51 protein-coding genes (1 of these 51 cut by a window edge) are annotated in these 57671 nt (G+C 55.1%); 21 read left to right on the top strand and 30 right to left on the bottom strand.

Features of this window, described 5'->3' with window-relative positions:
• From deoD to CTZ24_RS11805, 12 genes are all read right to left on the bottom strand, one after another.
• Nucleotides 1-683, bottom strand: partial view of a purine-nucleoside phosphorylase gene (gene deoD / locus CTZ24_RS11860; RefSeq protein ID WP_013510469.1) — the 5' portion only. The gene continues 31 nt to the left of window position 1, outside the view; only the first 683 of its 714 coding nucleotides appear in the window; the start codon lies at nucleotides 681-683; its stop codon lies off the left edge, out of view.
• Nucleotides 684-716: 33 nt separating this feature from the next.
• Entirely contained in the window at nucleotides 717-1940 is a 1224-nt protein-coding gene (deoB, locus tag CTZ24_RS11855) for a phosphopentomutase (RefSeq protein WP_021183402.1), read from the bottom strand.
• 95 nt (nucleotides 1941-2035) lie between these two features.
• Nucleotides 2036-3358, bottom strand: coding sequence for a thymidine phosphorylase (gene deoA, locus CTZ24_RS11850; protein ID WP_208723615.1), 1323 nt, complete (start codon nucleotides 3356-3358; stop codon nucleotides 2036-2038).
• A 53-nt stretch (nucleotides 3359-3411) separates the two neighbouring features.
• On the bottom strand, nucleotides 3412-4191 hold the full coding sequence (gene deoC / locus CTZ24_RS11845; RefSeq protein WP_208723614.1) for a deoxyribose-phosphate aldolase: 780 nt from the start codon (nucleotides 4189-4191) through the stop codon (nucleotides 3412-3414).
• Nucleotides 4192-4474: 283 nt separating this feature from the next.
• On the bottom strand, nucleotides 4475-5251 hold the full coding sequence (locus tag CTZ24_RS11840) for a TatD family hydrolase (RefSeq protein WP_208723613.1): 777 nt from the start codon (nucleotides 5249-5251) through the stop codon (nucleotides 4475-4477).
• The gene (locus tag CTZ24_RS11835) at nucleotides 5248-6300 is read right to left on the bottom strand and encodes a patatin-like phospholipase family protein (RefSeq protein ID WP_036625486.1); all 1053 of its coding nucleotides are present in this window, start codon (nucleotides 6298-6300) and stop codon (nucleotides 5248-5250) included. The genes CTZ24_RS11840 and CTZ24_RS11835 overlap by 4 nt, the downstream gene beginning before the upstream one ends.
• A gap of 143 nt (nucleotides 6301-6443) precedes the next feature.
• Nucleotides 6444-6605 carry a DUF1328 domain-containing protein gene (locus tag CTZ24_RS11830; RefSeq protein WP_013510475.1) on the bottom strand — a complete coding sequence of 54 codons (162 nt, stop codon included), beginning with the start codon at nucleotides 6603-6605 and terminating at the stop codon, nucleotides 6444-6446.
• A gap of 113 nt (nucleotides 6606-6718) precedes the next feature.
• Nucleotides 6719-7333, bottom strand: coding sequence for a molecular chaperone OsmY (gene osmY, locus CTZ24_RS11825; protein ID WP_021183407.1), 615 nt, complete (start codon nucleotides 7331-7333; stop codon nucleotides 6719-6721).
• Nucleotides 7334-7591: 258 nt separating this feature from the next.
• The gene (gene prfC / locus CTZ24_RS11820; RefSeq protein ID WP_013510477.1) at nucleotides 7592-9181 is read right to left on the bottom strand and encodes a peptide chain release factor 3; all 1590 of its coding nucleotides are present in this window, start codon (nucleotides 9179-9181) and stop codon (nucleotides 7592-7594) included.
• 246 nt (nucleotides 9182-9427) lie between these two features.
• Nucleotides 9428-10531, bottom strand: coding sequence for a M20 peptidase aminoacylase family protein (locus tag CTZ24_RS11815; RefSeq protein WP_208723612.1), 1104 nt, complete (start codon nucleotides 10529-10531; stop codon nucleotides 9428-9430).
• Nucleotides 10532-10541: 10 nt separating this feature from the next.
• Complete coding sequence (locus CTZ24_RS11810; RefSeq protein ID WP_021183410.1) at nucleotides 10542-11015, bottom strand: YjiG family protein; 474 nt, start codon at nucleotides 11013-11015, stop codon at nucleotides 10542-10544.
• A complete protein-coding gene (locus CTZ24_RS11805) occupies nucleotides 11005-11673 on the bottom strand; it encodes a nucleoside recognition domain-containing protein (protein ID WP_021183411.1) in 669 nt (222 codons plus the stop codon). The genes CTZ24_RS11810 and CTZ24_RS11805 overlap by 11 nt, the downstream gene beginning before the upstream one ends.
• Before the next feature lie 467 nt (nucleotides 11674-12140).
• Here CTZ24_RS11805 and ftnA point away from each other — a divergent pair, with 467 nt between their 5' ends.
• On the top strand, nucleotides 12141-12647 hold the full coding sequence (gene ftnA, locus CTZ24_RS11800) for a non-heme ferritin (protein WP_021183412.1): 507 nt from the start codon (nucleotides 12141-12143) through the stop codon (nucleotides 12645-12647).
• 33 nt (nucleotides 12648-12680) lie between these two features.
• On the opposite strand, the gene CTZ24_RS11795 is transcribed toward ftnA, so the two are convergent.
• The 7 genes from CTZ24_RS11795 to CTZ24_RS11765 form a co-directional block, all read right to left on the bottom strand.
• A complete protein-coding gene (locus tag CTZ24_RS11795) occupies nucleotides 12681-15530 on the bottom strand; it encodes a sensor domain-containing protein (RefSeq protein WP_208723611.1) in 2850 nt (949 codons plus the stop codon).
• A 306-nt stretch (nucleotides 15531-15836) separates the two neighbouring features.
• The gene (gene olsF, locus CTZ24_RS11790) at nucleotides 15837-17543 is read right to left on the bottom strand and encodes a bifunctional ornithine lipid synthase OlsF (protein WP_208723610.1); all 1707 of its coding nucleotides are present in this window, start codon (nucleotides 17541-17543) and stop codon (nucleotides 15837-15839) included.
• A 143-nt stretch (nucleotides 17544-17686) separates the two neighbouring features.
• Nucleotides 17687-18391 carry a proteasome-type protease gene (locus CTZ24_RS11785; protein WP_021183415.1) on the bottom strand — a complete coding sequence of 235 codons (705 nt, stop codon included), beginning with the start codon at nucleotides 18389-18391 and terminating at the stop codon, nucleotides 17687-17689.
• A gap of 20 nt (nucleotides 18392-18411) precedes the next feature.
• The gene (locus tag CTZ24_RS11780; RefSeq protein WP_208723609.1) at nucleotides 18412-19212 is read right to left on the bottom strand and encodes a transglutaminase family protein; all 801 of its coding nucleotides are present in this window, start codon (nucleotides 19210-19212) and stop codon (nucleotides 18412-18414) included.
• Nucleotides 19209-20138, bottom strand: a complete 930-nt coding sequence (locus tag CTZ24_RS11775; RefSeq protein ID WP_208723608.1) for an alpha-E domain-containing protein — start codon at nucleotides 20136-20138, stop codon at nucleotides 19209-19211. The genes CTZ24_RS11780 and CTZ24_RS11775 overlap by 4 nt, the downstream gene beginning before the upstream one ends.
• Nucleotides 20132-21571 carry a circularly permuted type 2 ATP-grasp protein gene (locus CTZ24_RS11770; RefSeq protein WP_013510490.1) on the bottom strand — a complete coding sequence of 480 codons (1440 nt, stop codon included), beginning with the start codon at nucleotides 21569-21571 and terminating at the stop codon, nucleotides 20132-20134. Before CTZ24_RS11770 ends, CTZ24_RS11775 begins: the two co-directional genes overlap by 7 nt.
• 124 nt (nucleotides 21572-21695) lie before the next feature.
• On the bottom strand, nucleotides 21696-22316 hold the full coding sequence (locus tag CTZ24_RS11765; protein WP_021183418.1) for a cupin domain-containing protein: 621 nt from the start codon (nucleotides 22314-22316) through the stop codon (nucleotides 21696-21698).
• Nucleotides 22317-22577: 261 nt separating this feature from the next.
• On the opposite strand from CTZ24_RS11765, the gene CTZ24_RS11760 reads away from it, so the two are divergent.
• Nucleotides 22578-23060, top strand: a complete 483-nt coding sequence (locus CTZ24_RS11760; protein WP_208723607.1) for a YlaC family protein — start codon at nucleotides 22578-22580, stop codon at nucleotides 23058-23060.
• 102 nt (nucleotides 23061-23162) lie between these two features.
• On the opposite strand, the gene CTZ24_RS11755 is transcribed toward CTZ24_RS11760, so the two are convergent.
• The 3 genes from CTZ24_RS11755 to CTZ24_RS11745 form a co-directional block, all read right to left on the bottom strand.
• Nucleotides 23163-24575, bottom strand: a complete 1413-nt coding sequence (locus CTZ24_RS11755; RefSeq protein WP_208723606.1) for an aminotransferase-like domain-containing protein — start codon at nucleotides 24573-24575, stop codon at nucleotides 23163-23165.
• Between the two features lie 107 nt (nucleotides 24576-24682).
• Complete coding sequence (locus CTZ24_RS11750) at nucleotides 24683-26764, bottom strand: putative bifunctional diguanylate cyclase/phosphodiesterase (RefSeq protein ID WP_208723605.1); 2082 nt, start codon at nucleotides 26762-26764, stop codon at nucleotides 24683-24685.
• Nucleotides 26765-26919: 155 nt separating this feature from the next.
• Complete coding sequence (locus CTZ24_RS11745) at nucleotides 26920-29019, bottom strand: putative bifunctional diguanylate cyclase/phosphodiesterase (protein ID WP_208723604.1); 2100 nt, start codon at nucleotides 29017-29019, stop codon at nucleotides 26920-26922.
• Between the two features lie 543 nt (nucleotides 29020-29562).
• On the opposite strand from CTZ24_RS11745, the gene CTZ24_RS11740 reads away from it, so the two are divergent.
• The 5 genes from CTZ24_RS11740 to CTZ24_RS11720 are packed head-to-tail and all read left to right on the top strand — an operon-like array spanning nucleotide 29563 to nucleotide 34798.
• The gene (locus tag CTZ24_RS11740; protein WP_013510497.1) at nucleotides 29563-30132 is read left to right on the top strand and encodes a spore coat protein U domain-containing protein; all 570 of its coding nucleotides are present in this window, start codon (nucleotides 29563-29565) and stop codon (nucleotides 30130-30132) included.
• Nucleotides 30133-30161: 29 nt separating this feature from the next.
• Nucleotides 30162-30671, top strand: coding sequence for a Csu type fimbrial protein (locus CTZ24_RS11735; RefSeq protein WP_036625498.1), 510 nt, complete (start codon nucleotides 30162-30164; stop codon nucleotides 30669-30671).
• Nucleotides 30672-30696: 25 nt separating this feature from the next.
• On the top strand, nucleotides 30697-31386 hold the full coding sequence (locus CTZ24_RS11730) for a fimbrial biogenesis chaperone (protein ID WP_208723603.1): 690 nt from the start codon (nucleotides 30697-30699) through the stop codon (nucleotides 31384-31386).
• Nucleotides 31386-33824: a fimbria/pilus outer membrane usher protein gene (locus tag CTZ24_RS11725; protein ID WP_208723602.1), complete on the top strand. Its 2439-nt coding sequence runs from the start codon at nucleotides 31386-31388 to the stop codon at nucleotides 33822-33824. The genes CTZ24_RS11730 and CTZ24_RS11725 overlap by 1 nt, the downstream gene beginning before the upstream one ends.
• Nucleotides 33821-34798 (top strand): Csu type fimbrial protein, encoded by a 978-nt coding sequence (locus CTZ24_RS11720; RefSeq protein ID WP_208723601.1) that lies wholly within the window; start codon nucleotides 33821-33823, stop codon nucleotides 34796-34798. The genes CTZ24_RS11725 and CTZ24_RS11720 overlap by 4 nt, the downstream gene beginning before the upstream one ends.
• Nucleotides 34799-34898: 100 nt before the next feature.
• Here the strand turns inward: CTZ24_RS11720 and CTZ24_RS11715 are convergent, their stop codons facing one another.
• From CTZ24_RS11715 to exbB, 3 genes are all read right to left on the bottom strand, one after another.
• Nucleotides 34899-36215 carry an MFS transporter gene (locus CTZ24_RS11715; protein ID WP_208723600.1) on the bottom strand — a complete coding sequence of 439 codons (1317 nt, stop codon included), beginning with the start codon at nucleotides 36213-36215 and terminating at the stop codon, nucleotides 34899-34901.
• Between the two features lie 244 nt (nucleotides 36216-36459).
• Complete coding sequence (gene exbD / locus CTZ24_RS11710; protein ID WP_021183429.1) at nucleotides 36460-36882, bottom strand: TonB system transport protein ExbD; 423 nt, start codon at nucleotides 36880-36882, stop codon at nucleotides 36460-36462.
• A gap of 5 nt (nucleotides 36883-36887) precedes the next feature.
• Nucleotides 36888-37610 (bottom strand): tol-pal system-associated acyl-CoA thioesterase, encoded by a 723-nt coding sequence (gene exbB, locus CTZ24_RS11705; protein WP_208725544.1) that lies wholly within the window; start codon nucleotides 37608-37610, stop codon nucleotides 36888-36890.
• A 343-nt stretch (nucleotides 37611-37953) separates the two neighbouring features.
• Between exbB and CTZ24_RS11700 the strand changes: the two genes are divergently transcribed.
• The 5 genes from CTZ24_RS11700 (at nucleotide 37954) to CTZ24_RS11680 (ending at nucleotide 42930) form a co-directional block, all read left to right on the top strand.
• Nucleotides 37954-38931, top strand: a complete 978-nt coding sequence (locus CTZ24_RS11700) for a TRAP transporter substrate-binding protein (protein WP_208723599.1) — start codon at nucleotides 37954-37956, stop codon at nucleotides 38929-38931.
• 46 nt (nucleotides 38932-38977) lie between these two features.
• On the top strand, nucleotides 38978-39484 hold the full coding sequence (locus CTZ24_RS11695) for a TRAP transporter small permease (RefSeq protein ID WP_021183432.1): 507 nt from the start codon (nucleotides 38978-38980) through the stop codon (nucleotides 39482-39484).
• A gap of 15 nt (nucleotides 39485-39499) precedes the next feature.
• Nucleotides 39500-40786, top strand: a complete 1287-nt coding sequence (locus CTZ24_RS11690) for a TRAP transporter large permease (RefSeq protein ID WP_208723598.1) — start codon at nucleotides 39500-39502, stop codon at nucleotides 40784-40786.
• Between the two features lie 184 nt (nucleotides 40787-40970).
• Nucleotides 40971-42161, top strand: coding sequence for a cystathionine beta-lyase (metC, locus tag CTZ24_RS11685; protein ID WP_208723597.1), 1191 nt, complete (start codon nucleotides 40971-40973; stop codon nucleotides 42159-42161).
• 106 nt (nucleotides 42162-42267) lie between these two features.
• Nucleotides 42268-42930, top strand: a complete 663-nt coding sequence (locus tag CTZ24_RS11680; protein WP_013510509.1) for a DedA family protein — start codon at nucleotides 42268-42270, stop codon at nucleotides 42928-42930.
• Here CTZ24_RS11680 and CTZ24_RS11675 read toward each other — a convergent pair.
• Complete coding sequence (locus tag CTZ24_RS11675; protein ID WP_021183436.1) at nucleotides 42925-43851, bottom strand: AraC family transcriptional regulator; 927 nt, start codon at nucleotides 43849-43851, stop codon at nucleotides 42925-42927. The two genes, CTZ24_RS11680 and CTZ24_RS11675, sit on opposite strands and share 6 nt — an antisense overlap.
• A gap of 204 nt (nucleotides 43852-44055) precedes the next feature.
• On the opposite strand from CTZ24_RS11675, the gene dkgA reads away from it, so the two are divergent.
• The gene (gene dkgA, locus CTZ24_RS11670) at nucleotides 44056-44883 is read left to right on the top strand and encodes a 2,5-didehydrogluconate reductase DkgA (RefSeq protein ID WP_021183437.1); all 828 of its coding nucleotides are present in this window, start codon (nucleotides 44056-44058) and stop codon (nucleotides 44881-44883) included.
• 118 nt (nucleotides 44884-45001) lie between these two features.
• Here the strand turns inward: dkgA and ftsP are convergent, their stop codons facing one another.
• From ftsP to parC, 3 genes are all read right to left on the bottom strand, one after another.
• A complete protein-coding gene (ftsP, locus tag CTZ24_RS11665; protein ID WP_021183438.1) occupies nucleotides 45002-46432 on the bottom strand; it encodes a cell division protein FtsP in 1431 nt (476 codons plus the stop codon).
• A gap of 121 nt (nucleotides 46433-46553) precedes the next feature.
• Entirely contained in the window at nucleotides 46554-47291 is a 738-nt protein-coding gene (locus CTZ24_RS11660; RefSeq protein ID WP_021183439.1) for a 1-acylglycerol-3-phosphate O-acyltransferase, read from the bottom strand.
• Nucleotides 47292-47340: 49 nt separating this feature from the next.
• Nucleotides 47341-49611: a DNA topoisomerase IV subunit A gene (gene parC, locus CTZ24_RS11655; protein ID WP_021183440.1), complete on the bottom strand. Its 2271-nt coding sequence runs from the start codon at nucleotides 49609-49611 to the stop codon at nucleotides 47341-47343.
• A 411-nt stretch (nucleotides 49612-50022) separates the two neighbouring features.
• Here parC and CTZ24_RS11650 point away from each other — a divergent pair, with 411 nt between their 5' ends.
• The 6 genes from CTZ24_RS11650 to CTZ24_RS11625 all read left to right on the top strand — a co-directional run bounded on the left by CTZ24_RS11650 (nucleotide 50023) and on the right by CTZ24_RS11625 (nucleotide 55371).
• Entirely contained in the window at nucleotides 50023-51582 is a 1560-nt protein-coding gene (locus CTZ24_RS11650) for a BglG family transcription antiterminator (RefSeq protein ID WP_208723596.1), read from the top strand.
• Nucleotides 51583-51600: 18 nt separating this feature from the next.
• Nucleotides 51601-52071, top strand: a complete 471-nt coding sequence (locus tag CTZ24_RS11645) for a PTS sugar transporter subunit IIA (protein ID WP_021183443.1) — start codon at nucleotides 51601-51603, stop codon at nucleotides 52069-52071.
• 22 nt (nucleotides 52072-52093) lie between these two features.
• A complete protein-coding gene (locus CTZ24_RS11640) occupies nucleotides 52094-52408 on the top strand; it encodes a PTS fructose transporter subunit IIB (RefSeq protein ID WP_013510517.1) in 315 nt (104 codons plus the stop codon).
• Between the two features lie 11 nt (nucleotides 52409-52419).
• Nucleotides 52420-53511, top strand: a complete 1092-nt coding sequence (locus tag CTZ24_RS11635) for a PTS fructose transporter subunit IIC (RefSeq protein WP_021183444.1) — start codon at nucleotides 52420-52422, stop codon at nucleotides 53509-53511.
• 9 nt (nucleotides 53512-53520) lie between these two features.
• Nucleotides 53521-54372, top strand: coding sequence for a class II fructose-bisphosphate aldolase (locus CTZ24_RS11630; protein ID WP_208723595.1), 852 nt, complete (start codon nucleotides 53521-53523; stop codon nucleotides 54370-54372).
• Between the two features lie 135 nt (nucleotides 54373-54507).
• The gene (locus tag CTZ24_RS11625; protein WP_021183446.1) at nucleotides 54508-55371 is read left to right on the top strand and encodes a ketose-bisphosphate aldolase; all 864 of its coding nucleotides are present in this window, start codon (nucleotides 54508-54510) and stop codon (nucleotides 55369-55371) included.
• 78 nt (nucleotides 55372-55449) lie between these two features.
• On the opposite strand, the gene CTZ24_RS11620 is transcribed toward CTZ24_RS11625, so the two are convergent.
• Nucleotides 55450-56217 carry a transporter substrate-binding domain-containing protein gene (locus CTZ24_RS11620; RefSeq protein WP_021183447.1) on the bottom strand — a complete coding sequence of 256 codons (768 nt, stop codon included), beginning with the start codon at nucleotides 56215-56217 and terminating at the stop codon, nucleotides 55450-55452.
• A gap of 153 nt (nucleotides 56218-56370) precedes the next feature.
• On the opposite strand from CTZ24_RS11620, the gene CTZ24_RS11615 reads away from it, so the two are divergent.
• Nucleotides 56371-56952, top strand: coding sequence for an NAD(P)H-dependent oxidoreductase (locus tag CTZ24_RS11615; protein ID WP_021183448.1), 582 nt, complete (start codon nucleotides 56371-56373; stop codon nucleotides 56950-56952).
• Nucleotides 56953-56983: 31 nt separating this feature from the next.
• Nucleotides 56984-57295: a putative quinol monooxygenase gene (locus CTZ24_RS11610; RefSeq protein ID WP_208723594.1), complete on the top strand. Its 312-nt coding sequence runs from the start codon at nucleotides 56984-56986 to the stop codon at nucleotides 57293-57295.
• Nucleotides 57296-57671: the final 376 nt, after the last annotated feature.

Raw genomic sequence — 57671 nt, 5'->3', positions numbered from 1 at the left:
ATCTTAATCATATCGTTGAAGGTAGTCTGACGCTCAGCCGCAGTGGTCTGCTCGTGGGTACGGATATGATCCGACACGGTACAGATCGCCAGCGCTTTGGCACCAAATTCTGCTGCCACGCCGTAGATACCCGCCGCTTCCATCTCCACACCGAGGATGCCGTACTTTTCCATGACGTCGAACATCTGCGGGTCCGGGGTGTAGAACAGGTCAGCGGAGAAGATGTTACCAACGCGCGCGTCAACACCCAGAGCTTTAGCCGCATCAACGGCGTTACGCACCATGTCGAAATCGGCAATCGCAGCGAAATCGTGGTCTTTGAAGCGCATACGGTTCACTTTGGAATCCGTGCTGGCACCCATACCAATGACGATATCGCGCAGTTTCACATCCGCACGCACCGCGCCGCAGGAACCTACACGGATAATCTTCTTCACACCAAACTCGGTGATCAGTTCTTTGGCGTAGATCGAGCAGGATGGGATACCCATACCGTGGCCCATCACCGAAATTTTGCGACCTTTGTACGTCCCGGTGTAACCCAGCATGCCGCGTACGTTGTTCACTTCAACCGCATTTTCGAGGAAGGTTTCTGCAATGTGCTTCGCACGCAGCGGATCGCCCGGCATCAGAACCACGTCCGCGAAATCACCCATTTCTGCATTAATATGAGGCGTTGCCATCGTTATTTTCCTTATTAAAAATTGGTCGCTGTTTTACAGCATGCTTTTGCCGTAGTCCATGCTGGACAGGCCAAAATAGTGTGCGATTGTCTGGCCGATATCGGCAAAGGTATCACGATAACCCAGAGAGCCGGGTTTAACTTTCGGGCCGTAGATCAACACCGGAATATGCTCACGGGTATGTTCGGTACCGTGCCAGCTGGGGTCACAACCGTGGTCGGCGGTCAGGATCAGAATGTCATCCTCCTTCACCAGTTCCATCAGCTCAGGCAGACGACGGTCAAACAGCTCCAGCCCGCCAGCATAACCGGCGATATCGCGACGATGGCCCCAGGTCGAGTCAAAATCGACGAAGTTGGTGAACACAATCGACTGATCCGGCGCTTTCTTCATTTGCGCGATCGTGGCGTCGAACAATTCATCCAGACCGGTGGCTTTCACTTTTTGCGTGATGCCCTGCTGCGCGTAGATATCCGCGATTTTGCCCACGGAAATCACTTCGCCGCCCTTCTCATCCACCAGCTTTTTCAGCATGGTCGGTGACGGTGGTTCAACCGCGAGATCGTGGCGGTTGCCGGTGCGCTGGAAGTGACCGGCCTTGTCGCCAACAAACGGGCGCGCAATCACACGACCAATGTTGTAGCCACCTTCGGTCAGCTCTTCACGGGCGATTTCGCACAGCTCGTACAGCCGCTCCAGTCCAAACGTCTCTTCATGGCAGGCAATCTGGAATACCGAATCCGCCGAGGTGTAGAAAATCGGCTTGCCGGTTTTCATGTGCTCCTCGCCGAGTTGGTCAAGGATCACCGTCCCGGATGAGTGACAGTTGCCGAGGTAGCCTGGCAGATCGGCGCGTTGTACCAGTTTATCCAGCAGTTCCTGCGGGAAGCTGTTCTCCTTGTCGCTGAAGTAGCCCCAGTCGAACAGTACCGGCACACCGGCAATTTCCCAATGGCCTGACGGCGTATCTTTACCGGAGGAGAGTTCACTGGCGTAGGCATAGGCGCCGATAATTTCCGCACGCGGATCCAACCCTGGCGGGAAACGCCCGGTGGAGAGTTCAGCGGCTTTACCCAACCCCAGCGCGGTGAGGTTTGGCAAGTGCAGCGGACCTTCGCGGCCTTCATTGGCCTGGCCTGCAAAGCACGCTTCGGCGATATGGCCGAGCGTATCCGATCCTTCATCGCCGAACTTAGCGGCGTCTTTGCTGGAGCCGATCCCAAAGGAATCGAGCACCATAATAAAAGCACGTTTCATGCAAGTCTCCTGCGCAACTGCGCGATGACAAGTCAAAAAAAAGCGATCAGATCAGTATACCCGAATGGCTTCGGCCTGGCACGCAGCGGCGGCAACTATTCGCTGATGCGGCGATAAACCACCGGCGTCTCAGGCGGCGCAGTGTCACTCAGGGTGATGGCTGCTTTGACCGCAGCGGCAGCCTGCTGCCATTGCGCTTCGGTTGCGGCGTGGATTACCGCCAGTGGGCGTTGTGCATCAGCCTGCGCCCCAAGGGTAATCATTTCGCTCAGACCAACGCTGTAATCAATGGTATCGCTGGCGCGTTGACGACCACCGCCCAGTGCCACCACCGCCATGCCGAGGGCGCGGGTATCCATCGCGCTGACAATGCCCGGCTGGTCGGCATACACCGCTTTACTGAGCATGGCGGCAGGCAGGTAATGGTCCATACGCTGGATAAAGTCCGTCGGGCCTTGCTGCGCGGCTACCATACGGCCAAACACCTCTGCCGCCTGGCCGTTATCCAGCACCCGTTGCAGTTGCTGCCGAGCCTCGGAGTCATTTGACGCCAGCTTGCCGGATATCAGCATTTCACTGCACAGCGCCAGCGTCACCTCCAGCAGGCGGGGATTACGCGCTTCGCCGGTAAGGAACTGCACCGCTTCACGCACTTCCAGGGCGTTACCGGCGCTGGAAGCCAGCACCTGATTCATGTCGGTCAGCAGCGCGGTGGTTTTGCACCCTGCGCCATTGGCAACGCCGACAATCGCCTGTGCCAGGTTTTCTGAGGCTTCAAAGGTTGGCATAAAGGCACCGCTGCCCACTTTGACATCCATCACCAACGCATCCAGCCCTTCCGCCAGCTTTTTCGCCAGGATCGAGGCGGTGATCAGCGGGATCGAATCAACGGTGGCGGTGATATCGCGTGTCGCGTAAAAACGTTTGTCAGCCGGTGCCAGCGAGTTGGTCTGACCGATGATCGCCACCCCATTTTCTTTGATGATCTCGCGGAAACGATCATCGCTCGGGAAGATGTCAAAACCGGGGATCGCTTCCAGCTTATCCAGCGTGCCGCCGGTATGGCCAAGACCACGACCCGAGATCATCGGCACATAACCACCACAGGCGGCGATCATCGGGCCAAGCATCAGCGAAGTCACATCACCCACGCCGCCGGTTGAATGTTTATCGACAATTGGCCCGTTGAGGTTCAGCGCCTGCCAGTTCAACACCGTGCCGGAATCACGCATCGCCATCGTCAGCGCCACGCGTTCGGCCAGCGACATATCGTGGAACCAGATGGTCATCGCCAGCGCGGCGATTTGTCCCTCTGATACGCTGTTATCACGCACACCGTTGATAAAGAAACGGATCTCCGCTTCGCTCAACTCACGACCATCGCGTTTTTTGCGAATAATTTCTTGTGGCAGGAACAAGGTTGCCTCCCCGGCTGAAAATCGCGCGATAAATCGCGCCGCTACGAAAACAATTAATACCCAGCTTTGCTGGCGGTGGTGACATGGCCCAGCGTATTAAGCAGGCTCGCCAACAGGCTGGAAGCGCCAAAACGGAAATGGCGAGCATCCGCCCAACCCGCACCAAGGATATCGTCGGCCAGTTGCAGATAATGGGCCGCATCCTCTGCGCTGCGCACGCCACCTGCCGGTTTAAAACCGACCTGCTGCTGCACGCCTTTATCGCGGATCACGCTCAGCATGATAGCGGCGGTTTCCGGCGTGGCGTTGACCGGCACCTTACCGGTGGAGGTTTTGATAAAGTCGGCACCGGCATCGATAGCGATTTCGGAAGCCTCACGGATTAACGCCGCATCTTTCAGTTCACCGCTTTCGATAATGACTTTCAGCAATACACCAGATGCCGCACAAGCTTCTTTGCAGGCTTTCACCAGATCAAAACCGATCTGACGATTGCCCGCCAGCAGCGCGCGATACGGGAACACCACATCCACCTCATCGGCACCGTAAGCGATCGCCGCGCGGGTTTCCGCCAGTGCGATATCCAGATCATCATTGCCATGCGGGAAGTTGGTCACCGTGGCGATACGGATTTCCGGTGTGCCCTGCTCGCGCAACGCTTTGCGCGCCACCGGGATAAAGCGCGGGTAGATACAGATAGCGGCGGTGTTACCAGCGGGTGATTTGGCCTGGCGGCACAGCGCGATCACTTTTTCGTCAGTATCGTCATCGTTCAGTGTGGTCAAATCCATCAGTTGCAGTGCGCGCTGCGCGGCTGCGGTGAAATCAGTCATGGTACTCTCCAAAAAAGTCAGCCTGGGCGGAAGTCGCCCGCCAGGGAATGTGATAATTCTAACAATTTGAGCGACGAAATATTCGATCATTCATCACATGAAAAAAGAAAACTGTGCAAATAATACATTTATTAGGTGATAAAAATCACAAAATATCACCATTACATGCCCGGTACGATCGGGAATGCAGATGTTATTATTATCACATTAATTGAGAAAGTTGTGTCGCCACCACCCTGTAAATGTAGCCAATTCAGAGCAGCACGCAGGGATCAGACCAGGTTCAGTCGGGGAGATTGAAGACGCGCAGGCTGTTTTGCCATAGCGCATCAGCGATGACATCCGGCGGCTCACGGCGTAGCTGGCACAAGACATCAAACACCAGCCGTGCTCGCTCCGGGCGATTGGGTTCGCCCTGATAACCGTTCAGCGGCATATCAGGCGCATCGGTTTCCAGTAACAGGGAATCCAGCGGCAATGCTGCGATGGTGTTACGCGTTTTACTGGCGCGTTCATAGGTAATGGTGCCACCGACGCCGATCGCATAGCCAAGTTGGATAAAACGCTGTGCCTGTTGCAGGCTACCGGCAAAACCGTGCACCACACCACGGCGCGGCAGATCGTGACGGCGCAAATGCAGCGCCAGCTGATCGTGGGTACGACGTGAATGGAGGATCACCGGCAGATCGAAACGTTTGGCTAGCTTCAACTGCCCATCCAGCAGCCGGGTTTGTTTGTCGAACTGGGGATCGTCCATATACAGATCGAGTCCGATCTCCCCCAATGCCACGCGTTTTACGTCCGGGGTGTGCAGACAATCCGTCAGTTGATCAAGGTGCGTATCCTGATGCACGGCGATCTGAATCGGATGCAGCCCCAGCGCGGCATATAACGCGGCATGTTGTTGTGCCAGCTGGCTGACCAGCGCAAAGCGGCTGGCATCGACGCTGGGTACAATAATACGTTCAACCCCTGCCTGCGCAGCACGCACAATGCTCGCTTCCGCCGCATCAACAAACGGCGGGAAGTCAAAATGGCAGTGGGTATCGATAAATCTCATGCCAGCGAACCTGCATCATAATCAGCATCGTTACCGGCCACGTCTGGCGTGTTGACCTCGCGGTTATCCGGCGCATTCGCCACCGCAGCAGGTGGCGTAACGACAGTATGCCGCACAAATGGTTCGGCATCACTCAGCCACTGCCCGAGCGTGGCCAGGAAATAGCGGCCGCAGCGCCGCCCCAGATGGTAATCCTGATTCAACGAGGCGATGCGACTGCCCAGCGCGTTACTGGCTAACGGTTTGGGTGGGAAGATCTCGATAATGCGCAAATCCCCCGGCGGCTGATCGATAAATTGTTGAATATCATGATAACTTTCTTCGTGCTGATGCAAGATGTTGATCATTGGCTGCAAAGCGCTGTCGCTCAGCCAGCGTTCCATGCGCTTGATCCATTTCGGTGTGTACGACATCTGCGACGGAACGGTGCGAATCACCACAACGGTATCGGCACCCCGCCGGGCCGCCTCACGCACCGGAATGGCATCGCTGATACCGCCATCCAGATAACTGATGCCATCCATCTCCACGCCGCTGCGATAGAACCCCGGAATGGCACTGGAGGCTCTGATGATATCGAGCCAGGTATTGCGGGTTGGGCTGAAGTAATGCGCGCTGTAATCATCGCTGCGGCAAGCGCACATATAAAACTCACTGCCTTTGGCAAACAGCCCCTCCGCCGTGCTCATCGCCAACGGCAGCTCCTGACTGGTGATATCTACCAGCCAGTCCAGATCGATCAGATTTCCGCCACGCACAAAACGCACCGGATCAAAGAAGAGTTTGCTGGTGGTGTAACGGGTGATCACGCGCCGCGCATAACCCGGTTGGGCGCAGACATACGCTGAGAGATTTTGTGCGCCTGCGGAGGTGCCAAGCATCAGATCAAAAGGATTGAAGCCTGCGCGCTGAAACTCATCCAGCACTCCGGCGGTAAAGATGCCACGTTGACCGCCACCTTCGCACACCAGCGCAATTTTGTTTGATTTGAAGGGCGTGAGCGCTAAGGGTTCGATGGTTCCCAGCGTCACAGGGATGCGTATACCCAAAATGTGTCCCTCAGCGGTTCTTTCTCTGAGGGGTGCTAAAGCGCAGAATCGCCACCGCCCGCAACCCGGAGAACCAGTCATTATTATGCCCTGACTGGTCTCCGCTTCAGGCTACTGCCGGGTGAGCGAACTATGACTCAGAGTCAGGGTCGTTTACGCCCGGTAAACAGGCTGATGAGGAACAGAATAATACCGACAATAAAGACAATTTTAGCCGCCCATGCTGCCGTACCCGCCAGACCGCCAAATCCTAATGCTGCAGCAATCAGTGCGATCACCAGAAAGATAATGCCCCAACGAAACATAAGCCTCTCCTTACCATCGTGAAAATCGAACTGCTTAGTTCATCCCAATGTGGGTGTGCAGAAAGATGTTGTTATTATGCTGCGGCGGATACGAAAAGCCGCAGCGCCCAGGGTTAAGATTTAATCGTCAGGTCATTCTTGACACTTTTCACGCCTTCAATGGCTTTGGCGATTTGTTCAGCGCGGTCCGACTGCGCCTTGTTGGCAACCGTACCGGACAACTGCACCACGCCATCCGTGGTTTCCACCTTCACGTTGCGTGATGGCACGATGTCATCCGCTAAAAGTTTAGCTTTGATTTCACTGGTGGTTGCCGCATCCCCGGCATAACCTTTCAGTGAGGTGGTTTTGCTGTCTTTAACGTGCAGTTTGTCACTGACGGATTTCACCCCTTCAACTTTCTGCACCACGGCTACGGCTTTTTCCGCCTGATCCTGAGAGGTGACAAAACCGCTCAAGGTCACTACGCCCTGATGCGTGTTTACTGAGATATCCGTGCTTTTTATCGCTTCATCATCCACCAGCGCCGCTTTCGCTTTGGCGGTGATGCCGCTGTCATCCATATACCCACCGACTTTTTTCATAGAGCTATCGATTTTTGCCCCGGCACTGTCGGCGGTCGCCTGCGCTTTTTGCGTCAGGGATTCATCGGCCAGTGCTGCGCCACTCATCAGGGCCGAACCCGCCAGAGCGGCAATCAGTGTTTTGGCAATCTTAGTCTTAATCATCGATATCATCCTTCTATCCGTTTACGCATCCGCAACCGCGAATGAGCCAGCAACAAACGGCGTTGCTGCGATAATGGACGCAATGAAACCTGAAGTTTCTTTTCTCGTCCGACAGAATGATCATAGACGGGACTGAGGGTTTTGCCGGTTTTTGTGGTTGATATCTCGCCAAAAAGCGAAAAAAACAGCGTTTTTAAGAGGAGTCTGGAAGGGAAAAACAGGGCCAGTGGAAACCACAGGCCCTGGAGAAAACGGCGATTAATGCTCGCGCGTTTTGCGGAAAGTCACGTCAGGATAACGTTCCTGGGTGATATTCAGATTCACCATGGTTGGGGCAATATAGGTCAGGTTATCGCCGCCATCCAGCGCAAGGTTGATCTCGTTTTTACGTTGAAATTCATCGAATTTCTTCACGTCAGCACATTCAACCCAACGCGCGGTTGCCACGTTGACCGATTCGTAAATTGCTTCAACGTTGTATTCGCTTTTCAGGCGCGCGACTACCACGTCAAACTGCAACACACCCACCGCACCAACGATCAAATCGTTGTTATGCACCGGACGGAATACCTGTACTGCGCCCTCTTCCGACAGCTGTACCAAACCCTTCAGCAATTGTTTCTGCTTCAGCGGATCGCGCAGGCGAATACGACGGAATAGCTCAGGGGCGAAGTTCGGAATACCGGTGAACTTCATGTTCTCACCCTGGGTGAAGGTGTCGCCAATCTGGATGGTGCCGTGGTTGTGCAGACCGATGATATCGCCCGGATAGGCTTCTTCCACATGTGAACGGTCACCGGCCATAAAGGTCAGCGCGTCAGAGATCACCACATCTTTGCCGATGCGAACCTGACGCAGCTTCATGCCCTTCTCATATTTACCGGATACCACGCGCATAAAAGCCACGCGGTCGCGGTGTTTCGGGTCCATGTTGGCCTGAATCTTGAACACGAAGCCGCTGAACTTCTCTTCTTTAGCTTCCACGGTACGGGTGTCGCTCTGACGCGGCATCGGTGCCGGTGCCCAGGAAACCAGGCCATCCAGCATATGGTCAACGCCAAAGTTACCCAGCGCGGTGCCGAAAAACACCGGGGTGATTTCGCCGCTCAGGAACAACTCTTCATCAAATTCGTTGGATGCACCCTGCACCAGCTCCAGCTCATCGCGCAGCTGCTGCGCCAGATCTTCACCGACGGCTTTGTCGAGATCCGGATTGTTCAGCCCTTTAACGATACGCACTTCCTGAATGGTGTGCCCCTGACCAGTCTGGTACAGATAGGTTTCATCGTTATAGAGGTGATACACGCCTTTAAACAGTTTGCCGCAGCCGATCGGCCAGGTAATAGGCGCACAGGCGATCTTCAGCTCGTTCTCGACTTCATCCAGCAGCTCCATCGGGTCGCGGATATCACGGTCAAGTTTGTTCATAAAGGTGATGATCGGCGTATCACGCAGACGGGTCACTTCCATCAGCTTACGGGTACGATCTTCAACACCTTTGGCGGCATCGATCACCATCAGGCAGCAGTCCACCGCCGTCAGCGTACGGTAGGTATCTTCCGAGAAGTCTTCGTGCCCGGGGGTATCCAGCAGGTTCACCAGGCTGTCACGATAGGGGAACTGCATCACCGAGGTGGTGATGGAGATACCACGCTGCTTCTCCATCTCCATCCAGTCGGATTTGGCGTGTTGGTTTGATCCACGGCCTTTTACCGTACCGGCGGTCTGGATCGCCTGTCCGAACAGCAGAACTTTCTCGGTGATAGTGGTTTTACCGGCGTCCGGGTGCGAAATGATCGCGAAGGTACGGCGGCGCGCCACCTCTTGTAAAAAGGGAGCATTAGACATCAGTGAAATCTTCTCAAAGGGCAACGCACGAGCCGCGCGCTGCGAATAAATCAGGGTGACCGGGGCTGAGCCAGCGGTTATTCAGGCGGCATAGCATACAATATTTCAGTGAGGTGGGGAATGTTGGGTGCACGCAGCCCCCTCATCCCAGCCTTCTCCCGCCAGCGGGAGAAGGAGGTGTGCTATATGCTCGATCGGTCCCCTCTCCCGCTGGCGGGTGAGGGTTAGGGTGAGGGCAAGGAAAAACTAACCCAGCACCCGTGTTACGGCGGCTTTGAAGATCTTCACCCCAATTTCCAGCGAACTCAGTTCAAAACGCATCTCAGGGTGATGCAGGCCCGGCACCAGGTTGGTGCCTAATCCCCAGAATCCGGCTTTCACCGTTGGGCATTTCACCGGGTAATAGAAGAAATCTTCACTGCCTGGCGTCGTTTTCGCGCCCAGCAGCCCCTCTTCGCCCAGCACATCAACAATCGCCGCCCGAATCACCGCCGTCGCTTCCTCATGGATCTCCGCCGCAGGCATTTCCTTGAGCACCACCACCTCGGCAGTTGCCCCCAGTGCCGCAACGCTATTGAGCACCGCCTGCGTCACTTTTTGTTTGAGGATATCCATCGGTTCGTTTTCCTGCGAACGCAGGTCCCACACCACGCGCGCTTCATCCGGTACCGAGTTGGTGACACCGGCATCACAGAGAAAACGTGTCGCTTTGACGCTCCAGTTCAGCCCCGGTGACAGATGGATACTGTTCACGGCCTGCACCGCCTGTACCGCCGCGTCGAGCGCATTCACGCCAAGGTGCGGGCGTGCCGCATGGGCCGGAACGCCTTTGATGGTCGCTTCCAGCGTGCTACAGGCAGAATAGATCACCGCAGGCGTCGCCTGTCCCACATGGCATTCTTCCAGCGGGCGCACATGGAAACCGAGGATCATCTCGACATCCTCCATCGCCCCGCCCTCGATCATCGACAGCGCGCCTGCGCCCAGTTCCTCAGCGGGTTGGAACAATAACTTCAGGCGGCCTTTTTTGATTGCCCCTTCTTTCAACAGCTCCTGTGCGGCAGTCAGAACCACCGAGGAGTGACCATCATGACCGCAGGTATGGCGTGCACAAGCGACACCATCAATGACATGTCCCAGTGCATCCATATCCGCACGCAATGCCAGCACCGGGCCGGGCACACCGCTGTCAATTTCCGCCACAATGCCGGTGGTGTTGTTAATGCCGCGAGTGACTTTGATCCCCGCCTGTTCCAGCTGGTCGGCGATATAGGCTGAAGTTTTAAACTCCTGAAAACCCAGTTCCGGGATTTCATGCAGAAAATGATAATGTTCTAAGACGTTGGACACCGGTTAGCTCCTAAACAAAAAAACGCATCACAAGCATGGCGATCACCGCATTGATGATGCTGGTCAGCATCAACAGCGGCCAGTATTTCTTCGGCACATCGGCAACACCCAACAGGCGACCCATGTATTGCAACTGTGATCCCATCAGGAAAATTGCCGGGGCCAGGATAGTGATATCCGCTCCGCTCAGAGTCCCTTTGGTCAGCAGACTGACTGCCACCCCCACTGCTGCCGAGGAGGATAACCAGGCCGTCAGCAACACAGTAATGGCTTCCCCCGGTAGGCCAAACAGCCCCATCACCGGGGCAAAGAGATGCCCGAGGAATTGCATAATGCCCAGCAGATTCAGCACTTCCGCCAGCACATAAGCCATCACCACATTTGGCATCAGATTATGGATAGCGATATGGAAGCCTTTACGCGCACCCACGATAAAAATATCGAACGGGTTATTATTCACCCGTGACGGAGCATTATTTGACATCGGCAAAATCCTTTTTATAAACACTATTTAACATGAAACGGACAAAAGCCGCACCGACGAATTTGAGAACAAACATTAACACCAGCGGAATAATGATCGGAGCCGTCATTGAAGCAAACAACGCCGAGCCGATAGCAAAATAGTTATTGATCAAACCGGCACCGGAATATTGCCAGGCGGACATCACCACGATGTCTTTTTTGCTGACCTGTTGCTGGTCGTACATCTCTTTGGTTAATGCAGCGCCAGCATCGGTACTTTGCAGATCGGTAATTAATGCCAGACCACAGCGACCCGGCAAACCCATCAACGGTTTCAGCAGCGGCGTCAACAACTTGTGCGCGGCGCGAATCGCACCGTAATGGGTAAAGATCTCCAGTACGCCCAACGCCAGCATCACCGTTGGGGCCAGCGACAACGCAAACAGAAAGCCTGCTTTGGCGCTCAGGCCACCGGCACCGAGGAAGGTATTGGTCGATTCTTTCATGGTGCCGAAACTGCCGCCCAGCGTGGTGAAATCAAACGCCCCTAACCAGCTAAAACCGTCCACCTTATAAAATAAGCCGGAGAAAAACAGAATGGCCAATATCAACGCGACGTAACCGCCGATACCCGCCGACACCCGTTCATGGGTAGCAATGATTTTTTCTTCAGACATAAAACCCTCCTGCTGGCGTTATTTTTTAACCAGACAGTTGCAATATATGGAACTAAGTTCTAAGCAGGATTTATGCCAGCTGGAATTTTCTTTAATTGCGAAAGCGCTAATTTTGTTCAGTAACAATTAAATGACCGAAATATCAATCTTTCTGCCTGAAGAAATTCAGCGCAGATGCCTTTATTTCTCACATCAATATTTTCGTCAGGTAATCAGATCGCTGAAAATAAAATCAATAACGCAGTGAGTGCACGCTAAACAGGCAACCTCGACGCATCATTATGGTGCAATAAATCCGAATGAAAAGAAGACAAAAATGAGAATCGGTCGCATTCAAAAACCTGAATAATTCCATTTATAATCAATAAGATAAATTCAACTTTTTGACGAAAATCACTTCACAAAAAAGTATAGGTTGATGCATAATTCACCGCACTCACCTGAAAAATTTAAAAAAGGAATCAGCCATGTTAACTGCTGAAATGACTGCTCGTCTGAATGACCAACTGAATCTGGAATTCTTCTCTGCCAACCTCTACCTGCAAATGAGTGCCTGGTGCAGTGACAAAGGTTTTGAAGGGGCTGCCTCCTTCCTGAAAATGCACTCTCGCGAAGAGATGGAACATATGCAGCGCCTGTTTGATTACCTGAGCGATGCCGGTTCTCTGCCAGTACTGGGCAGCATCGCGGCGCCGCCGGTCAGCTGGAACTCCCTGGCTGAACTGTTCGAAGAAACGTTAAATCATGAAAAGCTGATCACCAGCAAAATCAATGAACTGGCTCATGCGGCGATGACCACGCAGGATTACTCCACCTTCAACTTCCTGCAATGGTACGTGGCGGAGCAGCATGAAGAAGAGAAGCTGTTCAAAACCGTGCTGGATAAACTGGCGTTGGTGGGCAGCAAAGGTGAAGGCCTGTTCCTGATCGACAAAGATCTGGGCCGTATGAATACCGAAAGCCACGGCGCATAAGATAAAACGGCCCGCATTGCGGGCCGATTTGTTTTATTCCAGCGTTTTTAAGCGTAGCTCTGAAGGCTGCGGCCGACCAAAAAGGTAGCCCTGGAACAGGGTACAACCCTCTTCACGCAACCGGGCAAACTGCTCGCTGCTCTCCACCCCTTCTGCGGTGATCTGAATATCCAGACTCCGGCTCATCCCGGTGATAGCCCGGATAATCGCCAGCGCTTCACGACTGTCACCCATATCGCTGATAAACGACTTGTCGATTTTGATTTTGTCGAACGGGAAGGACCGCAGGTAGCTGAGAGATGAATAACCCGTGCCGAAATCGTCCAGCGCAATTTGCACGCCCAGCGCTTTCAGACTTTGCAGAGTACGAATATTACCGAGGGTATCATCCAGCAACACCGATTCGGTGATCTCCACCTCAAGACGATGCGGTGCCAGTCCGGACTCACGCAACGCGCCTTCTACCACCGATACCAACGAGCTGTTTTTGAACTGCAACGGCGACAGGTTAACCGACACCGATTGGTCCCCTTCCCAGCTTGCTGCTTCACGACAGGCTTCATACAGCGCGTACGCCCCCAGCAGATGGATCAGACCGGTTTCTTCGGCGATCGGGATAAAATCGTTCGGCATGATCAACCCTTTGATCGGGTGATGCCAGCGCATCAGCGCTTCATAGCCAATGATCCCTTTCTCATCACCATCGGTGATCGGCTGATAGTAGAGCTTGAGCTGACGTCCGCTAATCGCATCGCGCAGATCGTTCTCGATCACCCGGCGACTCCGCGCCAGGTCATCCATCTCCAGCGTGAAATGCTCATAACGATTTCGGCCATTACGTTTGGCTTCGTACAGCGCCATATCAGCGCAGCGCAGCATATGTTCCGGCGTGTTAGCGGCCTGTGAACTCAGCGCAATCCCGACGCTCAGCCCGACTGACAGATTATGTCCCTCCAGATTGACCGGAGGACGAATCGCTTCAATCAGTCGCTGCGCTACCACGGCGCCTTCATCGGCGTTACGAATGCCAGGCAGCACAATCGCAAACTCATCACCGCCAATACGTGCCAGGGTGTCGTGATCCCGCAATACATTCCGCAAACGCTTAGCCACCGTACGCAACAGGTCATCACCAATCTGATGGCCCAGCGCATCGTTGACGTTTTTGAAGTTATCGAGATCGAGACACAGCGTGGCGGTGATATACCCGCCCTGTGTATCCGCGCGCAGTGCCTCACTCAGTTTCTGGCGGAACAGAATGCGGTTGGGCAGGCTGGTCAGGTTGTCGTGGTGCGCCATATGGTGAATACGCGCATCCGCTTCACGCTGGTCGGTCACGTCCTCCACAATCAGCATCACGAAGTTCTGCCGCAGATCTTTTCCGGCGATAGTGGTGGCGCGGGTATGCAGAATGCGCTCGCCGCCCGCCGTCAGCAACAGTTGCTCGCGTGTATGGATACCTTCACTGCGCAGGGCAATATCCGCCAGGCTGTTGAAGTAATCACTCAGCTCTGCCGACATACATTCATGCGGCCGTTTATGCATGATCAATAACTTGTTGATGCCGAACAACTGCTCGGCTTTGTCGTTGACCATCAGAATTTCACGGGTGATGGCGTCTTCAACAATCACACACGACGGGATATGGGTAATGATGGTGTCGAGGAATTTCGACAGCTCAGAGGCTTTGGCGCTCTGCGCTTCGGCCAAATCCCGTGCACGCAGCAACTGCTGCTCATGTTCACGACGTTCAGTCACATCACGGGTGATTTTTGCAAAGCCAATCAGTCGGCCTTCTTCATTGTGGATCGCATCGATCACCACATGCGCCCAGAAGGCGGAGCCGTCCTTACGATAACGCCAGCCCTCATCCTCAAAGCGACCGGTTTTCAGCGCGATACCCAGGTTGGCATCCGGCGCTTTCGACTGGCGCTCCTGTGCACCGTAGAACACCGAAAAATGCTGGCCGACAATCTCTTCGGAACGATAGCCTTTCGCCCGTTGCGCCCCGGCATTCCAGTTCACCACCCGCCCCTGCACATCCAGCATGTAAATGGCGTAATCCCGCACCCCGGTGACCAACAGCCGAAAGGTTTTTTCCTGCTCACGCTGGGCGCGCAGTAACGCCTGTTGTTCGGTGCAGTCACGGGTAATTTTGGCGTAGCCGATCAACTTGCCGGCATCATCACGGATGGCATCGATAATCACATGCGCCCAAAAGGCACTGCCATCCTTACGATAACGCCAGCCTTCATCTTCAAAACGCCCGGTTTTAAACGCGATACCGAGGTTCTTCTCCGGGATATGGTTGAGGCGATCCTGTGCGCTGTAAAAGCGTGAAAAATTCTGTCCGACGATCTCTTCCGCGACATACCCTTTGGCGCGTTGCGCACCGGCATTCCAATTTTCGACGTTGCCGTCCAGATCCAGCATATAGATGGCGTAATCGGTGACACCCTCCACCAGCAGGCGGAACCGTTCTTCCTGCTCACGCTGCCTGCGTTGTTGCTCCTGTTGCTGGGTACAATCACGGGTGATTTTGGCAAAGCCGAGCAGCTCGCCATATTGATCGCGGATCGCATCAATAATCACATGCGCCCAAAAGGCGCTGCCATCTTTGCGGTAACGCCAGCCTTCAGTCTCAAAACGTCCGGTGGCGGTGGCATTGGCTAAGCCACGCAGCGGTGCACCATTTTTACGATCGTCTTCACTGTAAAACAGCGCGAAATTCTTGCCGATAATTTCTTCAGCGGTGTAGCCCTTGGCGCGTTGTGCGCCAGCGTTCCAGCTCGCTACCGTACCGTCCGGCTTGAGCATGTAAATGGCGTAATCAAGCACGCTTTGCACAAGCAAGCGGTACATGACGTCAGAATTATTATCCATTTTTATTTGCCTATTGCTGGCCTGATGTCACCTGGTAACCCAGGAAAATTCTTAATTGCTCTGCAGACTTAATAGCAAATACGCAGCGTTGACAAGCGCTATCAGCTTACAGGCGAAAGTTGGTAATTTGGTTATCGGCAGTGGCGAGAAATTGTTCAGTGGGATACGCAATGAATTACATTGTGTTGACGGCATTCAGATGACAGCACCGTGACATCCACTGAAAACGACACAAATTCGTAGTGGCGCGATTTATCGCGCCATACGTGCGTGACGTGGGAAAAACCTGCGCGATAAATCGCGCCGCTACGGGACCAGATGCATCGCGATATAGCGCTCATAACGTGCGGCTTTGACGCGCGTCAGGTCGACCAACACCAGGCCATCGATGCAATGGTTAAAATCGGGGTCGCTACCGAAATCAATAAACTGCACTCCACCCGGTTCGCACAGTTCCGAGTATTGCTTGTACAGCGTCGGAATAGCGGTACCGAGGTTGGCAAGCAGATGCTTCAGGCGGCGTAAATCTTCCTGGTAATTGTCGCCAGTAAACTGCGCCAGCACTTCCGGTAGCGAAGCCGGATAGGGACGACGCGATGTTGCCAGCGGCAGCTCGGTCGGGAAATAGAGGCGATAAAACGCCACCAGCAGGTCGCGGGCCGCCAGCGGCATCCCGCCGGAGATCGAGACCGGGCCAAACAGATAACGGGTTTCCGGGTAGCGGGCGATATAGGCACCAATCCCCATCCACAGGTAATCCAGACCCCGTTTGCCCCAGTAAGCGGGTTGGATAAAGCTGCGTCCCAGCTCCAGTCCCTGGCGAATTATCGGCAGCATACGTTCGTCATAATGAAACAGGCTGTCGCTGTAGATCCCTTCCAGGCCGCGCCGCTCCAGCTGCTCTCCCCCCGGAATAAAACGGTACGCGCCCACAATCTCCAGCTCGGCGTCATCCCACAAAATCAGGTGATAGTAATCATCATCGTACTTATCCAGGTCACGTCGTCGGCCGCTGCCCTCGCCTACCGCGCGGAAAGCAATTTCACGCAGGCGGCCCAGTTCTCGCAACAACGGCACCCAACTTGCGCCGTTGCGCCGCCACAGGTAGATCTGCTTACCATCCGGCAAGGTGCCGAGCCGCTCGCTCTCCAGCAACGCTTTTCTCAGCTCAGCACGATCTTCCGGGCGAGCGATGGCTGCCTCGGTCTGAAACAGGCCACGTCGTCCCTGACTGATACGGTACAGATGCTTGCGCAGCCGCTTCGCCAGCTCTTTACCTGGCGTGTGGCCGTCGTGCCAGTGCGCAAAGGGGATCTGCTCACCGATATGCAGCTTGATACGCGAACCACGCTGGCGAAACATCTCACGCACCAGCATCAGCAAGGCCAGCGGCTGGGCAATCTGGCTGACGGCATAAAAAGCCGCGCTGTTACGCCCCACCACATGCACCGGCACCAGCGGAGCACGGGCACGGGCGGCAAGGCGCAGGAAACTGTGATGCCAGCGGCGATCGCGCACGCCACGGGTGGTCAGACGTGAAACTTCCCCTGCCGGGAAAACAATCAGTACGCCCTGATTGTCGAGATGCTGCTGCATACGCGTCAACTGCTCACGACTGGTGCGGTTGCCCATGTTATCCACCGGCAGCATCAGGTTATTCAGCGGTTCCAGCATCATCAGCATGCGGTTAGCGACAATTTTCACATCGCGCCTGACCTGCGATACCGCAGCCAGCAGCGCCAGACCATCCAGCGCGCCCAGGGGGTGGTTAGCCATAATCACCACCGGGCCATGAGAAGGAATTTGCTCCAGATCGCGCTCGCTTAACTCGCAGCGCACATCAAGGTGCTCCAGCACCTGCTCCACCATGTCCACCCCTTGCAGGTGGCGATAGCGAGCGGCAAATTGTTGGAATTCGTGTTCACGCAGCGCCCATTTCAGCAGGCGTTTTTGCCATCCCGCCGCCTGGAAGCCCGGCCAGTAAGTATTGAGAACCTGATCAACAGAAAACATTGTTCACCTTCTTATAGGGAGCGGTTATCGCCCCGAAGGTAAAACGGCTTGTTTTCAGATTTATGAACGTCGTTATCAGGTTTAACAGACGCGCGATAAATCGCTCCGCTACAGCACCGATTTATCGCGCTTGTTGGCAGGAACTACAATTTCAGCGGCGGGAGCTGCGAGAACACGCTGAGCAGCCCCTTGCTCCATAGCTGGCGGATCTGTGAAAAATAGGGGTGCTGGTCAGTGATATGGTACTGCTCGTTGTCGCTGAAACTGTCGCTGTGATAGATCATCACATCCAGCGGCAACCCGACCGAGATATTACTCGCCAGGGTCGAATCCATCGAAATCAGCGCGCACTGCATCGCCTGGCTGAGCGGCGTTTCGTAGCGCAGCACACGGTCAATGATCGGTTTGCCGTATTTGCTTTCGCCAATCTGGAAATACGGGGTATCGACGCTGGCTTCAATAAAATTCCCCTGCGGATAGATTTGGAACAGCCGCGGCTCTTCGCCACGGATCTGTCCACCCAGCAGCAGCGTGCCGCCAAACTCTTCACCATCGCGCTTGATCACTTCGCGCAGCGTTTCGCCCACCAGTAACGCAATGTCATACAACGATTTCCCGTTGAGCAGATTGGGCTGGTCGCTGTCATCATTACCGCGTCGCAGCAGGCTCATCACGCTTTGCGTGGTGGCGAGGTTGCCAGCGCTTTGCAGCACCAACGTGCGTTCATCATCCACCTGAAACACATGCAACTTACGAAACGACGAAATATGGTCGACGCCCGCGTTGGTGCGTGAGTCGGAAACAAAAATCATCCCTGATGATAAACGCATTGCCACACAATAAGTCATAGTCACGCCTGCAAAGAGAATTACTGCTGCGAGTGCACCTGTTGCACCGCAGCCACCGCCAGCATATCTTCACCCCCGCCGCCCAGGCGCATGCCGCGAACCGGACAGGCATCGAGATAATCCACGCCCACCGCCAGCCGTAAGTGCTGCCGGGTGCTGCGGGTATTATTGGTGATATCAAAGCTGTGCCAACTGCCATCCAACCAGGCTTCAACCCAGGCATGGGTGGCAACGTGTTCGACATTGTCAGTATAGAGATAACCGCTGACATACCGCGCCGGAATCCCCAGACTGCGACAGCAGGCGAGAAACACATGGCTGTGATCCTGGCAAACACCAGAGCCGGCGGCAAATACTTTCGCGGCGGTATCACTCACCTGGGTGCTGCCGGGACGATAAGGCATTTTCAGCAGCAGTTCTCCCATCAATTTTTCCAGGCTGGCAAGCGGTGCTTCGGGTCGCCAGTAACGCAGGGCAAAATCGCGGATGGCGCTATCCGGTTGCGTCAGCGGCGTACCGCGCAGGAAAATCAGCGGTGACAGCGTTGACTCCGGATCGGCCGCCAGTTCGCCTTCATCAAGAATATCCACCACACCGCGCGCGGCGATTTCCAGCATCTGATGCGGCGTGTCCAGCGTCAGCACATGCATCACGTTGCCGTAAGTATCGACGGTACGGGTCGCATCGCAGGGCAGCGCCAGCTCCCACGACAGAATTTTTTGATGCACCGAGTTTTGCGGTGTCAGGCGCAGATACTGGGTGCTGAGTTTGACCGGATGCTCCCAGGCATACCAGGTTTTATGCTCGATGTTCAGTCTCATTTCGCCTCCAGATAGGTGTGATTGATGCTGTCAGCCAATGCGTTAATGTCTGCCAGGAAATGGTTCAGCCAGTTATTCAGGCCATCACGCGTCAGGCTTTCCCAGGTGCTGAACCGCATCTCAGCCAGCAATACTGTGGCAAGATAGCGCGGGCGATCTTCACCGCTGCTGCCGATCTGCTCCAGTTGGTTAGCGATCTCTTCAATGCAGGAGTGCAAGGATCGCGGGCTTTCGCTGCGCAGGATCAGCATTTCATTGACCAGATCCGGCATCAGCTGTTGTTTGAAGATGGCGTTATAGGCCTCGCGGGCGGATACCGCACGCAGCAAGGTGTCGAGGCAATAATATTCGCGTACCGAATCAGGATGCTGCTCCAGCAATTGTTGATTGACGCTCAACAGGCGCGTACTGCCGTCAGCACGCTCCATCAGGGTGCCGAGGCGAATAAAACTCATGGCATCGCCGCGCAACAGGGTGCCAAACATCGCACCACGAAACAGATGGCAACGCTCCTTGACCCAGTCAAAAAAGCTGTCGGCATTGGCACTGGAAATGCCACGACGGCGCATGCTACGCATCTCAATCCAGGTGGAGTTGATGCTTTCCCACACTTCCGACGAGAGGCTACCGCGCACCGCATGGGCGTTGTTCCATGCCGATTGCCAACAGCAAAAAATGCTGCTGGGATTGCGATCGTCGAGAGCAAAGAAGTTGAACAACTGCGGCATGGTGAAACGACCGTTGAGCGTTTCAAACAGCTGACGCGTGCCAGTAAGATTGAGCGGCAACAGCAGCTCATCACCGTGGCTGTTACGCACCGGCATCAACGACAGCCGGTTAGTCACATCCAATACCCTGGCGAGTTGTTCCGCGCGATCCAGATAACGCGCCATCCAATAGAGGCCACTGGCCGTGCGGCTTAGCATGATGCGTCATCCTCCAGAACCCAGGTATCCTTGGTGCCACCGCCTTGCGATGAGTTCACCACCAGCGAACCTTCGGTTAGCGCCACGCGAGTTAAACCGCCCGGTACCAGACGGATATCCGCCCCGCACAGCGCAAACGGACGCAGGTCGATATGCCGTGGTGCGAGGCCGTTGTCGATAAAGGTCGGGCAGGTCGAAAGCGACAGGGTATTCTGCGCGATATAGTTATCCGGCCTTGCCTGGAGACGCGCCCGGAAGTCGCTCAGCTCCTGTTGACTCGCCACCGGACCAATCAACATGCCGTAGCCACCTGCGCCGTGCACTTCCTTCACCACCATCTGATCGAGGTTGGCCAAAACGTAGGAAAGATCTTTCGGGTTGCGGCATTGCCAGGTTGGCACGTTATTGAGGATCGGATCTTCGTCGAGGTAGAAACGGATCATATCCGGCACATAGGGGTAGATCGATTTGTCATCCGCTACCCCGGTGCCGATGGCATTCGCCAGCACCACATTCCCGGCACGGTACACCGACAGCAATCCGGGTACGCCGAGCATTGAGTCCGGGCGGAACGCCAGCGGATCGAGGAAGGCATCATCCACGCGTCGATAGATCACATCCACTTTGCAGGGTCCGGCGGTGGTACGCATCATCACCGCGCCATCTTTAACAAACAGATCGGCGCTTTCCACCAACTCGACGCCCATCTGCTGGGCGAGGAAGCTGTGCTCAAAATAGGCGCTGTTGAAGCGGCCCGGCGTCAGCACCACCACCACCGGATCGTTCACCGGCGAGCTTTCACGCAACGTCTGCAACAGATGCGACGGATAACGCTCGACCGGGGCCACATGCTGCTCGGCAAATAACTCCGGGTAGAGGCGCATCATCATCTTGCGGTTCTCCAGCATATAGGAGACGCCAGACGGGGTGCGCAGGTTATCTTCCAGCACGTAATATTCGCCATCGTTGTTGCGCACCATATCCACGCCGACGATATGCGCATAGATATTACGATGTAGATCAACACCTTGCATGCAAGGCTGGTACTGATCGTTGACCAGCACCTGCTCGGCAGGAATGATGCCCGCCTTCAGGATGTGCTGTTGATGGTAGATATCGTGCAGGAAGGCGTTGAGGGCTTGTACCCGTTGTCGGATACCGCGATCGAGCATTGCCCATTCGCTGGCAGGAATAATACGCGGCACGCTATCGAACGGAATCAGGCGCTCTGCGCCACCGTCCTCGCCATAGACGTTGAAGGTGATGCCAACGCGATGAAACAAAAGTTCCGCTTCCTCACGTTTACGCGCCACTGCCTCTTTGTCCGCCGCTTGCAACCATTCCCAGTAGTGCTGATAGTGAGCGCGGTGTTGGCCGTCGCTCAGCAACATCTCATCATAGAAGTGTGATGCTATCTGGTAGCTTTCTTTCATGATTTACCCGGCGCTTATCAGAGGACCTGATTTCACTGCTGCACAAACTGTGCCAGGCGCGTGCGTGCTGCACCGCACGCGCACCTTATCAGTGAGTTAACGCCGGAAATGGGTGCAATGCACCTTATTGGTGCAGAAGCTGCTGCGCGACCGGTAACCAGATTTCCGTCATTGCTCCCTCCCCGCCGGTGAAAGGATCGCGCTTCGGCATGGGTACGCGCTGAATCTGCGCCTGAGAGGTTCTCAGAAAACGCGGTTCATCGCGCAGCGTTTCCGGCGATATACCTTCAGGATAGGCGCCAACGGTGAAGAAATCCTCACTGGCGTGGATCTGTTTATGGCCGACCCCCGCCGGGATCAGCACCGCATCCCCCTCGCGCAACGTCACCATGCGACCACTGTCGCCACCAAATAACACTTCTGCCCAGCCCGCGCCGACACCGATTATTTCATGCGTATTCGGGTGGTAATGGGTATACGGAAAGATGGGAGAACGCCACGCAGCGGGCCAGCCGTTGCGGGTAAAAGTTTCTTCAAACCAGATGGCGGTGTCCTGATTTTCCTCGTCTTCGCTGTCGTTGTCGGGGGCAACCCCCGGCCAGATGATCAGCGGCAACGGATTATTCGGCACCCCGCCAGACGGGATAGATAACATCAGATGCTGCGGGTTACTGGAAGCCCCTGCGGAAAAGGTGCCAGCGGCGAAAGACATCAGTAACAGCAGGCTGGATGGGTAGACAGTCATACTCTTTCTCCGGTTAGCCACGTTGCTTAAGTGTGGCAAAAACGGATGACAATACAATGTGCTCAGGCCCGCAAAATTCACATAAAAGCATGATTTTTCTAACTAAAGCCAAATTAATGATTAACCTCTTTAACATTTTGGGCGTAATGACCTTGCCCTGCGATTTTGTGCGCAACTGTTATAAAAATTCTTCACTGATCTGTGTCTGCCGCCCTTCACTGTTACGTGCTTTACTGGCAGGCAGTGAAAGAGAGGTGAACAATGGACGCCATAAAACAAATCCTGCTTGATGAAATCGCCACACTGAATCGCGAAGAACGTCGCGACAATTTGCCACGTTTTAGCTTTTCGTTTCTGAAAACGCACCCTGGCCTGTGGGCGGTGATGTACTTGTGCTACGGGCTGTGCGTGGCGCTGATTTTTTCCACCGACATGCTCGGCTGGCCCGCATTCTGGTTTGCCACGGTTTTCGTGCTGGTGATGAGCTTTTTAATGCTGCTGGATATCAATCCGAAATACCGCTTTGAGGACATTGATGCGCTGGATCTGCGCGTTTGTTACAACGGCGAGTGGTATTACATTCAGCCGGTATCCTCCCAGGGCATCAACAAGATTCTGGATAACCCTGCCACGCCGGACCGTGTGCGTAGCGGTATTCATCGCCTGATGCAGCAGAAAGGCGAAGTGGATTTTTACGATGTGTATTACCTGACCTGGGGACATCGGCAGGCAGCGCAGGTTTAAATTTAACCTGACCGGCATACTGCACATCTCCTTCTCCCGCTAGCGGGAGAAGGTCGGGATGAGGGAGTCTGGCCGCAAAAGACTGCGCGATAAATCGCGCTGCTACGGGTGCAGTTGTTTGATTAACTGACCTAATTTTTCCACCGCCGCTTCGGCGCGCGCATCCCACGGCCAGGCAGTATTGAAGCGGAAGCAGTGACGGAAATCTTCACTGCTGGAAAATAGCTGCCCCGGCGCGATACTGATCCCCTGCTCTAACGCCAGATGATAAAGCTGCGTGGTATTGATGCCCTCGGGTAAGGCTACCCATAAAAAGTAGCCGCCCGGCGTATCGCTGATGCGGGCATCCGCTGGCAGTACCTGACGCAGCGCAGTGCGTGCCAGCTGTTTACGTTTTGCTAAGGTCTGACGCAGCCGTTTCAGATGGCTGTCATAACTGCGGGTGGAGAGAAAATCCGCCAGCGCCAGTTGCATCGGCGCGCTGGTGGAGAGCGTACTCATCAACTGAATACGCTGGACACGTTGCGCATGCCGGCCCGCCGCCACCCAGCCGATGCGAAAGCCCGCCACCAGATTTTTCGAGAAGCTGCCGCAATGCATGACATCACCAAGGCGATCAAAAGCTTTCGCCGGTAATGGTTTCTCCTCGCCAATCCATAACTCACTGTAAACATCGTCTTCAATCAGCGTCACGCCATAGCGCGCCAGCAGCGCCACCAGTTGTTCCTTGCGCGTGTTGCTGAGAGTAAAACCCAGCGGATTTTGCCGGTTGGTCATCAGCCAGCAGGCTTTGACCGGCCAGCGTTGCAGCGCCTGTTCCAGTTCGTCAAAATCAATGCCCTGCTCGACATCACTGGCTATGGCGATGGCGTTCAGCTTCAGGCGTTCAATCGCCTGCAATGCACCATAGAATGAGGGATTCTCGATCACCACCCAATCCCCCGGCTCGGTTACCGCCTGCAAACTCAGGTTGAGGGCTTCCATCGCCCCGTTGGTGATCACGATGTCGTCCGGTGAAATGGTGATCCCCTGCTGTGCGTAGCGTTGTGCCAGGATTTTGCGCAGCTCAGGGTTACCGGGCGGCAAATTGTTGAGCGCGTCCGTCGGTTTCAGGTTATGCGAGACTTTGACCAGCGAACGCATCAACTGGCGCTGAGGAAACAACTCCGGATCGGGGAAGGCGGAACCAAACGGCATAATCGCCGGATCGCGTGTCGCCTGGAGGACATCAAATACAAAGCTGTTGGTATCGGTCTGCTCCAGGCGTTCGACCGTTTGCGTCGCCAGACGCGGTCGCAGTGCCGCAGCGCGCGGCGCAATGTAATAACCGGATTGTGGTTTTGACAAAATCCAGCCCTGACTCTCCAGCACTTCGTAGGCGTGCATCACCGTCATCAGGCTGAGGCCGGATTGATCGGCCTGCTGACGCAGCGAAGGCAATTTTTCTCCGGGTTGCCAGATATTGGCTTCGATTTGTTCGCGCAGTTGATCGACCAGCTGCTGGTATTTCGCCACCTGAATCTCCGTCAGAATGTAATGTGGGGATTTTCCCTCACCCTAACCCTCTCCCGCAAGCGATTGTAGTGGCGCGATAAATCGCGCCGCTACTCTATGCAAAATGCTTATTTCGCCGTCTCTTCCAACACGCCAACAAACTCCGGCAGTTCGCCGATGCGGTCTGGCGGCAGGGGCCGCCCCAGCAGATAACCCTGCAATGAATTACATCCCAGCCCGGTGAGAAACGCCTGTTGTTCCTCGGTTTCTACCCCTTCGGCCACCACTTTTAAATCCAGCGATTGCGCCAGCGCCACAATCGCGGAGACGATGGTGGCATCTTCCGATTTCGCTTGCAGTTCATTGACGAAAGCACGGTCAATTTTCAACTCACTGGCCGGTAAACGTTTGAGATACAACAGGCTGGAATAGCCGGTACCAAAATCGTCAATCGAGGCTTTCACCCCCATATTGGTCAGTTCCGTGAGAATACGCACGCTCTCTTCAGGATCGCGCATCGCCGTGGTTTCGGTGACCTCCAGCGTCAGCAGCTCTGCCGGAATCTGGTGCTGAGTTAAGGCGGTGGTGACGGTTTCCACCAGATTGCACTGCTCAAACTGCAACGCCGACAGGTTCACCGCCACCGACCAGTGAGGATGCCCCTGCAAATGCCAGCTATGCAGCTGACGGCAGGCTTCGTTAATCACCCAGTTACCAATATTGACGATCATCCCGGTCTTTTCCGCCATCGGCAGGAATTTGTCCGGCGTCAGCAGGCCGCGCGTCGGATGCTGCCAGCGCAGTAAGGCTTCAAAACCAATAATGGGTCCACGCGGTGCGCAATATTTCGGCTGGTAGAACAACCGCAGCTCGTCATTATCCAGCGCCTGCCACAGATCGTTGTTCAGTTGCAGTTGGCTTTGCGCCAGGGTGTTCATCGAGGGCTGGAAGAAGTTGTAGCCGTTGCGTCCGTTGTTTTTGGTGTGATACATCGCTGCATCCGCATTAAACATCAGCTCGCGCTCATCCACACCATCGCCAGGGTACACCGCGATACCGATACTCAACGACACCACCAACTCGTAACGCGAGATGCTGAACGGCTTCTCGATCGCTTTCACCAGCGCATCAGCCGCCGCCGCCGCATCATTAGGATCATCAATCTCAATCAGCAGGACAAACTCATCGCCTCCCATGCGCGCCAGGGTGTAATGCCCTTTCATCTGCCCGGTCATGCGCTCGGTCACGGCAATCAGCAGGTTGTCTCCGACATGATGACCAAAAGCATCATTGACCGCTTTGAAGCCATCCAGGTCCATAAACATCAACGCGAAGTGAGACTGTTCGCGGTCAGCTTTGTTGATCGCCTGATCGAGGCGGTCTTCCAGCAAAATACGGTTCGGCAGGCGCGTCAGATTGTCATGCAGCGCCAACTGTGCCAGTTCCCGGTTCGCCTCCGCCAGTGAACGGGCCAGGATCGAGGTGCGCGCCTGCATGCGAGCATCGAGCATTGAAACCAGCAGAGTGATGCCGAGGATCGCGAGCGTCACTACCGTCACCAGCATTGCCAGCCAGTTGCTATTAACCCCCATATGGGTAGCGTGGCTGTGCATCGGGAAATTCGCCGCCGCCATACCCGTGTAATGCATACCGGCAATGGCACAGCCCATTACCACCGACGCGCCAAGACGCAACAGGGTGACGCGGCCAGTGCCTTCACGCAGAGTAAACGCCAGCCATAGCGCCACGCCAGAAGCCACCAGGGCAATCGCGACAGATGCCGCAACCCAGTAACCATTCCAGACGATGCCAGGCGAGAACATCAGCGCCGCCATGCCGGTGTAGTGCATTGCCACCACGCCAAAACCCAGCACCAATGCGCCACCGCACAGTCGCGACCAGGGCAGTTCGCCCGAGCACACCAGCCACAATGCAAAGATCGATGCCAGCACCGCAATCACCATCGATGCCACGGTGAGCAATGGGTCGTAACTCATCACCATATCGAGGCTCATCGACAACATGCCGATAAAGTGCATCGCCCAGATGCCCACCCCCATGGCAAAGCCGCCGCCCAGTAGCCATACCAGCGCTGATTTGCCACTGGCAGTCGCTACTCTTCCCGCCATATCCAGTGCCGTGAAGGAGGCCAGCATCGCCACCAACACCGAGACGATGACGGTATACCAATCGTACGAAGTCACTAACATAGTGAGTTCCCAAGTCATAGCTGGATTAACAGCTGTGGTGTTGTTAATAAAACGTAAAATATATAAATATTATTGTATTATTTATCGGCAGTCATGCTGCCGTTATTGGTCGTTGAACGATGAAAGATTACGATTCAGAAAATCAAAATTGCTCGTCACGCACCCGCCATGGGTGCGATATTTTCAGGAATAACCAGCGGTGCGCCCATTGTCATCGTGAACTCGCCGATACGATCTGCCGGGGTAGGTTTGCCCAGTAAATAACCTTGCAACGTATCAAAACCCAACCCGGTTAATAAGCGTTGCTGTTCTTCCGTCTCCACACCCTCGGCGACCATGCGCAAATTCAGGCTTTGTGCCAGGGTAATCATCGCACTGACGACGGTGGCGTCTTCGCTGTCGGCACGCAGACTATTGATGAAGCTACGATCAATTTTCAGCTCGGTCGCTTCAAGATGTTTCAGATGCAGCAGATTGGCATAACCAATACCGAAATTATCAATCGCGACCTTCACCCCCAACTGGTGCAGCTCAGCAATACGTTGCTGACTGAATTGCGGGTCACGCATGACGATAGTTTCGGTAATTTCCAGCATCAACGCGCCTTCCGGTAAAGCATGCCGTTGCAGAATTTCACTGATGCTGTCGATCAGGTCGCGCTGATGGAATTGCAATGCCGACAGGTTAACGGAGACGCTCCAGTGGCTGTTCCCCTCTTCATGCCATTGGCGCAACTGGCGACAGGCTTCGTTGATCACCCAGTTGCCCAGCGCGATGATCTGCCCGGTTTTCTCCGCTCGCGGCAGGAACATATCCGGCATCAACAAGCCACGGCGCGGATGCTGCCAGCGCAGCAGGGCCTCAAACCCCATCAGCAAGGTCCCACCGGCACGAAACTTCGGTTGATAAAACAGGCGCATCTCCTGATGTTCCAGCGCGTGCCACAGATCATTAGCCAACGCCAGCTGGTGCTGCGCAACCGTGCTCATCGCCGGTTCAAACAGGCACCAGCCGTTACGCCCACTGTGTTTGGTGTGATACATCGCGGAATCGGCGTTGAACATCATCTCCTGCTTGCTGCGGCCATGCAGCGGGAAGATGACGATACCAACGCTGAGTGACACCCGTAGCGAATAACGGTCGAGTTCAAAAGGGGCATCGATGGTATTCACCAGGCGCTGGGCGATAGTCGCGGCCTGTAAACCGTCACTGTCGGGACTGAGTAGCACAAATTCATCGCCCCCGAGACGCGCCAGAATGACATCCTCACGCAGTTGATTACGCAGGCGCGCAGCTACCGCGACAAGTAAGCGATCACCAACGTGATGTCCCCAGGTATCGTTGACCGCCTTAAAGCCATCCAGATCCATAAACATCAATGCGAAGGTTTGATCGTTGAGCGTGGCATGTTTGACGGCGGCGTCCAGTTGCTGCTCCAGCAACACCCGGTTAGGTAAGGTCGTGAGATTGTCGTGCATCGCCAGTTGGCGTAATTCATTGTTGGCATGCTTCAGCTTCGCTGCCAGTCGCGCCGCGCGTAGCTGCGCATCCAGCATCGACAGCAACAACGTGATCCCAAGGATGGTCAGGGTGATGATGGTCACCCATACTGCCAGCCCCTGATCGCTGACACCGTGTTCCATCATGCTGCTGGTGTTGTTGAACTGCGCAGCGGCCATTCCGACATAATGCATTCCGGCAACGGCAGCCCCCATGACCAGGGAGGCACAACCCCGCATCAACAACAGGCCATCGCCCTGGCGCAGATGAAATGCCAGCCAGAGCGCAGCGCCGGATGCGGCATAAGCAATCAACACCGACAACGCAACCAGCTCGATATTCCAGTGAATGGCCGGTTCGATCATCAGCGCGTTCATGCCGAGATAGTGCATCGCCACCACCCCGCTGCCGAGGGTTAACGTACCGCGCACCAACCGACGCCATGTCAGGTGGCTACCGCGTACCACCTGGGCAAACGAAAAGATGGCTGCGACGATCGCCACCGCCAGTGACCATGAGGTGAGCGGCACATTGTAACGCATGGTCATCGGTAGCATCATCGCCAGCATACCGATGAAATGCATCGCCCAGACACCAATACCCATCGCGGTGCCACCAGCCACCAACCACAAACGAGCGATGCAGCCACGAGACACCGCAACGCGTCCGGCAGTATCCAGTGCCGTAAATGAGGCGATAAAAGCGACGATTAATGAGCTCGTCACCAGAACGCTATCCCAGGTAATCAGCAACATGAGCGCTCCTCACTAACCCGCTAGCGAGCAGGTGCTGAATTATCGAACAGGAACAAAGATTAAAAAGCATGCATAAACGGTCAGTTAACTTTTAAAGCGATGCAGCCGCTAATCGAGCCAGGAGAATCTGGGGATTAGCGCGCTGGGGCTTTTTTATGTTCATTATCTATCGCTAAGTGGAGAATCGTTATTATGTCTGATTAATGCATGAACATAACACTGAACCTTGCATCGCGGTAGAGGGAGAAATAATTCCTTGTTTAGTTTTTTTGACCTGCCGGGATCCCTTGCTATCACTGAATTATCGGCGAATTGAATAAATTGATTAGGGAAAAATTATTGGTGGACCTGACAGGCTTCGCTTTGCTGAACTATAGTAAAGAAAACTGATATAAATCATTTCCCTGCCGCATAAGAACTTTCTTAGACAGCAGGGGTTTTGCTGTACCGCCAAACATGGCTTCTTGTTATTTTTCGGTTGATTTCATAAATACATCATCAGGTGAAAAAGCACTGACCCTGGATAATCAGTAAGGAATGATTATGAAACTCAAGCTTTTTCTTTTGGCCGCCAGCCTGAGCGCCACCTTCCCGCCGTACGCTGCTTTCGCTGCCACCACAACGGGAACCATTAACGCGACGCTCACCCTGACTACCGGTTGCCTGGTGAATGGTCAATCAGCCACGACCGGGGTGAACTTCGGTACATTAAACTTCGGTAGCAGCGCTGCCACTTTTGATACATTGAATGCCACCCTGGTTGGGGCATCTGGCAATGGTATCTATGTTCGCTGCACCACCGGTCAAACCTTTAACGTGCAGGTCACCAGCAGCAATGCTGCGCCAGCCACCATTTATGGCACCGTGAGTGGACAACCACGCTATTTAATCCTCGGTTCCAACAACACACAAGGCATCGCCTACACCCTGTACAGCGATGCAGCCTTCACCACCGCTATCGCCAATAACACCAATATCGCGCCGAGCGGAACCACCGACCCAACCCTGGGGACCAACTACGCCATTTATGGTCGCGTAGTCGGTGGTGGTTTCAACCCGTTAATTCCGGCGGGAACCTACACCGATACCATTAACGTTGCTGTGAATTACTGAGGCAGAAACTTCGGTTAAACAGGGTGAGAGTGGTCAATGGGTGGACGCGCATTGTTGGCGGTCTGGCCCTGCTGATAGGGAGTGTCAACGCCTGGGGGTTGCCGAGCGCAACCTTTCAGGTCTCTGCCTCAGTGGTGGCTGGCTGCGTGGTTTCCGGTACTAATCCCGGCGTTTTTGGCACGCTCAATTTTGGCACCCAGTCTGGCGTCGCCAGCAACAGCGTCAGTGCCACTTTTGTCCAGAGTTCCACCATCAGCCTTGCCTGCACACCAGGCACCACGGTCAGCATGTCAATCAATGGCGGCAGCAACTACACCACCACCCGCAACCTGAAACTGGCCAGTTTCACCAATACCGTGGCCTACAGCTTATACAGCAACGCCAGCCACACCACCGCGATTGGGGTGAATTCACCCATCACGCTGAGTTACAGCAACGCCAACAACATCACGTTGCCGATTTACGGCGTGTTGCAGTTACCCGGGCCGACGCGCGCCGGGGTTTACACCGATACGCTAACCGTCACCCTGAGTTGGTGAAGGAACAACAAAGAAGGAATAACACATGAAAAACCTGCTGCTGATATGGCTGCTCACGTTCAGCGCTCTCAGCCATGCTGCTAACTCGATGATGATCTGGCCGATTGATCCCGCCATCAATCCCGACGACAAAGCCAGTGAGCTTTGGCTGGAGAACCGTGGCGATGCGACCACCTTAATGCAGGTACGGATTTTCGCCTGGCAGCAGGTAAATCAACGTGAACAATATCAGACCCAGACTGAGGTGGTCGCCAGCCCGCCACTGGTCCGCGTCGAGCCGGGGCAGAAACAGCTGGTGCGCTTAATCAAGCAAACCCCGCCTGCTGCCGGTCAGGAGATGGCCTATCGCGTGGTACTGGATGAAATCCCTACGCCACGGAGTCCCGGTGCCAATCAGGCTGGGCTCACTTTCCAGATGCGCTACTCGGTGCCTCTGTTTGTGTATGGCAGCGGTCTGACTGTCGAAAGTGCCAAACCCGACCTGAGCTGGCAGGTGGAGAACAGCGGGGGCAGGCGCTGGCTGCTGTTGACCAATCACGGCAACGGCCATGCGCGCCTGAGCAATGTCATGATTGGCGGGCGCAAGCTGGGTGACGGTCTGTTCGGCTACGTTCTGGCAAACAGCAGCAATCGCTGGCCGCTTAACAGCAGCGTGAGCGGCGAACTGGAGGCCGAGATGAATAAAGGCCACTGGCGTAGCGCTGCTCTGCGCTAATGCGATTTTCGCCACATCCCTGCGCGCTGGCGGTGACCAGCGCCCTGTGCTGTCTGATCCCCCTGATAAGTAGCGCGGAGACGTTCTCCGAGCTGCCGCCTCCTCCTGCCCTGCAAAATAACGCGGCGGGACAGCAATACATGCTGGAGCTGATCATCAATCAGGAAGAACAAGGCAATATCGTCCCGGTTGAACAAAAGAACGGGGATTTTTGGCTGCGGCGCGGCGATTTGGAACGCGCCGGGATCCCGGCAGACAAGTTGCAGGGCCAGCAGATCAATGTTAACCAGCTGAACAGCGTCAAAGTGGATTATGACAACCAACGTCAACGCCTGCTGCTGACCGTTCCCCCGGCCTGGTTACCGGGCCAGGTGATTGGTCAGTCGCACAATGGCCCGCGCTATCCCGGTCGTAGCAGCACGGGAGCGCTGCTCAATTACGACTTCTACGCCACCCGCACCGATCATAGCGGCACGCGTCTCGCGACCTGGAATGAGTTGCGCTTATTTGGTGCTGCCGGACAATTCTCCAGCAACGGCGTGTGGCAGCAGCAACTGGAGGGCAGCGCTCCGCAGCAGCAGCAGGGTTATATCCGTTATGACACCTGGTGGAGTAACGAAAACGAGGAAGCGATAGTCAGCTGGCGCGCCGGGGATCTCATCACCGATTCTCTCTCCTGGAGCAACAGCGTGCGTCTCGGCGGCGTGCAGATTGGCCGTGACTTCAGCGTGCGTCCGGACCTGGTCACTTACCCGTTGCCACAGTTTTCCGGCCAGGCGGCGGTGCCGTCCACCGTTGATCTGTTTATTAATGGCTATCGTTCCAGCCAGGCCAACGTTCAACCCGGCCCCTGGTCACTCACCAATGTCCCCTTTGTCAACGGTGCTGGCGATGCGGTGATCACCACCACCGACGCGGTGGGCCGTCAGGTCACCACCACGCTGCCGTTTTACGTTTCCAGCAATCTGCTGAGACAAGGCTTGTCCGACTACTCATTTTCCGCCGGGGCGATGCGTGAAAATTACGGCATCAAAAACTTCGACTACGGCGCAGCCGCGGCCAGCGGTTCATATCGCTACGGTCTGACTGACTGGCTGATGCTGGAAACTCACGCCGAAGGCAGTGATGAGGTCGCGATGGGCGGTGCTGGCGGTCAGGTGAAACTCGGCAGTTGGGGAGTGATCAATGGCGCGCTGGCGCAGAGCCAGATGAGCGGTAAACCCGGCACGCAATATAGCTGGGGTTATCAGTACAACAACAGTTGGCTCAGCCTTGGCACGCAACACACGCTGCGGACCGTGGATTTTGGCAATCTGGCGCTGGTAGGCAATCGCAGTGACTCGGAGGACACCTCTTATTCGCTGGCACGTCGCAGTGCGCAATACACCGCCAGCGTGTCGATGAATCAATACGGGAGCCTCGGACTGGCGTACCTCGATATCAACAGCGGCGATGGCGAACGTACACGCCTGTGGAACCTGTCGTGGAGCAAAAATCTTTGGGGTAACAGCAGCCTGTATATTTCCGCCAGCCGCGATCAACAGCAAGGGGAATGGAGCGGAGCCATCTCGCTGGTGATCCCGTTTGGCGAACAAGGCAGTGCTTCGGTCAGTATGGAACGCGACCAGCAGGGAGAAAACAACCAACGCATTTACCTGTCACGCGCCATGCCGAGCGACGGCGGTTATTCGTGGGATGCTTCCTGGGCTAATCAGGGCGGCAACAGCGGCGATTATCGCCAGGGGAGCCTGCGCTACCGCAACAACAAAGTGGATACGTCGGCGGGCTTTTATGGCGACGACGATAACATCACCCAGTGGGCAGATTTCAGCGGCGCGCTGGTGCTGATGGATAACCGCCTGTTTGTCGCCAATCAGATCAACGACGCCTTTGTGCTGGTGAAAACCAACTATCCCGACGTCAACATCCGCTACGAAAACCAATCAATGGGACGCACCGATAAAGAAGGTTATCTGCTGGTTCCGTCGATTAGCAGCTACTACGCCGCGAAATACGATATCGATACGCTGGACTTGCCTGCGGATATGACATCACCGCGTGTCGAACAGCGTTTCGCCGTGAAGCGCCAGAGCGGCTATCTGCTTAATTTCCCGGTAGAGAAACTGCGTTCTGCCAGCGTCATTCTGCATGACAGCAACGGAAAACCGCTCCCCGTCTCCAGCCAGGTGCTACGTGCCGGGCAGGCAACCGAGTATGTCGGCTGGGATGGGATTACCTGGATGGAGAACCTGGAGGCCAGCAATCCTATCCAGGTCACCACGCCGGATGGTCGTAGTTGTCGCACTGAACTCACGATCGCCAATGGTCAGCCGCTGGCGCTGAAAACCTATGGCCCGCTCACCTGCGCGTTGCCACCGCCGCCACCTGGCGCTGCGCTACCCAATAGCGAAAACTCTACAACAGGCATATCACCATGAAAAAAATGCTGCTCCTGCTGACGTTGTTACTGTTACCAGGTCTGGTACAAGCCGCCTGTAGCCTACCTGCATCAACCGCCAGTTTTGGCTCGGTCACCACCTTTGTGGTCAATTCGACCATCAGTTCCACCTCAACCACCGCAAACGTGAACTGTGGCGCAGGTTCAGCCCTGACCTTATTAGGAACCAACCAAATTACCTTTCAGCTTGCCAGCGCGTCCAACGTCAATGGCACGCGTGGCACCCTGAAACGCAGCGGCGATACCGGCAGCGATAACATTCCGCTGCGCCTGTGTATGGACAGCGCCTGCGCCACTGAGCTGACAGTGGGGGGGGCGACCTATACCTTTTCACAAGCGGTGCTGGCGAACCTTGCCGGTCTGTTCGGCAGCCTGAACTTTGCCTTGCCGGTGTATCTGAAAACGGTGACGGGGCAGACGGTGGCGGCAGGTACCTATACGGCGACGCTCAACCTGTACGTCACCTATAACATTTGCACCAGCCTTGGCGTGGGTGGACTTTGTCTGACACCGCAGACCGGAACCGGCACCATTCCGATTACCGTGACGGTGGTGATATCGAATGATTGCACCACCATCACTGCACCTAACGTCAGTTTTGGCAGCGCGCCACTGGTCAGCAGCTTTTCCACCGTGCAGCAGACCATTAGCGTGGTATGCAGCAAAGGCAGCACCTATACCGTGGGCCTGAGTAATGGCAGCTATGCGGCGAATGGCGTGCGGAATATGGCGAGTGGCACCAACCGGTTAAGCTATGACATCTACCAGGGAACCACCACCACCACACGCTGGGGACCCACCGGTACGGACCGCTGGAGCAGCAGCACCTCAACGACCGTCAGCGCCGATGGCCTGACACGCGGCTATACCTATACCGCGCAGATTCTGACCACGCAAAATACCCCGGCTGCGGGTAATTACACGGATAATGTGGTGGTGGATTTGTCGTTTTAGATTTTTCCGTAGCGGCGCAATTTATTGCGCTGTTTTTTAGCAAAAGCAACCTCTGGCAAAAAGACGCGCGATAAATCGCGCCGCTACGACTGGATTATAATCAAGCATTTACCGCCGCAGTGCTGTGGCGCGTGCGATACTGCTTCACCATCCGGCCTATCAGCAATGTGCCGATCAAACCGCACACCGCCGCGAACGACAGCCATACGCCTGGCATCGCTTTGTCACCCGTGGCGTGAATCAGATAGCTGGAGACAGCCGGGGTAAAGCCGCCAAACAGCGCGGTTGCCAGGCTATAAGCCAGCGAGAAACCGGATGCGCGTACCTCGGCTGGCATGATTTCCGCCAGATAGACCACCATCGCCCCGTTGTAGCTGGCGTAGAGGAAGGATAACCAGAGTTCAGCCACCACCAGATGGGCGAAGGTCGGCGATCCGACCAGCCAGTGCAGCACCGGCCAGGCCGTGAGGATCATCAGGATGGTAAAGGTTATCAGCAACGGACGGCGACCAATCCGGTCGGACAACGAGCCCATCACCGGCAACCAGAACAGGTTGGAAAGACCGACAAACAGCGTTACCAGAAAGCTATCTTTATCGCTCATCATCAGCACGGTTTTGCCGAATGTGGGGGTAAATGCGGTGATCATATAGAACATCACCGTGGTGGTGACCACCATCAGCATACCGGCTAACACCAGCGCCCAGTTCTGTCCCACCGAGCGCATAATCTGACGCATGGTCGGATGATGTTTACGCTGACTGAAGGCTTCAGTCTCCTCCAGCATACGGCGAATCCAGAACAGAAACGGTACGATCAGACAGCCAATGACGAACGGAATACGCCAGCCCCAGTCAGTCACCGCCTCTTTTTCCAACAGGTGGTTCAGGCCCAGTCCCAGCAGCGCCGCGAAGATAACCGCCACCTGCTGGCTGCCAGATTGCCAGCTAACGTAGAAGCCTTTACGCCCTTTCGGGGCCACCTCAGCCAGATACACAGACACGCCGCCCAATTCAACACCGGCGGAAAAACCCTGCAACAAACGACCAATAAGAATCAACACCGGTGCTGCCGCCCCAAGGGTGGCATAGCCTGGCACCACCGCAATCGTCAGCGTACCCAGCGCCATAATACCGAGGGTGACCAGCAAGCCTTTACGGCGGCCATGATGGTCAATGTAGGCACCGAGCACAATCGCCCCTAACGGACGCATCAGGAAGCCTGCGCCAAAGGTCATCAGCGTCAGCATTAATGACGCAAACGGGTTATCACCGGGGAAAAAGGTTTTTGCAATCGCGGTCGCGTAATAACCAAACACCATGAAATCGTACATTTCAAGGAAGTTGCCGCTGGTTACGCTAAAGATAGTTCTGGCACCGCTCTGCGATGACTTTTGTAAAGAAGAAGGTGAGCTCATAGGATTTTCCAGTGTCTTCCATGCGGGGATGTCCCTTTTATCGTGACGTCTCCCTGATGAATGTGATCCAATTCACCATTGCACTTTACAAAAGCAGGGTTATACGTAACCAAACATTAACAAAGTTGATCCGCAGGATAATTGCCCGTTAATCCGCCTGATTCGTGGTTTTCCTTTTTGGTCGTCCATTACGCCCATAACAAAAAGGGCGCCCATTAGGGCGCCCTCATAACTTTCAGTGAAACTACTTCTTCACCGTTTCCATACCCATCAAGCCAATCTTCAGATATCCGGCTTCACGAAGTTGGTCCATCACCGACATCAGGGTTTCATAACTTACTGATTTGTCAGCCTGGAAGAAGATAGTGGTTTCTTTATTGCCTTCCGTCTGCGCCGTCAGCGCATTGACCAGCGTCTCTTTGGTGACCTGATCGTTGCCGATATAAACCTGGTTATCTTCTTTAATCGACAAATAAACCGGTTTTTCCGGACGCGGCTGCGGCGCACTGGTGGAAGCGGGCAGATTGACGCGAACATCCACGGTTGCCAGCGGCGCGGCCACCATAAAGATGATCAGCAGAACCAACATCACGTCGATAAACGGCGTCACGTTGATTTCATGCATTTCGCCATCGCTTTCCAGGTCGTCGTTTAAACGCATCGCCATCGCAATTACCCTACGCGCAGTTTCTGTGCGGCAGCCGGACGAGCCACTTCGTTAGTCACGTTTCCCAGGTCAAGGTCACGGCTTTGCAGCAGCAGCACCTGCGCCGCCACATCACCGAGCGACGCTTTGTAGCTGGCAATCATACGGGCAAATACGTTGTAGATGACCACGGCAGGGATTGCAGCGACCAGACCAATCGCGGTCGCCAGCAGCGCTTCCGCAATCCCAGGAGCGACCACCGCGAGGTTGGTGGTTTGCGTCTGTGCGATGCCGATAAAGCTGTTCATGATGCCCCATACCGTACCGAACAGGCCGATAAACGGAGCAACCGAACCAATGGTGGCGAGGAAACCGTTACCGCGGCCAGCATGACGGCTGAAAGCGGCAACACGGCGTTCCAGACGGAAGCTGGTACGCTCTTTAATACCATCGGTGTCTTCGACACCGGCTGAAAGTTCCAGCTCGTTCTGTGCATCGTTAAGTAACACGGCGCTGTGGCTGTTACCCTTGAAGCTGGCGGCAGTGCTGGAGGCGTCATCTAATGAACGCGCATCACTCAGGGCGAGATGTTCGCGTTTCAGTCGGCGCTTGGCTGAACTCAACTCAGCAAACTTACCAAAGAAGATTGCCCAGGTGACCACAGAGGCCATCAACAGGCCAATCATGACCACCTTTACCACGATATCGGCATGATGATACATGCCCCAAACGGAGAGATCCGTCTGCATCAAATCACTGGCTACCACGCTGCATCTCCAACTTCAATTGCATAGTTCACGATCGAGCGCCGGATCATAACAAATTAGCGGGCCGAATTGATAGTAGTTCTCATTACTATTTACAAACGAAAAGTGCGTTTTTCCACCACAGTTTCTTTCGATTGTGAGCAGGTTTTATAAATGTGACGCACCGTATAAAATTATTAAAACATCGTTTCAAAATGTGATGCATTTCATTCAATCAACATCTGCCCACTTTTTCACCACACGATTTTCATTATTCTGAGCCAGCCCTGCCTTTTAACGGTGCCGTTGCACTGTCCGATTTCGCTACCTCTTGCTGGAGCAAAAAATGACGCTGAAAAAAAGACTACTCGCAGTTTCGTTGTCCTCCATGATCGCCCTGCTGGCCTGTAATGCGCAGGCCAAAGTCCTTAAGGTGGCGGAAGTGCAGCCCGCCGGTTATCCCACCGTGGTCGCGCTGGAGCATATGGGGGAGAAACTGAAACAGGCCACCGATGGTCGTCTGGAGATGAAGGTGTATGCCGGTGGCGTGCTTGGCGATGAAGATCAAACCTTACAACAGGTTCAACTGGGCGCGATTGATATGATCCGCGTTTCGTTGGCCCCGGTGACCACCATCGCGCCGGAAACCAGCGTGCTTACCCTGCCCTTTATCTTCCGCGATGAAGATCATATGCACAAAGTGCTGGATGGTAGCGTAGGTGAGCAGATCGTCGATAAATTCAATAAAGATCCCAACACCCGTATGGTGTTTCTCGGCTGGACCGATGCCGGGACGCGCAACATGATCACCAAAAAGCCGCTGACTAAGCCTGAAGATCTGCAAGGTATGAAGATCCGCGTGCAGAACAGCGCCATCTCGCTTGCCACGCTAAAAGCAATGGGCGCTAACCCGGTAGCGATGGGCGTCAGCGAAGTGTTTAGCGCCATGCAAACCGGCGTGGTGGACGGCACCGAGAATAACCCACCGACCTTTGTCGCCCATAACTACCTGCCCGTAGCGAAGTACTACACCCTCACCGGCCACTTTATTCAGCCAGAGATGATCCTGTTCTCCAAACCGGCGTGGGATCGCCTCTCTGCTGACGATCAGGCGTTACTGAAGAAGCTGGGCAAAGAAGCTCAGGATGAGGAACGTCAGTTGTGGGCCAGCTACACCCAGCAATCGATTGAGAAAATGAAGGCCGGAGGCGTCACCTTCCAACAGATCGATCGCGACTACTTTGTCAAAGCTACCCAACCGGTACGCGATCAGTTTGGCGGCAAGTATCAGGATCTGATGACACAGATCGCCGAGGTGAAATAACCCCCCACGCCGCGCGCAGGCGTGGCGTTTCACTCAGGATCCAATTATGAACGCATATTCCCGGTGGATGGATCGGTTGTACCTGCTGTGCATGTGGGTGGCGGCGGCAGCGTTGATGATCATGGTAGCGGTCATTCCCGTCGGCATCTTTGCGCGCTATGTATTGAACAGCGCGCTCTCATGGCCAGAGCCGGTAGCCATTATCTGTATGATCATTTTTACCTTTGTCGGCGCGCCGGTCGGCCTGCGGGCCGGCACCCATATTTGTGTCTCTATGTTGACCGATCGCTTGTCACCTGGCGGGCAAAAATGGGCGCTGCTGTTGTGTAACCTGCTGTTAATCGCCTTATGTGTGGTGCTGTTCCGCGCCAGCTACAACCTGTGTGCCGCGATGTGGATTCAGCCGCTGGCCTCACTGCCCAATGTCACCTATGGCGAAATGTATTTACCGATCCCGATTGGCACCGTTTTTACCCTACTGTTTGCCCTGGAACGTCTGCTGAATGGCGACCAGAGCCAGCGCCCAATCGTCACGCTTGGCGGCACCCACTAACCTCGGAGCATCGTGATGGACGCATTCATCCTGATTGGCAGTCTGATTCTGTTGCTGTTGGTCGGCTTTCCGGTCGCTTTCGCGGTCGGGTTTAGCGCCTTTATCGGTGCCTGGTGGATTGACCTGCCGCTTGAAGCGGTGGTGATTCAGGTGACCAACGGCATCAATAAGTTTTCGTTACTCACCATCCCGTTCTTTATTCTGGCAGGCGCAATCATGGCTGAAGGCGGGATCGCCCGACGCCTGGTGAATTTTGCCTATATCTTCGTCGGCTTTATTCGTGGCGGCTTATCGCTGGTGAATATCGTCGCATCGACGTTTTTCGGTGCAATTTCCGGTTCTTCCGTGGCGGATACCGCCTCGATAGGCTCGGTAATGATCCCGCAAATGGAGGAGAAAGGTTATCCACGCGATTTTGCGGCGGCGGTGACCGCCAGCGGTTCGGTGCAGGCGGTGCTGACGCCACCCAGCCATAACTCGGTGATTTATTCGCTGGCAACGGGCGGCGTGGTGACCATTTCCTCGTTGTTTGTCGCCGGTATTTTTCCCGGTCTGCTGCTCGGAGCATGTCTGATGGTGATGTGTCTGGGATTTGCGCGCAAACGTGGGTATCCCAAAGGTGAAGCGATCCCGTTTCGCCAGGCGCTGAAGATCTTCTTTGATGCCTTCTGGGGGTTGTTCACCATCGTCATTATTCTCGGCGGCATTCTGTCCGGGATTTTCACCGCCTCGGAATCTGCGGCCATTGCCTGCCTGTGGGCATTCTTCGTCACCATGTTTATCTATCGTGACTTTAAGTGGAGCCAGTTGCACATCCTGCTGTTTCGCACCATCAAAACCGTCACCATCGTGATGGTGTTGATTGCCTTCGCAGCCGGTTTTGGCGCAGTGATGACCTTTATGCAACTGCCCACCGCGATTACCGAAGCCTTTACCAGCCTGTCGGACAACAAGTACGTGATCCTGATGTGTATTAACGTGCTGCTGCTGGTGATCGGTACGCTGATGGATATGGCACCGATCATCCTGATCCTGACGCCTGTGCTGCTGCCTGTCGCTACCTCACTCGGCGTGGATCCGGTGCATTTCGGCATGATCATGATGACCAATCTCGGTATCGGCCTGATCACGCCACCTGTCGGCACCGTGTTGTTCGTTGCCAGTGCGGTCAGTAAACAGAAGATTGAACAGGTGGTCGGCGCGATGCTGCCGTTCTACTGCATGCTGTTTCTGGTGTTGATGTTAATCACGTATGTCCCGGCGCTGTCGCTGTGGCTGCCACATATCATGGGGGTGATGTAAAGGTAGGCCCGTAGCGGCGCGATTTATCGCGCAGGTTTTTCCACATCGCGCGATAAATCGCGCCGCTACGGATCACGCTTCGTCCAATGAAGGTGACTGTCTGATATTCCGTAATCAGGGGCAACGCACAGGACCGATTCGTGTTAACGTGGTGGTTTTGTGAAATGCGGCAGGAAAGGCAGTGATGGCAACGAAAAAAATAGACACCACGCTGGTCAGCGCGGGACGCAGCAAACGTTACACTCAGGGTTCAGTCAACAGCGTGATTCAGCGTGCCTCATCGCTGGTGTTTGACACCGTCGCCGATAAAAAACGCGCCACCGCCGGGCGGGCGAAAGGCGAACTGTTTTATGGCCGTCGTGGCACCCTGACACACTTTTCCCTCCAGGATGCGATGACCGAACTGGAAGGCGGTGCCGGTTGCGTGCTCTATCCTTGTGGTGCTGCTGCGGTTGCCAACGCTATTCTTTCGTTTGTCGCCGCTGGCGATCATGTACTGATGAGTGGCGCGGTCTACGAACCGACTCAGGACTTCTGTACCAAAATCCTCAGCAAACTTCAGGTCACCACCACCTTTTTTGATCACTGCATTGGCAGCGAAATCAGCGCGTTGGTGCAACCCAATACTCGCGTGGTGTTTCTGGAATCCCCGGCATCCATCACTATGGAAGTGCAGGACATCCCGGCGATTGTCGCCGCAGTGCGCAGCAAAGCCCCTGATGCCATCATCATGCTCGATAATACCTGGGCGGCGGGCGTTTTGTTTAACGCTCTGGAGCATGGCGTCGATATTTCGATCCAGGCCGGGACCAAATACCTGATCGGTCACAGCGATGCGATGATCGGCACTGCCGTCGCTAACGCCCGCTGCTGGGATCAACTGCGTGAAAATTCCTACCTGATGGGCCAGATGGTGGACGCCGATACCGCCTATATGGCGAGCCGTGGTCTGCGCACGCTGGGTACGCGTCTGCGCCAGCATGAAGAGAGTGGTTTACAGGTGGCGGAGTGGCTGGCCGCTCGCCCGGAAGTGGCGCGCGTTAACCATCCGGCGCTGGCGCAGTGCAAGGGGCATGAATTCTGGCAGCGAGATTTTACCGGCAGTAGCGGCCTGTTTTCCTTCATCCTGCATGAGAAGCTGAGCAGCGAGCAGCTGGCGCACTATCTCGACGGTTTCCACCACTTCAGCATGGCCTACTCCTGGGGCGGTTATGAGTCGCTGATCCTCGCCAATCAACCGGAAGAGCTGGCTGAGATTCGCCCGGCAGGTGGCGTCGATTTTACCGGTACGCTGGTGCGGCTACATATTGGTCTGGAACACGTTGCCGACCTGATTGAGGATCTGCAAGCCGGGTTTGAGCGCCTGAAACGCTAAAATCTTCAACAAAGCCTCAACAAGCCTGATGCCGCGTGGCAGAGATCAACGTCTGCTGCTACGCAGGCCGTTAAAATAAAATCCTTGTGACTTGATGGAATAGCAGATGGGTGTTTTACATGAGATTGTCCAGGCGCTCTGGCATCAGGATTTTGCCGCGCTGGCCAATCCGGATGTGGTGTGGATTGTCTACGGTGTGATGTTTGTGACGCTGTTTCTGGAAAACGGTTTATTGCCAGCGTCTTTTCTGCCGGGCGACAGCTTGCTGCTGCTGGCTGGGGCGATGGTTGCCAAAGGTGTGATGGACTTTGTCCCGACCATGCTGATTTTGACCACCGCGGCCAGCCTTGGCTGCTGGCTGAGCTATCTTCAGGGACGCTGGCTGGGCAACACCAAAATTGTCAAAAGCTGGCTGATGCACCTGCCAGCCCAATATCACCAACGCGCCTGGCAGTTGTTTAACCGCCACGGGTTGATGGCGCTGCTGGTGGGTCGCTTTCTGGCGTTTGTGCGTACCCTGCTGCCAACCATGGCAGGCATTTCCGGTTTGCAGAACGGTCGTTTTCAGTTTTTTAACTGGCTGAGCGGCTGGCTGTGGGTATGCATTGTGGTGGCGTTCGGCTATGGCATCAGCCAGGTGCCGTTTATCAAACGCCATGAAGATCAGGTGATGGCGATTCTGATGCTGCTGCCGGTAGTTTTGTTGTTCGTCGGGCTGGCGGGCAGCATTCTGGTGATCTGGAAAAAAAGACGCCCGAAGGCGTCATAGAAGCTGCGCGGCGTCGGCGGTGGACTCAAACACCGTCTGACGCACGCGGCTTGCCTCCTCTCCCGGCGTGACGCCGAAATAGCGCTTAAACTCGCGTGAAAATTGCGAAGGGCTTTCATAACCGACGCGTACCGCCGCGGCACTGGCACGCATCCCATCCTGTAACATCAACAGGCGCGCCTGATGCAGGCGATAGCGTTTCAGATACTGCAACGGCGAGGTTTGCGTTACGGCTTTAAAGTTGTGGTGGAACGCCGATACGCTCATGTTTACCTCTGCCGCCAGCGTCTCCACGCTAAGGTTTTCACTAAAATGACTTTCGATACGGCGCAACGCACGGGCGATCTGGCTAAATTGCGTCTGGCGGCTGATCAATGATAACAGCGCACCGCCACAAGGCCCGGTCAGCACGTAGTAGATAATTTCCCGCACGATTTGCGGCCCGAGCACACGCGCGTCACGCGGTTTCCGCATCACATCCAGCAGACGCTCAGCGGCGCACAGCATCTCTTCACTGAGAAAAGCGGAATGAATGCCAGAGGTTTGCGGCTGCGGCTGAAAATCCTGATCGTCGCCAATCTCCATCAACAAATCCTGTAGGCTGGCGTTATCGACCGTCAGACACATCCCCGCCAGCGGCTCTTCTGGCGTAGCTTCGGTTTCACACTCCACTGGCAGCGGCACGGTGAGCATCAGGTATTTGGTGGCGTCATAATGGAACACCGTGCTGCCGAGATAGCCGGTTTTACGCCCCTGAAACAGAATGACAATGCCGGGCTGATACATCATCGGCGTGCGCGGCAACGGCTCGTCGGCATAGATCAATCGCACGTTATCCAGCTGACATAGCGGCTGGCTACCAGGCTTCATCAGCGCAATCACCTGACGGGCAAGCTGACGGCAAAGCGTGTCATAAGGCATGGCATAGTCTCTCGCAGCAAAAAAGGCAGTTTGCCGCACCTCGGGCGAAAGCTCCAGCTTGCTGGAGAATCAGGCAAGATTCCGGCAGAAACAGACAGCACAAAAATGCCGCAGAGTTGCCACAATGAACCCGAGGCTAAGGTTTGTTGACTAGACTTAACCTCAGTGTTTCCGGTGAGTCACTGCGACAAATAAGGAGCAACTATGGCAGACCAACCACTGATTAAACTGCACGACGGCAATATGATGCCGCAGCTCGGGCTGGGTGTCTGGCAGGCAAGTATTGATGAAGCACGCAAAGCGGTATTAAAAGCGCTGGAGGTGGGCTATCGCTCTATCGATACGGCTTCCGCCTACAAAAACGAGGAGGCGATTGGTCAGGCGTTGCAGGAGACGGACGTGCCTCGCGAACAGGTTTTCGTCACCACCAAGCTGTGGAATGATGACCAGAAAAATGCGCAGCAGGCGCTGGAAACCAGCCTTGAAAAACTCAAACTGGATCAGGTGGATCTTTACCTGATGCACTGGCCCTGTCCGTTTAAAGATCTGTACCTGAGTGCCTGGGAACAGATGATTAAGTTGCAGCAACAGGGTCTGACCAAAAGTATTGGGGTGTGTAATTTCAACGAAGCACATCTGAAACGTCTGATGGATGAGACCGGGGTTTCCCCGGTGGTAAACCAGATAGAACTGCACCCGATGTTGCAGCAGCGCACCCTGCACGCGTGGAATGCCCTGCACCAAATCCAGACTGAATCCTGGAGTCCGCTGGCGCAAGGTGGCCAGGGGGTGTTTGATCAGGAAGTGATCAAAAGCCTTGCGAAGAAATATGGCAAAACTCCGGCGCAAATCGTTATTCGCTGGCATCTGGACAGCGGATTGGTGGTGATTCCGAAGTCTGTGACGCCGGCGCGTATTGAGGAGAACTTTAAGGTGTTTGATTTCCGGTTGGAGAAACCGGAGATCAGTGAGATCACCACGCTGGATATTGGTAAGCGGTTGGGACCAGATCCGGAGAAATTTGGCGGTTAGGTGCGAGCTATTGCCCTCACCCCGGCCCTCTCCCGCAAGCGGGAGAGGGAGGAAGTACCCGTGCACCTCTCAATCCCCTCTCCCGCTTGCGGGAGAGGGTTAGGGCGAGGGAAAGAGATTACGCCGATGGGTTAACCAATAACTGCCCCGCTGTACCGCGATCCGCGAGCTCCAGCGTTTGGCTGTAATAAACAAACGGGAAGTGATCCGACGAACTCTGCGTAAAGCTCACCAGCAATTCGACATCACCATCAACCCACACCGTATCCTTCCAGCCGCGATCTTCACCCATCGGCTGCGCGCCATTGACGCTTTTAATCAGGAACATCACGCCCTGAATATGCAGTGACTGCGGGCGGTCGGCATGCAGGATCCAGCGTTCAAAGCTGCCCTGCTGCGCGGTGGTATCAATACGCCCCATATTCCACAGCGCACCATTGATGCCCGGCATGCCATCGCCAATGCGGAATTCACGGGTACGTACCGCCGCACCATCCAGAATCTGATCCGCCAGCAGACGCATCGGCAGATTGTCCGTCACCAAAGGCAGCAAACCGGTCGGTCGCAGCGTCAACACCAGGGTGTTGGCAAGAATCGATGAAGGTTCAAACAGCCCGCGCAAACGATCCATCAGACCCGCCGCAGTGCCTGCGGTGATCGACACGACATCGCCCTGCGACATATCCACCAGCACTTCACGTCGCTCACCCGGAGCCAGCGACAGACGCTGCACCGCGACCGGCGCAGGCAAAAAGCCCTGATCGCTGGCGATCACCGTAAACGGGCGATTATCGGAGAAAGCCAGATCGTAACGACGTGAGTTAGACGCGTTCAACAGGCGCAAACGCACCCAACCGCGTGAAACCTCCACATAGGGATTTTGCACGCCATTGACCAGTAAGGTGTCGCCGAGGAAGCCGCCATCCTGCGGCGGGTCGTACACCGGGGTGGCAAAGTTGTCGAGACGCTTGTCCTGAATCACCAGCGGGAAATCATCCACACCGTAATGCTTTGGCAGCGGCAGCGTCTTGCTGACGTCATCTTCAATCAGCCACATCCCCGCCAGCCCGTTGTAGACATGCGGGGCCATACGGTTGGGGGTATTGGCGTGATACCACAGGGTCGCTGCTCCCTGACGAATTGGCAGCACGGGTGCCCAGTCAACACCCGCCGACATCATACGCGGCGCGCCACCCATCAGGGCGCCTGGCACCTGAAGACCGCTCACCGTCATCGCCACCGGCTCATTGAGACGATTGCTGTAAATCAGTTTTACGTCGTCGCCGCTGTACACACGTACCGTCGGGCCAAGATACATGCCATTGATGCCCCAAACCGGCACTTTGTTGCTGTCGCCATTGAATGACCAGTGGCTACGCTGGAGCGTGAGAAAGAGTGGCTGACCGCGGCGTGATTCAATCAACGGCGGGACCGGAAGAGGTGTATCACCAGCGGGTGCGGAAGCGGCACGCGCGGTGTATGGCATAGCGCTGGTAGCAAGCGCAACACCGGCAGAAAGCTGAATAAACTGACGTCTGCTGCAAGACATAAAACTTCAGACCCTTTGAGCGTGGCGTGAGGACGCCGTCCATTTTTTCTAATTGCTATTGCTGTGCTGTCCCCCAAGCGGGGAGATGGCACGGGGCAGATTGCCTGCCCCGTGGGAACGGTCAGATTTTACCGTTTTTTTCACGCTCGGCGACTTCGGCGTTCAATTCTTCCAGCTTTGCCGACATTAATTCGCGGCAGTGGGTCGCCAGCTTACGTACTGAACTGTCGGCAAACGCGGCAGTGTCCACCGGGGGTAACATCTCAACAATCACCAGACCGTTGTTCCAGCGATTGAGTTTGATTTTGTCATGGGTGTTGGACACCACCACCGGGATGATGGGCACCCCTGCTGCCATCGCGGCATGAAACGCACCCGTTTTAAACGGCAGCAGGCCACGCCCGCGGCTGCGCGTCCCTTCCGGGAACATCCAGAACGAAATGCGTTTCTTTTTAAACTGATCGATCAATTCACCTATGGTGCCATGTGCCTTGGCTCGATTATCACGGTCAATCAACAGGTTGCCCGCCAGCCAGTACAACTGACCAAAAAACGGGATCCACAACAGGCTTTTTTTGCCAACGGTCACCGTGGTGGGCTGCACAATTTTGGCTGCCGTGATCATGTCGAAGTTGTTCTGGTGGTTTGCGATATAAATGGCGTTGCCATAGCTCGCGGCATCGGCCGGTTTACGCAGTTCCACTTTGACACCAAACACCGATGATAAGCGACCAAACATGTGGCCAAAAGTGGCCACATGGCGCGGGTTACGCGGTGAAAACAGGCACCAAATACAACCAAACACACAGACCAGAATCGAATAGATGATTACAAAAATAGCCCGTAAAATTAGTAACATAGCTTCCTCAATAATGGCATACCCTTGCCTGCTTTATTATTTTGCAGGGTTATTCTTCACTCGCTTCGCTGTGGCGCGTTGGGGCATCCAGCTCAACACGGTCGATACGTTGCAAACCGCGTGGTAACAACGTACCACGACGACCACGATCGGCGCGGAACTTCTGCAACTCTTCGCTGCGCAGCACCAGCTTGCGCTTGCCTACATGTAAGGTAATCGCGCTGCCGGTCGGCAGAATCAGCAACCACACCAGCTTGTCACTACCCGCTGCGGCTTCTGCGGATGGGATAGAGATGATTTTGTTGCCCTTGCCTTTCGACATTTGTGGCAGCTCGCCCACCGGGAACATCAACATGCGGCCGGCCTGAGTGATCGCCAGCAACATGTCATCTTCGTGATTCACCGCCATCGGCGTCATCACTTTGGCGTTTTCCGGCAGCGTCAGCAGCGCTTTACCCGAACGGTTGCGCGACACCAGATCGGCAAAGGTACAGATAAAGCCATAACCCGCATCCGAAGCCATCAGCAATTTCTGCTCATCCGGCTCCATCAGCACCTGCTCCATCACCGCGCCCGGTGGCGGCGTCAGCTTGCCGGTTAACGGCTCGCCCTGACCACGCGCCGACGGCAGCGATGTCGGATCAAGGGTATAACTGCGGCCGGTGGAATCGATAAACGCCACCGGTTGATTGCTCTTACCTCGCGCGGCAGCCAGATAACTGTCTCCCGCTTTGTAACTCAGACCGGCTGGGTCGATATCGTGGCCCTTGGCACTACGTACCCACCCCATCTGCGACAGTACAATGGTGACCGGCTCGGCGCTCACCAGCTCTGTTTCGCTCAGCGCTTTGGCTTCTTCACGCTCACGCAGCGGTGAACGACGATCGTCGCCGTAGGTCTGGCTGTCAGCCTGCAACTCTTTCTTCAGCAGGTTGCTCATCTTGCGCTCAGAGGCGAGGATCGCCTGCAACTGATCGCGCTCTTTTTCCAGCTCTGCCTGCTCACCGCGAATCTTCATCTCTTCGAGTTTAGCGAGGTGGCGCAGTTTTAATTCCAGAATCGCTTCGGCCTGCGTCTCGCTGATATCAAAGCGCGACATCAGCACCGCTTTCGGCTCGTCCTCGGTACGGATGATGTGGATCACTTCATCAATATTGAGGAACGCCACCAACAAACCTTCAAGGATATGCAGGCGACGCAACACGCGTTCCAGGCGGTAGTTCAGACGGCGGGTGACGGTATCGCGACGATACACCAGCCATTCAGAGATAATTTCCAGCAGGTTTTTCACCGCCGGACGGTTATCCAGCCCGATCATGTTCAGGTTAACGCGGTAGCTTTTTTCCAGATCGGTGGTGGCAAACAGGTGGTTCATCACCTGATCCAGATCGACACGGTTAGAGCGTGGCACAATCACCAGACGGGTCGGGTTCTCGTGATCGGATTCGTCACGCAGATCCTCCACCATTGGCAGCTTTTTATTGCGCATCTGTGCAGCAATCTGCTCCAGCACGCGCGCCCCCGAAACCTGATGCGGCAGCGCGGTGATGACCACTTCACCCTCTTCTTTTTTCCACACCGCGCGCTGGCGGATGGAACCGCGACCGTTCTGGTAAATCTTACGAATCTCATCACGCGGGGTGATGATCTCGGCTTCGGTCGGGAAATCCGGTCCGTGCACGATATCCAGCAGTTCATCCAGCGTGGTGTTTGGCTTCTCGATCAGGGTGATCGCGGCCTGCGCCACTTCGCGAATGTTATGCGGCGGGATGTCGGTCGCCATACCTACGGCGATGCCGGTGGTGCCGTTCAGCAGGATGTTCGGCAGACGCGCCGGTAACATCTTCGGTTCCTGCAAGGTGCCGTCAAAGTTGGGGATAAAATCCGACGTACCCTGGCCCAGCTCACTCAGCAGGATTTCGGCATATTTGGACAGGCGCGATTCGGTATAACGCATCGCGGCGAACGATTTCGGATCATCCGGCGCACCCCAGTTGCCCTGACCGTCCACCAGCGGATAGCGGTAAGAGAACGGCTGTGCCATCAGCACCATCGCTTCATAACAGGCGCTGTCACCGTGCGGATGGTATTTACCCAACACGTCACCCACGGTACGTGCTGATTTCTTAAATTTGGCGCTGGCGTTCAGACCCAGCTCAGACATCGCGTAGACAATACGGCGCTGTACCGGCTTGAGGCCGTCACCGATATAGGGCAGCGCACGGTCCATGATCACGTACATGGAATAGTTCAGGTACGCGTTCTCTGTAAATTTGTGCAGGGCAAGACGCTCTGCACCATCCTGCGTCAATTCGCTCATTAAGCTTGCATCCTCACTTCGTGGCCCACGGCGGCGGGACATCCGGCGGTCGTTTGGCGAGGATAGTACCTTATTCCCGTGGCTTAGTCACAGGGGAAGCCATCTCTGACATCAGGAATCATGGTTGGAAAATAAATGTGAGGCAGATTAAAAAAACAAAATAGAATGCGATCAGGATCACAATGAATAATTCCAACGCGCTGTGATCACGATCCCAATTAATTTTCAGATAATCCAATTCGTATTAATCCTGTCCTCTTCGGAGGACAACATTTAGTATTGTTGCTTTCCCCGTCCTTTTCTAAATTCATACTCCATAAGAAAGATTTTTTGCGCTCCTGATTTCTGGCATCTGGAAAATATAAAAAACAACCTGACGGGAAACTGTTTTGCCAAAATAAAGGTGAACGAATGCAAATACTGACTTCGCGACAACACCGATTAGTGAAACTGCTGTTGCAGCAGGCCGCGCCGCAACCCCTGAAGCAACTGGCGCAACAGCTCGGCGTATCCGAAAAAACCATCTACCGTGACCTGCAATGGCTGGAAAACTGGCTGAACAACTGGGCAATGGTGTTGGAGAAAACCCCTGGCCGCGGCGTACGCTTGCGGGTTGATGATGTTCAGCAACGCCTGCAACTGGAACAACAACTGAATGGCGATGACAACAGCGAAGCGCTGAGCCACAACAGCCGTCGGGTAAAAATTGCCTCCCAGTTGCTGAGTGATGCACCACGCGAAACCTCTATCAGTAAGTTGTCCGAACGTTATTTTATCAGCCATGCCTCCATTGTTAATGACCTGAAGGTGATTGAAGAGTGGCTGCAACCGTTGGGATTGACGCTGGCGCGCGGCCCAGGCGGCACCCATATCGAGGGCAACGAACAGACGCTGCGTCAGGCGATGGTGTCGCTGATTAATGATGTGATGCAGCAAAACGTCGCCGGAACGCCCTTGCTGCCACGGCTTGATCCCGGCAGCCAGCAGGCACTGGTCCATTATTTTGGCGATGAGGATGTGGCCTTTGTCCAGGCGCTGCTGCAACAGATGGAGCAGCAACTGAGTTACCCGCTGGGCGATGCCTGGTATCTCAATCTGTGCACCCACATTTTGATCATGATGCACCGTATGGCACAGGGGAACGTACTGGCGTTGCAGACCATGCTGGCGGCGCAGGATCTTGATAAGCGTATCCTGACCATCGCCCGACAGATGGTTACGCAGATTGAGGCACGTATCGGTTGTGCGCTACCCGCCGATGAAGTCGGTTTTATTTATCAATATATCGTCTCATCCGGCATTGTGGTGGAGGAACGTGGCGACCATGCGCCAATGCATAACCAATTTTCCACGGCGGAGTCGGTTAAAATAACCTGTGAATTAATTGATCGCTTCTCGGCCTTTATTCAGCAGGATTTATCTCAGGACCGTTTATTATTTGACGGGTTACTGGTGCATATTAAGCCTTTATTAAATCGCCTTAAATATCACATCCATATTCGTAATCCATTGCTGGATGATATTCAGCAGGAAATGAAAGAAATATTTTCACTGACACAACAGGCAATGCAATTGACAGCGCGCACGTTCGATCTCTCGCCAGTCGCCGATGACGAAATAGGTTACCTTTGCGTCCATTTTCAGGCCGCGCTGGAACGGCAAATTGCCCATAAACGCATTCTGGTGGTGTGCTCCAGCGGAGTGGGTACGTCGCATTTGCTGAAAAGTCGCATCCTGCGCGCCTTCCCGGACTGGGAAATCGCAGGCGTGGTATCAGCCAGCAACCACGAGGCATTTTGTCAGCGCGAAACGGTGGATTTGGTGATTACCACGATTCACCTCAGCAGCGGGGCCATCCCCAGCGTGTATGTCAGTGCATTTTTTAACGATGACGATATCCGGCGGGTTACCGACGCCATGATTGGCAGCCAGCTGCCACAGGGGACGCGCTGCGTCCTGGCTGAACATTAATTGAATGAGGTCTGACTGATGGATATTTCTCGCATTCTGACGCCGCGCCGCGTCAATCTGGCCCTGACTGCCACCAGCAAAGAAGAAGTGATCAACGAGCTGACCGAGCTGCTGTATCAGGACGGCGCCATCAGCGATCGCGAGGCATTTATCGCCGATGTCTGGCTGCGCGAAGCGGAAGGCTCAACCGGATTTGAAAACCATATCGCCATCCCGCACGGCAAGTCTGCCGCCGTGCGGCAAACGACCTTAGCCATTGGCCGCACCCAGCAGGATATTCCCTGGGAAACGCTCGATGGCAGCCAGGTGCGCTGCATCATCCTGTTCGCGGTGCGACTGGAAGATCAGAACACCACCCACATTCGCCTGTTGTCGCAGGTGGCCAGCGCGCTGGCCGATGATGAGGTGATTGCCCAACTGCTGGCGGAAAACGACCCCAGCAATATCATCCGGCTGTTTAGTCAGTACGCCGAAACCGACCTCTGTTAACCCTACTCCTCTGAGGTGACACATGAATATTGTCTGTGTAGCGGCCTGCACGGCAGGCATCGCGCATACCTATATCGCGCGCGAAAAACTGATTAAGGGCGCCCATGCACTGGGCCACACCATCCACGTCGAAACTCAGGGCACCATCGGCACCGAGACGGAACTGACGCGTGAAGCGATCGCCGCAGCCGATGTGGTGATCCTCGCCGTTGACGTCAAGATCAAAGGCGAAGAGCGCTTTCAGGGCAAGCCTATCGTGAGGGTCAAAACCGAAGTGGTGATCAAGTCACCGGTGAAATTCCTCGAAAAAGTGGCGGATTCACTGGCGCGAGCCTGAGGAGATCCATCATGAGTGACAACAAACGTCAGTACGGCCAGGAGATCAAAGGCCATCTGCTCACCGGTATCTCCTGGATGATCCCGCTGATCGTCGCTGCCGGGATCTGTATCGCCCTGGGCCAGGTGATCGGCGGGCCGGATGTCGGTAAGCAAACCGGCACCATCGCCTGGATGTTGAACCAGATCGGTGGCTGGGGGATGGGGCTGATCGTGCCGCTGATCAGCGCGGCTATCGCTTACTCGATTGCCGATCGTCCCGGTTTTGCCCCAGGTTTGATCGTCGGGTTTATTTGCGGCCAGATCGGCACCGGATTTATTGGTGGCATTCTCGGTGGCTTCCTCGTCGGTTATACCGTGCTGCTGCTGCGCCGCACCATCAAACTGCCGCAATCAATGCAGGGACTGATGCCGATCATGGTGCTGCCGCTGCTGAGTACCATCATCGCCGGGCTGCTGATGATGACCTTTATCGGCCAGCCGATTGTCTGGTTGCAGAAGGCGCTGATTCATCTGCTGGAATCGATGCAGGGTGGCTCGAAGTTTGTCATGGGGGCGATTCTCGGTGCGATGGCGACCTTCGACTTTGGCGGTCCGATCAATAAAACCATGTCGCTGTTTGCCGACGGCATGCTGGTGGATGGCATTTACGGTCCAGAGGCGGTGAAATTTGTCGGCTCCATCATCCCTCCCTTCGGCATCACCCTCTCCTTCCTGCTGACACGGCATAAGTACACCAAAGCGGAGAAAGAGGCGCTGAAAGCCGCTTTCCCGATGGGTATCTGCATGATTACCGAAGGGGTGATCCCGATTGCGGCCCGTGACCTGTTGCGTGTGGTTGCCAGCTGTGTTGTCGCCTCGGCGATTGCTGGCGGGCTGATTATGGTGTGGGGCGTGGAAGCGCCGGTGCCGCATGGCGGGATGTTTGTGGTGCCGCTGTTTACCAAACCCTGGCTGTTCTGTCTGGCGCTCGGCATTGGCACCGTGGTGTGTGGCGTGATGCTGTCGCTGATGAAGAAAACCGTGACCCAGGCGGATGAAGAGTTCGACGATGTGGAAGCCCCTGGCGTCCGCGATGAAGAGATCAAATTCACACTGGAATAAGGAGCCACCATGTTTGCCATGATGAATGACCTGATTCAGGCAGCAGCAAAACAACAATACGCGGTGCTGGCGATTAACTGCTTCAACCTGGAAACCACGCGGGCGGCGATTCAGGCCGCCGAACAACAGCGCGCACCGCTGATCCTCAATGTTTATCAGGGGCATAGCACGCATTTCCCACCTCCGCTTGCGGTGCCGCTGGTGCGGGCTTTGGCGGAAAGCGCCACGGTGCCGGTGGCGCTGGCACTTGACCACGGTAAAGCCTTCCCGCTGATTGGCCAGGCGTTTCGTGCCGGGTTTACCGGCCTGATGATCGATGCCTCATCTGAACCGCTGGCGGAGAACATTCGTCAGACCAGCCAGGTGGTGAAGATGGCACATACCGCTGGGGTGTGCGTCGAGGGTGAGCTGGGACATATCGCCGATGCCCCAACCTATGAACTGGCGGATGCCGCGGTGAAGATGACCCAGGTCGCCGACGTGCTGCCGTTCGTGGAGCAGACGCACATTGACCTGCTGGCGGTGTCGGTAGGTACGGCACATGGGCTATACCCGGCTGGCGTCAAACCGAAGATTGACTTCCAGCGTTTGCAGGAGTTGAACGCCGTGTCGCCCTTGCCACTGGCGTTGCATGGCGGATCGGGCACGCCGGCTGAGGATCTGCGCCGCGTCAGCCAGTTTGGCGTCGCCAAGATCAATGTTGGCGCAGCGGTATTTGATGCCGGTAAGAACGCCTTGCAGCAGGCACTTAAACAACATCCCCACGCCGAGCTGGCAGATTTGCTCGGGCTGATGGAATCCGCCTGCCGCGAAGTGGTGGCCGAGTACCTGAGCTGGTCGGGGTCGGCCGGTAAGGTCTGATTACCGGGCACAGCATCGTAGCGGCGCGATTTATCGCGCAGGTTTACGGAAGACAGATTTCTTCCCAATTTTATTCATCATCGGGTCGGCGTTGCCGTCGGCCCTGACTAAACATCACCTTAAGGAAAACATAACATGTTGATTTCTATGAAAGAGATGTTGGCACCTACCCGTGAAAACCGTTTCGCCATTGGCGCATTTAATGTGGCGGATAGCTGCTTTATTCGCGCTGTGGTCGAGGAAGCTGAGGCGACTCAAACCCCGGCGATCATCTCCATCCATCCCAGCGAACTGGAATTCGTTACTGATGCATTTTTTGGCTACGTCCGTGAGCGCACGCTGAAAAGCACCGTCCCCTTCACCCTGCACCTTGACCACGGGGCTTCCATCGCTCAGGTGCTGCGCGCTATCCAGTGCGGCTTTACCTCAGTGATGATCGACGGCTCGCTGTTACCGTATGAAGAGAACGTGGCGCTGACCAAAGAGGTGGTGAAACTGGCGCATGCCGTGGGCGTTTCCGTTGAGGGCGAACTGGGCACCATTGGCGATACCGGCACCACGGTAGAAGGCGGCGTGAGTAAGGTGATCTACACCGAACCAGCCCAGGCCGAGGATTTTGTCCAGCGTACCGGTGTTGATACCCTGGCGGTCGCGATTGGCACCGCGCACGGCATCTATCCGAAGGATATGAAGCCGGAGTTGCAGATGCATATTCTGCGCGACATTTCACAGCGTCTGAGCATTCCGCTGGTGCTGCATGGCGGCTCCGCCAACCCGGATGCGGAAATTGCCGAAGCAGTGACGCTGGGCGTAGGCAAAATCAATATCTCCAGCGATATGAAGTTCGCCTACTTCCAGAAAGTACGCGAAATTCTGGCGCGCGAAACCTGGTGGGATCCGAATGTGATCTACCCGGATGCGATTGCGGCGGCAAAAGAGGTGATTCGCTACAAAATGAACCTGTTTGGTGGATTGGGTAAAGCCAGTTTGTATCGTTAATATTGTGTCCGTAGCGGCGCAATTTATCGCGCGGTTTTTGAAAAAACGCGCGATAAATTGCGCCGCTACGACCGGTTTTTATTTAATTACACCCAACCACTGCTCCGCGATACGCGCATAATCACCGGTGGCGGTACTGAGATGCAGCCACTGATCAACGTACTGTTTCCAGCTCATATCATCACGCGGGATCATGTACGCCTTCTCGCCATACTGCATCGGTTGATCCGGGTTAAGTGCACAGAGCTGCGGATAGTGTTTCTGCTGGAACAAGGCTTCCGACGCATCAGTGATCATTACATCCGCTTTGTTATCCACCAGTTGCTGAAAAATGGTGACGTTATCGTGGAACAGCGTCAGCGAAGCGTTCGGCAGATGACTGTGCACAAAGGCTTCGTTAGTGCCGCCTGCCGGTTCAATCACTCGCACCTGCGGCTGGTTGATTTGTTCAATGGTTTGATACTTCGCTTTATCAGCGCAACGCACCAACGGGATTTTGCCATCCACCCCCAACGGTTGAGCGAACCAGGCAATTTGCTGGCGCTTCAGAGTGACTGACACGCCACCCAGCGCGATATCGCAATGCTGCGCGACAAAATCTTCGCTGAGGGTTTTCCATGTAGTGGGTACCCATTGCACTTTGGCACCGAGACTTTCCGCCAGCGACTGCGCCATGCTGATATCTAACCCTTCATACTGCCCGTCACTGCGCAAATAGCTATACGGTTTGTAATCCCCGGTGGTACAGACTTTGAGCGTTTTGCTTTCGCGTACCTGATCAAGGTGAGATTGCGCCTGAGCGACGCCGCTGACCAGAAGTAACGCACTGAATAACATGGTTTTCATTTTTCTTCTCTGTTTTGTGTTTGCATTCCAATTGTTCCACACGCTGGCGCATTATTGCGTTAAAAGCAAAAGTCTTGTGATCTGACACGCATTTTTCTGCCTGGTCCGCGCGCGTAGAGTGAGCGTTAATTTCTCATAAGGAGCGCATGCAGCATGAGCAAAATTTTGATTATCGACGGTGGTAAAACCTTCGCCCATTCGAAAGGGGAACTGAACCATACGCTAACCGAGGTGGCAGCCAGCCTGCTGCGCGATTTGGGCCATGAGGTCGATATCACGGTGGCGGATAGCCACTACGTGGTGGCCGATGAAGTCCAAAAATATCTCGCCAGCGATGTGGTGATTTATCAAATGCCGGGCTGGTGGATGGGTGAACCCTGGACGGTGAAAAAATATATCGATGACGTGTTTACCGAAGGTCATGGCTCACTCTACGCCAGCGATGGTCGTAGCCGCTCAGACGACAGCAAAAAATACGGCTCCGGCGGTTTGATCCAGGGTAAAAAATATATGCTGTCGCTGACCTGGAATGCGCCACTGGAAGCCTTTACCGATCCTGAGCAGTTCTTCGAAGGGGTTGGCGTTGATGGTGTGTATCTGCATTTCCACAAGGCCAATCAGTTCCTCGGTATGACCGGGCTGCCGACCTTTATTTGTAATGACGTGATTAAACAACCAGATGTGCCACGCGACATCGCACGTTATCGGACTCATCTCAGCCAAATTTTTGCTTAACTGTAAACACCACAGGAAAAAAGGACATCTCATGCTCACTGTCGTTGCAGAAATTTGTATCAAGCCAGGACGTCGTGCCACGGTACTGGAGGCGATTCATCGCCTGATCCCCACCGTGTTGCAGGAAGAGGGTTGCCACCAATATGACGCGCTGGTGGATCATCAGGCGCAGGTACCGTGGAAGCACAATTCACCCGATTCGATCTTTATGCTGGAGCAGTGGGATTCGCTGCGACATCTGGAGCAACATCAACAGATGCCGCACATGGATGCGCACCGCGCCACCATCAAAGATGATGTGGTGGATGTGAAGATTTTGGTGCTGGAAGCGGCAGAAAAATAACAGCACCGGGTGCTGATCATCTCCTTCTCCCGCTTGCGGGAGAAGGCCGGGATGAGGGAGTCAAACCGCACCAACCCCGCGCGATAAATCGCGCCGCTTGTATCTTGAAGTTGTAACTGGTTAGCTACCCGTTACACGAAACGGAGGCAGCTTGTCGCGCCGCTTAAGACCCGATCTTGTGCCGTAGCTTAAAGCCCTCCGTTTCTCCTTTCACGCCAGCATCTACTCTGAACGGTAACCAGAAGCTCTGACTTCGTATGTACAAGGCAAGATGGCGTGATGGTTCATGTGAAAGGGAGCTGTCTTATGATTTATCTCGGTATTGATGTCAGTAAAAACAAACTCGACCTCTGCCTGTTGCCCGGCAACGGGAAAA

The organism is Pantoea phytobeneficialis (genome assembly GCF_009728735.1).
In the GTDB taxonomy this organism is placed as follows: Bacteria; Pseudomonadota; Gammaproteobacteria; order Enterobacterales; family Enterobacteriaceae; genus Pantoea; species Pantoea phytobeneficialis.
The sequence above is the reverse complement of the archived record's forward strand: the minus strand, read 5'-3'. Positions and strand labels throughout refer to the sequence as shown.

Bases quoted from the DNA above. Each gene is read 5' to 3' on its own strand.
- CTZ24_RS11780 (WP_208723609.1), bottom strand. From the start codon at position 19,212: ATGAGACTGAACATCGAGCATAAAACCTGGTATGCCTGGGAGCATCCG.
- prfC (WP_013510477.1), bottom strand. From the start codon at position 9,181: ATGTCTAATGCTCCCTTTTTACAAGAGGTGGCGCGCCGCCGTACCTTC.
- metC (WP_208723597.1), top strand. From the start codon at position 40,971: ATGGCAACGAAAAAAATAGACACCACGCTGGTCAGCGCGGGACGCAGC.
- deoB (WP_021183402.1), bottom strand. From the start codon at position 1,940: ATGAAACGTGCTTTTATTATGGTGCTCGATTCCTTTGGGATCGGCTCC.
- CTZ24_RS11795 (WP_208723611.1), bottom strand. From the start codon at position 15,530: ATGGATAATAATTCTGACGTCATGTACCGCTTGCTTGTGCAAAGCGTG.
- parC (WP_021183440.1), bottom strand. From the start codon at position 49,611: ATGAGCGAATTGACGCAGGATGGTGCAGAGCGTCTTGCCCTGCACAAA.
- osmY (WP_021183407.1), bottom strand. From the start codon at position 7,333: ATGATTAAGACTAAGATTGCCAAAACACTGATTGCCGCTCTGGCGGGT.
- CTZ24_RS11695 (WP_021183432.1), top strand. From the start codon at position 38,978: ATGAACGCATATTCCCGGTGGATGGATCGGTTGTACCTGCTGTGCATG.
- exbD (WP_021183429.1), bottom strand. From the start codon at position 36,882: ATGGCGATGCGTTTAAACGACGACCTGGAAAGCGATGGCGAAATGCAT.
- CTZ24_RS11805 (WP_021183411.1), bottom strand. From the start codon at position 11,673: ATGTCTGAAGAAAAAATCATTGCTACCCATGAACGGGTGTCGGCGGGT.
- CTZ24_RS11810 (WP_021183410.1), bottom strand. From the start codon at position 11,015: ATGTCAAATAATGCTCCGTCACGGGTGAATAATAACCCGTTCGATATT.
- CTZ24_RS11830 (WP_013510475.1), bottom strand. From the start codon at position 6,605: ATGTTTCGTTGGGGCATTATCTTTCTGGTGATCGCACTGATTGCTGCA.
- exbB (WP_208725544.1), bottom strand. From the start codon at position 37,610: ATGCAGACGGATCTCTCCGTTTGGGGCATGTATCATCATGCCGATATC.
- CTZ24_RS11760 (WP_208723607.1), top strand. From the start codon at position 22,578: ATGGACGCCATAAAACAAATCCTGCTTGATGAAATCGCCACACTGAAT.
- CTZ24_RS11675 (WP_021183436.1), bottom strand. From the start codon at position 43,851: ATGCCTTATGACACGCTTTGCCGTCAGCTTGCCCGTCAGGTGATTGCG.
- CTZ24_RS11715 (WP_208723600.1), bottom strand. From the start codon at position 36,215: ATGAGCTCACCTTCTTCTTTACAAAAGTCATCGCAGAGCGGTGCCAGA.
- CTZ24_RS11775 (WP_208723608.1), bottom strand. From the start codon at position 20,138: ATGCTAAGCCGCACGGCCAGTGGCCTCTATTGGATGGCGCGTTATCTG.
- CTZ24_RS11620 (WP_021183447.1), bottom strand. From the start codon at position 56,217: ATGAAAACCATGTTATTCAGTGCGTTACTTCTGGTCAGCGGCGTCGCT.
- CTZ24_RS11610 (WP_208723594.1), top strand. From the start codon at position 56,984: ATGCTCACTGTCGTTGCAGAAATTTGTATCAAGCCAGGACGTCGTGCC.
- CTZ24_RS11700 (WP_208723599.1), top strand. From the start codon at position 37,954: ATGACGCTGAAAAAAAGACTACTCGCAGTTTCGTTGTCCTCCATGATC.
- CTZ24_RS11720 (WP_208723601.1), top strand. From the start codon at position 33,821: ATGAAAAAAATGCTGCTCCTGCTGACGTTGTTACTGTTACCAGGTCTG.
- CTZ24_RS11745 (WP_208723604.1), bottom strand. From the start codon at position 29,019: ATGTTGCTGATTACCTGGGATAGCGTTCTGGTGACGAGCTCATTAATC.
- ftsP (WP_021183438.1), bottom strand. From the start codon at position 46,432: ATGTCTTGCAGCAGACGTCAGTTTATTCAGCTTTCTGCCGGTGTTGCG.
- CTZ24_RS11690 (WP_208723598.1), top strand. From the start codon at position 39,500: ATGGACGCATTCATCCTGATTGGCAGTCTGATTCTGTTGCTGTTGGTC.
- deoC (WP_208723614.1), bottom strand. From the start codon at position 4,191: ATGACTGATTTCACCGCAGCCGCGCAGCGCGCACTGCAACTGATGGAT.
- CTZ24_RS11680 (WP_013510509.1), top strand. From the start codon at position 42,268: ATGGGTGTTTTACATGAGATTGTCCAGGCGCTCTGGCATCAGGATTTT.
- CTZ24_RS11660 (WP_021183439.1), bottom strand. From the start codon at position 47,291: ATGTTACTAATTTTACGGGCTATTTTTGTAATCATCTATTCGATTCTG.
- CTZ24_RS11740 (WP_013510497.1), top strand. From the start codon at position 29,563: ATGAAACTCAAGCTTTTTCTTTTGGCCGCCAGCCTGAGCGCCACCTTC.
- CTZ24_RS11730 (WP_208723603.1), top strand. From the start codon at position 30,697: ATGAAAAACCTGCTGCTGATATGGCTGCTCACGTTCAGCGCTCTCAGC.
- CTZ24_RS11650 (WP_208723596.1), top strand. From the start codon at position 50,023: ATGCAAATACTGACTTCGCGACAACACCGATTAGTGAAACTGCTGTTG.
- ftnA (WP_021183412.1), top strand. From the start codon at position 12,141: ATGTTAACTGCTGAAATGACTGCTCGTCTGAATGACCAACTGAATCTG.
- CTZ24_RS11615 (WP_021183448.1), top strand. From the start codon at position 56,371: ATGAGCAAAATTTTGATTATCGACGGTGGTAAAACCTTCGCCCATTCG.
- CTZ24_RS11725 (WP_208723602.1), top strand. From the start codon at position 31,386: ATGCGATTTTCGCCACATCCCTGCGCGCTGGCGGTGACCAGCGCCCTG.
- CTZ24_RS11645 (WP_021183443.1), top strand. From the start codon at position 51,601: ATGGATATTTCTCGCATTCTGACGCCGCGCCGCGTCAATCTGGCCCTG.
- dkgA (WP_021183437.1), top strand. From the start codon at position 44,056: ATGGCAGACCAACCACTGATTAAACTGCACGACGGCAATATGATGCCG.
- CTZ24_RS11640 (WP_013510517.1), top strand. From the start codon at position 52,094: ATGAATATTGTCTGTGTAGCGGCCTGCACGGCAGGCATCGCGCATACC.
- olsF (WP_208723610.1), bottom strand. From the start codon at position 17,543: ATGTTTTCTGTTGATCAGGTTCTCAATACTTACTGGCCGGGCTTCCAG.
- CTZ24_RS11635 (WP_021183444.1), top strand. From the start codon at position 52,420: ATGAGTGACAACAAACGTCAGTACGGCCAGGAGATCAAAGGCCATCTG.
- CTZ24_RS11750 (WP_208723605.1), bottom strand. From the start codon at position 26,764: ATGTTAGTGACTTCGTACGATTGGTATACCGTCATCGTCTCGGTGTTG.
- CTZ24_RS11785 (WP_021183415.1), bottom strand. From the start codon at position 18,391: ATGACTTATTGTGTGGCAATGCGTTTATCATCAGGGATGATTTTTGTT.
- CTZ24_RS11625 (WP_021183446.1), top strand. From the start codon at position 54,508: ATGTTGATTTCTATGAAAGAGATGTTGGCACCTACCCGTGAAAACCGT.
- CTZ24_RS11630 (WP_208723595.1), top strand. From the start codon at position 53,521: ATGTTTGCCATGATGAATGACCTGATTCAGGCAGCAGCAAAACAACAA.
- CTZ24_RS11770 (WP_013510490.1), bottom strand. From the start codon at position 21,571: ATGAAAGAAAGCTACCAGATAGCATCACACTTCTATGATGAGATGTTG.
- CTZ24_RS11765 (WP_021183418.1), bottom strand. From the start codon at position 22,316: ATGACTGTCTACCCATCCAGCCTGCTGTTACTGATGTCTTTCGCCGCT.
- CTZ24_RS11840 (WP_208723613.1), bottom strand. From the start codon at position 5,251: ATGAGATTTATCGATACCCACTGCCATTTTGACTTCCCGCCGTTTGTT.